The sequence below is a fragment of the Rheinheimera sp. A13L genome (assembly GCF_000217935.1).
GTDB lineage: Bacteria > Pseudomonadota > Gammaproteobacteria > Enterobacterales > Alteromonadaceae > Pararheinheimera.
Genome location: NZ_AFHI01000018.1, coordinates 1 through 57,671, shown reverse-complemented (window position 1 = coordinate 57,671; position 57,671 = coordinate 1). Strand labels below are relative to the sequence as shown.

Here is a 57,671-nt window from a genome sequence, read left to right as displayed (position 1 = left end):
ACCCCAATGATCCGATTGAACCTGGTGTGCGCCGTGGTTTTACTCAGCTTCGCACTGGTAACCCCGAGTTGCAGCCTGAGCGCTCGAAAAACATTAATACTGGCGTGATCTGGTCTTTTACTCAGCAAGGCAGCATTGGTCTGGATTGGTTCCGGATTGAACAGGAACAGATCATAGGGGCAGATAATGCCCAGTTTATTGTCAACAATCCTGCTGTGTATGCTGACCGGATTAAGCGTGATGCACAGGGCCGTTTGCAGATTGTCAGCAATCAATACAACAATCAGGGCAGCAGAACCACCTCTGGTATAGACGTTGATTTTAACTACAGATGGCAGCCAGTTGCAGATCAGTCGCTGGCCTTTAAATCGGTCTGGTCACGCTTAATCAGTTACAAACAAGCTTTAGTGGCAGGCCAGGCTGAAATTAATGGTGCGGGTACTAACCAGTTCGGTGCTTTGCCACAGTGGAAAAATAGCACCAGTCTGAACTGGTCAGTGGCGGATTGGCGCAGCAGTCTGATCAGTAGCTATAGCAGCAGTTACGAGCAAAAAATTGCAACTCAAAGCAGTAACCCTGGTTTGCAAGCCAAAGTTGCCAGTTACACCCAACTGGATGCTCAGGTCAGTTATCTGGGCATAGCCAATACTGAGCTGGCGTTATCTATAGGCAACTTAACAGACAGAGACCCGCCTTTTGATCCTGCTGCTGGTGGCGATTATTTTGATACCAGTTTGTATAACCATAAAGGCCGGACCTGGACGCTCAGCGCCAGTTATCAGTTTTAAATCATTGCGTAAAACTTCAGGGGCTGTATCATGCAGCCCTTTTTCGTTGTATGCACAGGGCATTCAGTTGTGGTTCAACTCTTCAGCTTTATTCTATGTGCTGCGTATTTATCCACTCCATCTTCAACCCACTAATGCATTAAGGGAATTTTATGTTTGACGCCGAATTTAGCAAGTTAGAGCAGTTAATTCAGAAATTAATTTCACAAAACCAACAGCTAACAGCCCAGGTACAACAACTGGATCAACGAGAGCAGCAGTTGCAGCAGGAACTGAAAAAAAACACAGATCAGTTGGAAACCCTGCAGCTACACGCCATGGAATCTGACGATCAGAAACAAAGGACGCAGCAAAAATTGCAGCAACTGACTCAGTTGTTTGAACAACAATTGTCAGCCTGAAGATGTTAAAGCAGCCTTTAGTGGTCGAACAGAAAGTAGTGATAGCTGGTCGTGAGTACTGGCTGCGCTGCCCTATGAAGGAACAAGCCGAACTGCAGGAAGCGGCGCGGCTGCTGAACACTAAAATTGCACAAGTAAGGCAAGGTGCCGGTCATCTGTCGATGGAACAAAGCATAGTACTGGCCGCTTTAAGCCTGGGCCAGCAACTGGTTACTCAGCAAAATCCTGCCGCAGACGAAACAAAACAACGGCTGGCGAAGTTATTAGGTGTTCTTGAGTCTCATACAGCCGGGCATTAGTCTGGCTATACCCCTTCTACTTACCTCTTTTAGCGGCAATTGTTACTAAAGCTTCATTTCGATATTTATTTCTTGCTATATCTTTCAAACAACACAAGTTTTAGTTAGAGTTCATTTAGTTTTATTCAAATGTTTTTATTTGGGTAGGCCATGGCTTAGCTATAACTTCTGCGATTTAATGGATTAAATCTTTCTTTATCCTGCCTTTTGCGTTGTTATCTATCCTTACATATTGAATTCCCTGAACCATTCAGGAATCTATAAAAATTCATGAGGAAATGATGAAAAAACAAGTACTTCCTATCGCGCTGCTTAGTCTGGTTAGTTTAACCGCCTGTACTTCAGCAACACGCGGTACTGTTAATTCTTTGCCTGCCACTGGGCCAACTGTAAGTCCAGTGCTTGCCCAGGCCCCGGAGTTGTCATTAAAACGAGTAGTGGCCATAGCTCGTTTTTCGGATGAAACAAAAAGAGGTAACGCTTTTTTGTTGGATCAGAGTGGCGATCGCTTAGGGAAGCAAGCATCAGATATTCTTGCAACACGCCTGACTGAAACTAATAAATTCATCATGCTTGAACGTGCTGATTTGGACAAAGTGATTAGTGAAAATGCATTTAAAGGTGAACAAATCCAAACCGCCGGTTCAGATTATTTGATTGTTGGTTCTGTGTCTGAATTTGGCCGCTCAACGAATAGTGAAGTGGGAGTGTTTAGCCGTAACAAAATTCAAACGGCTACAGCTACTGTCAATGTTCGTTTAATCAATACAAAAACCGGGCAGATCATGTATTCAGAAGAAGCGACAGGAGAAGCCAGAGTTGAGGCAAACTCAGTCATGGGTGTCGGTGAACGCGCCGCCTATGATACGTCGATCAATGACAAAGCATTGTCTGCCGCTATTTCGAAGCTGGTTAGCAATATTTCTGAGAATCTGCTGGATTCACCTTGGCAAGCCTATTTAGTCAGTAAACAAGGCAGCCAGTTTTTGATGACTGGTGGTTCCGCGCAGGGCATCAAAGTGAACGATACTTTTGACGTCGTGAGCCCAGGTCAGCAAGTTAAAAATCCACAAACAGGTATGCTGATCAGTTTGCCTGGACAGAAAGTTGCCACTTTACGTGTCACTGGTTTTGTTGGACAAGGCAATGATGAATTGTCAGTTTGCGAACTGGTTTCAGGTGCGCTGAGTGAACAGAACATCAGCACAGTAGTTGTGCGTGAAGAAGGGAAGGTGTAGTTAAATGAAATATTTGATTTGTCTGGTTTTTTCTTTGTTGCTTTCGGCTTGTAGCGCGGGGTTTTCAGAAGTAAAACAAGTGGACGATAAAGCCTATTTGCAATTGAGTGGCAATATTCAGGGAACTACATTGGTTTTGAACAATAGCACCACAGTTCAGTTGGATACTGCGGATACCTTTAGTCTGGATGGAGAGACAGTGGCAAAATTTGATCTGAGTGTGGGCAGTCATCAGATTGAAATCAGCAGAGGCCAGCAGGTTTTAGTGAAAAGAAAAATTTATGTCACCAACGGCAATGTATTTGAGGTAAGAGTTCCATGAAAGACTTTCTGCAAAAAGCTTTGATTTTAGTTTGTGTCGTTGGTGTATCGGCATGTGCCAGCACGAACAAATCGATTTATCACTGGGGTGACTATTCCGAAACAGCTTACGACTATAAACATGAACCTTCAGATGAGACTCGTGAGAAGCATAAAAAAGCACTTCTGGCTATTATCGCAAATGCAGCCAAAGCAAATAAGAAAATACCACCGGGCATTTATGCTGAGCTGGCCACACTGGAACTTCAGGTGAACAATCTGAATGAAGCTCAGGCCTATTTATTGCAGGAAAAAGCGTTGTTTCCTGAATCGGCGCATTTAGTCGATACGATGTTAAACAAACTGAACAAGGCGGGCTGATCCGATGATAACTCCATTTAAAACTATGTTGGTATTGGCTGCTTTAGTATTGTCTGGCTGTGCAACGCAAAAAATTGTCAGCAAGCAAGAAGCTTTTCCTAAGATGTATGATGTTGCGCCATTGTCTGTATTGGTTGTACCCGCGATCAATAAATCAACAGCTGCTGATGCCCCCGATCTGTATTCCACAACTATTGCTCAGCCTTTGGCCGAAGCTGGCTATTATGTCATGCCAATTCCGTTGGCTACTCTGATGTTACAACAGGAAGGCATCATAGATGGTGCTCAGTTACGTGATGTAAGCCCGGATAAATTCAAGCAATTGTTTGGTGCTGATGCAGTGCTTTTTGTCACTATTAATCAATGGGATACTAACTACTACGTGACGGGTGGAAATGTCACTGTAGGTGCTGAGTTTGATTTGGTTTCTACAGAGTCTGCTGAGTCTTTGTGGAATTACCGCAATGTCGTGGTAATCAATACCTCAGGTAATAGTGGTAATTTATTAGCAGATATTATCAGCACAGCCATTACTACTGCCACTACAGATTATGTGCCTATTGCCCGCATGGTGAATTCCTCAGTTATCAATACTTTACCTGTAGGTAAATATCATTCCCGCCACAAACAGGATGGTATGGATCAATCTGTGAATACCGCATTGTCGGCAAAAGCCGCACAATAACTCAAAAGCAGTCTTTTAAAATGGCCTCAAATGAGGCCTTTTTTTTTGCGACTTCATGTTGTTATTCTTCGCATCAGGGCATAACAACTATATAGTTTTCTTTTTGTTCTGGTGGTTAAGTTTTGGTTCAGTCGGCTTTGGCAAACTAAATAATAGTATGCATACCAGCTCTTGGTCGGTGGCAACAAAACTTGATTAACTCTAAAGGAACGAAGTTATGATGCAATTTAAAGCTTTGCTGACTGCCGCTGTTGCAGTTGTAGTCTTGGGCGCCTGCAGTTCAACTGCTGACGATCAGCAAAAATATGCGCAGCTTTACAAAGAATCACCGCAAAAAGTGATGATTGTGGTGCATGGTGGTGAGGCTGTGCCTGTTGAGCTGGTTGAGGCTTTTGCTAAAGAAGTGCCGGAAGTCGTGACGGATCATGGGTTTGTGGTGGTTGATGCAACACAGCGGCAACTGACCGAGGTACCAGCATTAACTGATGTGGATGCTGTGCTTTATGTGGATATTCAGCGTTGGAGCAAAGATGCCTCAGCTATTATTGCCGCAGAGTCGGTGCTGGAATTGGAGTTTAAATTAGTTTCGGCCAAGTCCGATCAGAACTTGTGGCGTCATCAGGACACACACACTAAAACCCATTTGTATCTGGGTGGCGACGTTGTGTCGGAATTGATCCATCGTGCATTTTTTGAGGCTTCAACAGCCTATGAAAATCGCGCCAGTGCAGTGACGAAAAAAGCGTTTTCAGATTTCCCGGAAGTGCTGGCTGCGCGTCTTTAGTCTAACAGTAAGGTCAGAGTCCTGGACTCTGCCCCGACTTACTTGCAAGGCTGGCTTTTGCTGTTGATATCACAAATATGGATTTGGTTGGTGTAATCCAGCCATAAATCCCATTCGGTTTGCAAAGGTAAGCTGCGCCATACTTTGTTAAATACATAGAGTGATTCTTTACCCGCTATGGATTTATGCAAAATTTTGGAATAAGCGCCACTTTTGCTTTTACATTCGGACACCCAGACCAAAGCAGGGTAACCATTGACCGGCTCTTCGCTTAAAATCTGACTGTCAAATAACTCGTCGCAATTACGCTGGCCTTGCTGATCATCAATGGTTTTGGTTTTCATCAGGTCGCTGTTGGGCTGTTGTTCAAACACAAAACTTTGCACATAGTTTTCTGAATCAACCGACTGCCAGCGCATCTCTGTGACATTTTCCATCTCTTTTGGATTGCTTTGGCTGACTGTCCATTCGCCTTCAGGCAAAGGCATAGGTTGCTGCAACCGCTCGGTGTAACGCGGTATGGCACAGGCGGTCAATAACATGCTGCTGATCAAAACAAAGCTGAAGTTGGTTTTCATAGGGCTCAAATTATTTATCATCAATGGGAGCAGAACTGTTATCTGCTCCCTGTTGTTTCGAATGCTACAGGTATTTTTGTAAAAAGGCTAAATAAGCCTCTTGCGCCTTAATACGGTTTTCTTTTTTCATAAAACCATGGCCTTCATCCGGAAATAATACATAGTCGACCGGCACATTCTGAGCGCGAATAGCGGCGACCATTTCATCACTTTCTACCTGCAGTACTCGCGGATCATTGGCCCCTTGCACCACCAATACTGGCTTTTTCACTTTGTCGCCATGGAATACAGGGGAGATACGGCGTAAACGTTCGCCATCGACAGCCGGGTCGCCCAGCTCTGCATACAATGACTCACGGAAAGACTCCCACCATGGTGGAATACTTTCTAAAGTGCGCACCCAGTTGGTTACACCAAAGATATTAATGCCGACTTTAAACTCATCGGTAAAAGCCATAGCAGCCATTGTCAGATAACCACCGTAGCTGCCACCCATAACACCAATACGGTCTGCTGCCACCCAGTCCAGCGATTGCAGGTATTTTTTACCGTACACTATGTCCTGCAAATCATCTTCGCCGTGTTTTAAATCATCCAGATGGAAAAAGGTTTTGCCATAACCGCTGGAACCTCTGTTATTGACCGATAACACGGCATAACCCTGATTAACCAGATGCTGAATGACGGGGCTGTAGCCTGTGCGCGACTGACCACCAGGACCACCATGGATCCAAATCAGGGCAGGAACTTTAGTACTGTTGCTGGCTTGTTTAGGTTTATACAGCAAGGCAGGTATAGCCAGGTCGTCAAAGCTTGGGTAACGCACCACTTCACTTTTCACCAGTACGCTTTCATCTATGGCTTTATCCAATGCCTGAGTTAAACGTTCTGCTTTGGGTTCTGACAGTTTCCAGACAAATAAATTAGAAGGGCTGTTGTCGGCGTTGACGTAAAAACTCAGGTACTGGCTGTCATCCGAAAAGGTGACGCCCCGTAAATCACCTGCAGGTAATTCAGGCAGTTGCAGGGCTTTGCCTGTGCTTTGGTCTGTGATGCTGATTTTGGTCGAAGAGTCGGCGTTGACCGCTTCTACTTTGTATTTATTATCTTTGCTAAAACCAATGTACATAATGTCCCAGTCGGCTTTGCTGTAAGGCTGCACTGCTTTTTCAGCAATGTTGTAGGCGAAAGCTTCACTGAATTCTGATGTTTCGTTGGAGCTGAAAATCAGCTGGTTATTGTCACGGCTAAAGCCATAAACACCATGAGATACATTGCCCTGATGTGGTGTGATATGCACAGGTGTTTTGTCGGCGCTTTGCAAATCAACTAAATACAGGTTGTTGTCGGCATTGGTGCGCTCTTTCGATAAGGCGATATAGCGGCCGTTATCACTTAAAGCACCAATGTCATAACCTTCGTTATTCTGATACACCAAAGTGCGCTGATAGTCTGAGCTGTTGTAACTGTAAAGGTCAAAAAACTTCGGATCCCGTTCGTTACTCATCACCCAGAATTGGTTGTCCTCTGTCCAGCCAATAAACTCGGCTTTATGTTTATCACCCGGGGTTAAATCTTTGACTGTGCCATCCAGTTCACGCACGTATAAATGGTGCAGCTCGTTGCCACCCTGATCGGCGCGATAGAGGACGCGGTCATCCTGCGGAAACCAGCCCACAGGTAAAATAGATTCAGTAGTTGAAGTGGTCAGTGGCGTCCAGGTTTTACCGTCCAGACTGACTTTGTACAGGTTAAATACACCAGTCTCATCAGATGCCACTAACAGCGCATCGGCTTTGTGGTTAATGTCATTACCCATATAAGACTTGGTGGCATAAAACTGAGTTGGGCTATAACCAGGAATGGCTTTGGCCTCAACCTCAGTTTCTGCCACAGCTGTGTCGGTTTTCGGTGTTTTATCGCAGGCACTGAGCAGTAAAACACTGACTAATGCCGCCAGATAAAGTGGGGTATGCTTCATACAAAATCCTTGTTTTAAGTTATGTTTCAGCGGTTTTCCTAACACTACTTAAAGTCAGGATTGGAGGAAAAGGAGCCTGCGTTTCGTGATAACGCAGGCTACCTCTGCTTTTTCACTGCATTAAAGATTGACATCAGCTCCAATTGAAAGTGATGAATAATCGGACCAGTCTCCGCCAAATACTTCGTCATCCGCGGCTCTGCTTCTTTTTATCAGATTTCTCAGAGCACTCTGGTAATTCGTTTCGCTGGCATATTTTGATAAAGACAGTTGAATATACAGATCTGAAACCATCTCTAATTTTTCTTCCATGTTGTAGTCTGCCGGCAAAATGTTTTCCGGGTATTTGCCTTGCATTGGCCCGTAAAAAGCCTCGCTGTATTCAGAACCATCCATCAAACTCACTTCAGCATAGATTGAAAACATTGCATACTGATTTGCATTAGGAATTGAATAGTTGTTTGAATCGGACGTGATAAAGTTATTCAAAGCCAAAGCCAAACCTTCAAGCGGAGTGACATCTGGCAGATTAATGGACGTGGTATTGTTGTTTGCCGCATTTATTGCTTTTCTGCGACTGGCAAAGACGTTTATCGCCTGTCCATCCTCAATGACCTGCTGAAAACTGGTGCCGCTCAGGTGAGCCCGTGTCAGATTATCCAGCTCTGCAATCACTGGTATTTCAGTACTGCCCTGGCTGATGGGAGTGCTGAGCATATCGCCATCGATTTCGTGTATCACCCTGACATTGTTAAAATTTACGTCCACATTAGCCGGATAAAGTGTAGCGAATTGGTCAAGCTGGATTTCCAGGTCTGCATTGATGTCGTAATTACTCAGAGTACCAGCGACGATCTCAGTGCTCACAGAGTTTAAAACAGTCAAAGCAGGCCAGGCTCCACCAGTGGTCCGGCAAATTTGAGCATTCCTAAAAACACCGCTATACGATGAAAATCGTTGAAATGCGACCGGGCTGGTAGCTCCAGTCAACGTCATACGATCAACACTAAACCCCTGCGCTGAGCTCACCTGAACATCCTTGGTTTGACATTCACAGCCTTGGGTTGAGGAGCCTAAAGCAGTAAATTTCCCGAGGTCACCCACAGGGTGCTGAGCTCTGGATTCTGCATAAATCTGTGTTCCGGAAGCTGTTTCTGTTTTGGTTATAAATGCTATATTGACTGACTGAGTGGCAGGAATAGCCGTTGTTATTTTACCTTGGGTATTCGGAGTATGGCGGCTTTGTATCGCCCAATTCGCGTCGTAGACAACAAGTTCAGCATTGGTGGCGGGAATTTCTGTCTGACAAAGGCTTTGCTGTACTATGTCAGCAGTCAGGTTTACGCTGCTGTTGCCTCCACCTGAGCCACCACCTGAGCCTCCTCCACTTCCATCATCCCCGCCGCCGCCACCGCAGGCGGTGAACAGTATAGTGCTGCTGAGTAATGTGATTAACTTTAGTGGGTTCATTCTGAGTCCTTTCTTTTGTTATACGATGGCAATTTCCGGAGATAGCCTGGTTAAGATACTAATGAATAAAAGCTTTGTATTATTCAGCCCAACGTTGTCTGATTTCAAGGATTTGTTGCAGATTTTCATCTAATAAATCAACCAGTTTGGGTTCAAAGTGCCGGCCTTTTTGTTGGCGTATATGTTGCAGTGTATCTTCAATGCTCCAGGCTTGTTTGTAAGGTCGGGCGCTGGTTAAAGCATCAAATACATCGGACAAGGCGACAATGCGGGCTTCAACCGGTATTTGCTCACCAGTCAGGCCAAAAGGGTAACCAGTGCCGTCCCATTTTTCGTGGTGATACAAAGCCACGGCTTTGGCCATTTTTAATAAATCAGATTCACAATCGCCAATAATTTCTGCACCTATCAGCGGATGTTTTTGCATCTCGGTGTATTCGTCAGTTGTCAGTTTGCCGGGTTTAAGTAAGATGCTGTCGGCAATGCCAATTTTACCTATGTCGTGCATAGGGGCTGCATGCAGCAAGTCTTCGGCTTTTTGTTCGCTAAAGCCATAAGCTAAAGCCAGCACCTGAGAGTAATGGCTCATACGCATTACATGTAAGCCGGTTTCATTGTCTTTGTATTCAGCAGCCCGGCCTAAACGTTGGATCACTTGCAGTCGGGTTTGTTTCAGCTCTTGCGCCTGGACTAAAGACAAATGGGTTTTCACTCTGGCCCGCACTACGGCAGGACTTATAGGTTTGGTGATGTAATCTACAGCTCCTACTTCAAAACCTTTGGTTTCATCCATTTCATCTTTTAAGGCAGTGACAAAAATCACCGGGATGGCGCTGGTTGCCGGGTTAGCTTTTAAACGGGCGCAGACATCAAAGCCGGTTAAACCTGGCATCATCACATCCAGCAGTATTAAGTCGGGTTGCTCTTTTTGCACCAGATGTAAGGCTTCTTCACCACTTTTGGCAAAAAACAGACGGTACTGTTCCTGCAATACTGTGCGCAATACTCTTAAGTTGGTGGGTTCATCATCTACCAGTAACAGGCTTTGTTTGTCTGTCATCAGAGCTCTCCTTCCGCCAGCTTCTGCTTTAGCTGTTCCAGCAGTTGCAGCGCCAGGTTAAAGTCAAAATCGTTGACGGCATCCAGCAACATCAATAATACAGGCTGATGTTCGCCACTGTACTGAGACAATTGTTCTATGCCTTGGTCGTCCAGTTCATGCCGTAATAACGACTGTTTTAAACTGTCGAGCATGGCATTAAGTTGCTGATTATCCAGCTGTGTTGACTGCGCCTTCTGTGCCAAAGGCTGCTCTGCCAGCAGTTTTTGATATTCAGCTTCAAATTTAGGCCAGCAGAGCAGAATTTTCTGCACTAATTCCATGGCTCTTTGTTGTTGCTGCTGCCGGCTTGCCTGTTCCAGCTCGGCGCAGGCTTTGCTCAAAGGGTCCAGGCCAAGATTGGCGCTAACACCTTTAATGGCATGCGCCTGTTGCTGCACCAACTGATAATTTTCGGCTTGTAATTCTGCGCTGGCGCGCTGTAACTGCGGCAGTTGTTGCTGTAAAAATTGCTGCAATTGCGGCAGGTAAGTGGGCAGATTACCCCAGAGTTGCAGTGCTTTTGGCAGATTCAGTAACTGATCTGAGGCAGGAGTTTGTGCCTGCCGGGATAAAGGCTCCCGCACTTCAATCTGCAATACCTGAGCTATTTCAAAACATAAAGCGGCAAAATCTATAGGTTTGCTGGCAAAACCCTGCATGCCAGCTTCTTTGGCTGCGGTTTTATCTTCGTCCAGCACACTGGCGGTTAACGCGATGATGGGCAGGGTGGTTTTGTGCTGGTCCTGCTCCCATACGCGGATTTGCTGGCAGGCTTTCAGGCCATCCAGATTTGGCATCTGAATATCCATCAGCACCAAATCAAAGGGCTGTTGCTGCACTGCTTTTACTGCTTCTAATCCATCTGTTACTGACGTTACCTGATGTCCGGCACGTTGCAGTAAGAGTTTCAGCAGTTCAAGATTTTGTGGGATATCGTCTGCTATCAGTACTTTTAAAGCGGGCAGTGCAGGCACATAACCTTGCTGAGCCGCAACAATGGCTTTACCTGCCTGGAGTGGCAAGCTGAATTCAAAACAACTGCCTACACCTTCAGTACTTTGGACGTCGATTTCGCCGCCCATCAATTCGACTAACTGTTTGCTGATGGTGGTGCCAAGACCAGTGCCACCAAAACGGCGGCTCATTGAGGCGTCTGCCTGAGTAAAAGCATCAAAAATTAAGGCTAAGCGGTCGCTTGCTATACCAATACCGGTATCCTTGATGCGAAACTTCAGTTGTTGGTCTGCTGTTGGCATCACCTGAACCAGCACAGAACCCTTGTCAGTAAATTTAATCGCATTGCCGATCAGGTTGGTCAGTACCTGACGTAATCTGTCCGGCGCGCCGTAATAAAACTCGCCGAGCTGTGGATCCAGTTCCAGTTTCAGTTCCAGTTGTTTTTTACGCGCCTGGATCCATAAAGTAGACACCACCGCATCCAGTACAGCAGGTAAAGAAAAGTCACTGCACTCCAGTTCCAGTTTGCCTTTTTCCAGCTTGGCGCTATCGAGAATATCGTTCAGTAAATGCAATAACGAATGAGCCGAACCATGAATAGTCGCCAGATGTTTTTTCTGCTCTGCTGATAAGTCAGAACTTAACAGTAAATCGCTGAAGCCGATAATGGCATTCATTGGCGTGCGGATTTCATGACTCATATTGGCAAGGAAAGCGCTGCGGCTTTCGGCGGCCTGCTCAGCTTTGTTTTTGGCTTCCAGCAGGTCGACTTCCATCTGTTTACGCTGACTGATATCCATCAGAAATCCATCCAGCCAGGCTATCTCGCCCTGTGCCGATTTCACGGCTTCGCCATATTCCAGCATCCAGCGTACAGAGCCATCTTTATGATGGATGCGGTATTCAATACTGAAGTTACCCTGATACAAATCCAACTGGCTGGTGGTGCTTTTATCATCCGGATGCACTAAATCAGACCAGCTTCGTTTGGGTGATGGCAGCATAAAATCACTGGCAGGATAACCGGACAGGTTTTCAATGGCGTCACTGATAAACACCATATCCCAGTTTTCATTGTACAAACAGCGATACGCCGCCCCCGGGATATTGCCAATTAAAGAGCGAAACTTTTCTTCGTTTTCTTTCAGCGCTTGCTCCATCTGCAGGCGCTGGCTGATGTCCGTGATAAAAGCGACAAAAATATCTTCGTCCGGCAATTTGGCATGGCCTATAGCTAGTCGCACCGGTATTGGGTGGCCATCTTTATGCACAGCTTCAACATCACGGCCTATACCAATAATTTTTGCTGTGCCAGTTGTCAGGTAGTTAGTCAGATAAGAATCATGTTCAGGGCGAATAGCGGCTGGGGTGAGGATACTGACGTTTTTATGCAGTAATTCGGCTTGAGTCCAGCCAAAAATTTGCTCTGCGGCTTTATTCATGCCCTGAATGAGGCCTTTAGCATTAATAGTCACTATGCCATCTACCGCTGTGTCCATCATCGCCAGTAAACGGCTTTCACTGGTTTTGGCGACAGCACTGACTTCGCGATATTTCAGCAGCAAGTTGATAGCCACAACAAAACTGCTGATCACTAAGGTGGTAAAAGTAATACCCATAGCGAGTACCAGCGGCATTTCGCCAGCCTGATCATCAGGTATAAAACCGGGCGGAGGCACAAAACGAGCTGCCGCCATACCTGTGTAATGCATACCACTGATAGCTGCGCCCATCACCAGACTGCTGAATAGTGTTAACCATTGCGGCGCCAGATTAAAACGTTTTAAGCCAAAACGGATCCAGAGTGCCACTATGGCAAGCACCACAGCGACCAGAATAGAGAGTAAAAACATCGGCAAGTCGTAACGCAACGCGACCGACATTTGCATAGCGGCCATGCCACTGTAGTGCATGGTACCAATACCAGCACCCATCAATACTCCACCTAACAACAGCTGGGGCAGGCTGATGCGCTTTTTACTGATCAGATCCAAAGCAACCCAGGACGCAGCTACGCTGGGCAGCATAGATAAGAGGGTTAAGCCAGAGTGGTAACTAACCTCTGTGCATAAAGTGAAGGCCAGCATGCCGATAAAATGCATAGACCAGACGCCACCGCCGAGCGCCACACTGCCGCTGCCGAGCATCAACAAACGTAAGGAGTTTTTTCTGACACTAATAGCCTGAGCCGTGATTTGCATCGCCATGGCAGATGCAAATACGGCTATTAAAAACGACAACACCACTAAACTGAGATCGTAACTGCCGGATAGCAGCAATGGATCGGCTGGATGTTCAAACAACTGACGTAACCGATCCATTGCTTTTACCTCTTACTGCCTGCTGTTAGTGTTTAGCTGCATAGTCCTCTACTGCACGCCAAACCCGCAAAGTGTTACCGGATAAGATTTTCTCAATCTCTTGTTCAGTGTAGCCACGTTCTAATAAACCGCGGATCAGATTCGGATAGGTCGACACATCTTTCAGTTGTTCCGGCAGAGAATCGCCTACGCCATCATAGTCAGAGCCTATGCCTACGTAGTCTATACCCACCAGTTTTTTCACATAGTCGATATGATCCAGCACCTTTTCTAAAGAGGCAAATGGATAAGGGTTGGTTTTACGATAGTTTTGGCTGAATGCGTCTTTGTCGGTCTGACCTGAAGCTTTAAAAGCTGCGTCGCGTTGCAGGCCCCACTGATTGGCGGCATTAACGATAAACGCAGAACCAAAGTTGATCTGCAGCACACCGCCATTTTTGGCCAGCGCTTTGAGCATCTTATCGTCCATATTGCGTTCAAAACCCGGCACCAGGGCGCGTAACGAGGAGTGGGAAGCAATGACAGGAACTTTGCTGATCTCAACTGCCTGATAAAAGGCATCATCTGACACATGAGACACATCCACCATCACACCTGTTTCGTTCATGGCCTTGATCAGCTCTTTACCAAAAGGGCTTAAACCTTTCCACTGCCGGCGTAAGTCGTAGCTGGAGTCTGCTATGTGGTTACTTTCGGAGTGAGCCAAGGTGATGTAACGAATACCACGGTTATAAAAGTGTTGCAGGTTTTCCAGTTTGCCTTCGATAGGAGTGCCGTTCTCCATACCCAAGGCCAGAGAAATTTTGCCTTCTTTAAAGTGTTTGGCTAAATCGGCGCTGTTGTAAGCCATGGCAAATTTATCCGGCGCACGGCCCACTAAAGCTTCCATATTGTCAATGAGCTGGTTCGCCAGTAAATAACCGCCGCCTTTTTTCTCGTAGGAGGATGGAATATAAATCGACATAAAAGGCGCATTTAAACCACCGGCTTTGGCGCGGGGGTAGTCAAATTCGCCTCTTTTGGTGGCTTTAGTCACATCTTCCCAGTCGTCATGCAAACGGTATGGTACGTCGATATGAGTGTCGATAATAAGCGTACTTTGGGCGATTTTGTTGGCTTGTTGGCTGAAGTCTGCGGCCTGAACCTGCAAACCTAAGGCGGCGATCAAACTGACAGATAATAAAGTAAAGCGCATAGATCCCTCGATAGTAATAACTGCTATGCAGTCGTCTTTTTCCTTAATCTATCGCGCTTTGTAGTTTGGGGATAGTGTTTCTGGTCGCAGTTTTTGCCCTTATGGCAGCAACCAGCCGGATAACCACAAACTGTATAAAGCAGAAGTGTGCAGAAGTACCGTCAACCAAAACAATAACTGAAAGCTGACTTTTCGGTTTTTATGCCGAAACCAATGTTGAGCGACAAAAGCCGCAGGCCAGCCACCCACCAGCCCCAATAGCAACAGGGTGCTTTCCTGAGTACGCCATGCCTGTTGCTCTGCGGCCTTTTTATCGCGCCAATAGCCAAACAAAGTCACAGCGTTAATCAGCACAAAAACATACTTCAGCCAGCCAGGCACTAAAAGCTGCCAGTCCAGATACAACAACCATAAAGTCAGCAGCACAAAAAGGCCGATACTGAACTTTAAACTGAAGCGAAAAGTAGATTGGGCTGGCAACATTGGATCTGTCCTTGTTTTTGAACATAAAAATGTAACTGCAGTATAAAAAGATTCTGCATACATTGGTAATGGTAGTACCGTCAGTTTTTTTGATAGATCAAAACATAACGGGAGGTAAAGTGAAACTTATGCCTTACACCAGGTGAACCTTGAATGAATAATAAATATGCTACATTTTTTTTGCGCAATGCTTCCATAATTATCATATTGTGTCTATGAAATGAAAAAAAGCGCAGGCGAAACTTGCTGCTTTTTATCTGGAACTCCATAATCTTTGCTGAATTAATATAAGCGAGATTCTGTTATGCGTTTGCTTCCCTCCTTAGCCGCTTCGTTGTTAGCCCTAACCCTTACAGGCTGTTTAAACGACGATGGCACTCCAACTTATACAGTGAGTACCAATGTAGGGCAGGGGGGCACGCTTTCCTCAGCCACCACAATGGCCAAAGCGGGAGAGGTCATCGAGTTCGATATCCTGCCTGAAGACAACCACCGCTTAAGTACTATAGAGGGATGTGGTGGTACACTCGATGGCTCAGTTTTTACCACAGCTCCGTTAAGCCAGAACTGCACCGTCAGCGTGAGTTTTATTGCATTGACAGTCGAGTTGCCAGACAGTGAGCAGAACCCGGAAGTGGATGCATCCATAGCAGTAGACCCTGATGCCAATTATGGCTTTGTGCCGGGCTCAGTGCGTTTTACGCCCACTACAGGGCCTGAAGCTAATTTACCAGCGCCTTTGCCAGAGGGCGTGACCCCCAGCTCGTCATTGCTTGAATTTCAGGTGCAACTGCAAAACCCAGGTGATACTGCCACCATTACCATTACTTATGATGAGCCGATTGGGCTTGGGCATCGCCCTATGAAATACGGGCCTGCCACACCGGGGGCAGAACCAAGCTGGTATGAATTGCCTGCAGAGATGTTTGAGTACGTTGCTGATGGCAAGAGCATTTTGGTAACTATTACCGACGGCGAGCTGGGCGATAGTGATGGGGAGCGGAATGGGGTGATTAACGACCCGGTCATACTTACTAAGAGCGGCGCCCAAATTAATGTTGTTTATACTGGTGAGTATGGTGATCAGCTTTATGGGCTTGTGTCTAACTTCAACTCACCCTTGACTGGGGCGCCGGCGGGGGCTAAGGGGCTATTTTTTGCTTATGGTGAGTCGGTTGAAGAGGGAAGTTTTTGGTCTAAAGCCAAGCTTCCAAAAGTTAGTATCTCAAATCCTGAATCCACTTTTATTGGGATAGGCTGTGAATTGAAGGTTGGTCAACTCGTTTCAATTCCTCTGATCTCTGGTGGTGCTGTAAACCTTGTGAACGTAGAAATTCTTTCAATCAGTAATAATCAATCCTGCACTATCATTGCTAATGATTTCAGAACGCATCAGGTTACGACCTCTGCAAAAAATGGCGTAACCTTTACTCCTGAAGCCAGAACTATTCACAGAGATCTGTTTGCTGATTTCACAATCAGCAATACAGGGCCTTTTACCCTAAGTGGAATAAGTGGTTGTGAAGGGGCTGTGTTAAACCCGGAAAAAACATTTGTTCGCATCAATAATGTAAAACAGGATTGCACCTTAACCCCTGTGTTCCAAAAAATCAGGGTAACGGCTACAACCGGTGCTGGTGGCACTATCACTCCTGCAACGCAGGATGTAGAGTCTTTAAGCACTACGACATTCACTGTTCAACCAAACGCTGGTTTTCAAATCGCGTCAGTGCAAGGCTGTAGTGGCACACTTTCCGGCTCTACTTACACAACAGGCTCAATAACAGAAGCTTGTGCCGTCACGGCATCATTTGAACCTATTACTTACACCCTAACAGCCGCAGCCACGACTAATGGCAGTATTGCATTGCCATCACCTGCCGTTGTAGGGCAGGGCGGCGCTCTGAACTTTACGGTTACACCCAATACGGGTTATGAAATTAGCTCCGTCACTGGTAGCGGCTGCTCTCCGGTATTTGTTGCCGCCTCTGGTACTGGCGCAACTTATTCAACAGGCGTGGTGACACAAAACTGTCAGGTGTCAGCCAGTTTTAGCGGAGTTCAGATCCCTGTATCGGTTTCTGCTGCAGCAGGCGGTACTATCCAGCTAAGTCCGAATAACGCAACCAGCGTACCTTATGGTAGCTCTGCTTATGTGATTGTAAATGCAAACATCGGCAATGAAATAGCCAGTGTGTTGGGCTGCGGCATTGATTTTAAACGCACTGCAGATGAGAAGGTTAGCGCAAGAGTGTTTAATAGCCCATCAATCACCAGCGCATGTAGTATTGCAGCGACCTTTTCCGGCATTGTGTTTGATATGAAAGCTACGCAATCCGAGGGGGGGACTGTGGTGGTCGAGACACCCACAGTGCCCTATAACCAACAGGCACGTTTTAGCATTACCCCTAATGATGGTTACAGTGTAAGTCGGGACAGTATCTCAGGTTGTGCAGGCACCTTAGAGGGAAACATCTTTACCACTGAGCCTTTAACCAGCGCCTGTTCACTTTATGTCGAGTTTAAAGTCAACAGCTATGAAGTGACTGTCTCACAACAAGGTGAGGGTACTGCAACTCTACTTGGAAATCCGGCGAAGCACGGACAGCCTGTGGTTCTTACTGTTGTGCCAGCAACAGGCTATCGTTTTGCAAGCGCGTCGGGTTGTGGCGGTTTTACTAAGTTCGATCTTGGCGACAATTCTTATATTTCTGCACCTATAACGTCAGCCTGTGCGGTGGAAGTGGTATTTGAGCGTATTCAACACATAGTGTTAGCTCTATTTGATTCGAGAAAGGGGAACGTAACCCCATTACTGCAAACCGTAAATTACGGGGATACCGCCTCTTTTACTATCAACCCGAATCCGGGCTTCACATTTAGTGCTGAACAAATAGCTGGATGTGAAGGTGCTGGTGGCACATTAGATGGCAACGTATTTACCACCAGCCCTATTATTGGGCCGAGATGTGAGGTGTTTATCGACTTTGAGTTGGAGCAATACGCGCTTACAGCGACAGCAGAAAACGGTACTGTGGTGTCAGGCACGCCTGCAGAGGTGACGTACGGCGGTAGTCATACCTTTGAGTTGGCAGCAAACGAAGGCTACAGCTTTGACCGGGTGGAATACAGTCCGAATGTAGCTGCCTGTGCAGGTACGCTGTCGGGCACCAGCTACACCGTGGATCCGGTGGCGCAAAGCTGTAGTTACGCTTTTTACTTCTCGCAGAACACATACACCATCAGCACCGCTGCTGACCAGGGCGGTTCGTGGAGCCCTGCATCCTTTGAGTTTACACATGGACAAGAGGCTAAGGAGTTCACGCTCACAGTGCCTGACGGCTATGAAGTGAATTCGGTGACAGGCTGCGCTCATACTGAGGTGAGTGAAACTGTCTATAGTGTTGCTGGTATTACGGCAGACTGTACCTTGTCGGCGACCCTGCAGTTACAAGTGGAAGCGCCAAGTATCAACACGGTGCAAGCGGGCAATGCGATGGTGACTTTATCTTGGAGCAGCGTGACCAACGCAGACTCTTACAAAGTGTATTACGCCAAAGAAAGTATTGAGACTGTCGCGAACTATGCCAGCCTGGATGGCGGTAATGTCGCATCATTTGATGCGACTGTGGGCTCTGTGATGGAGCTTACCAATGGCACTGAATACTTCTTCCGTGTCACCACAGTGCAGGGTGGTTTTGAGAGTGAAGGCAGTAGCGAGGTCAGTGCCACACCAGTGGGTGTAGCTACTGCCGCGGACGGTATGAACGATACCGGGGTAACACAGTGTGCCAGCACGGTCAGCGCTAGTGCAGCCTGCCCTAATACAGGTGCTCCGCGCCAGGATGCGGAGTTTGGCCGTGATGCAGATTTGGCTGGCAATATCCTGACTAAACAAGGCGGCGGTGTCGGCAGTTTAGACCTGACCAAGCTGGGTGCGAATGGTGTTGCACTGGCGATACAGAGCCAGGCTTGGGACCTGGCCGGCAATGAAGTTGCGGGCACGCAATGGAGTTGTGTTAAGGATAATGTGACGGGTTTGGTCTGGGACAGCAAGGTAGACGATGTCAGCAACTATCGTCATGGCGGCAATATCTACGTTTGGTACAACAGTACAGCTACGGAAAACGGCGGTAATTCCGGTCTGGAGTGTAGTGAGTCATGTGATACCCAAAGTTATGTTGCTGCACTCAATACCAATGCCCATTGTGGTTTTACTAACTGGCGCTTGCCGACTATGCAAGAGATGTATGATTTGTTTGGCAGCGAGCATCAGCAAGATACGCACTACTTCCCGCATCTGCTGCCGCTTGCTCCGTATTGGACGTCAAACACCGTCAGCTCACTGACCACGGACGTATTTTGTGTTATTCCGGGAGCTGTGCCTGGTGTGAGCCAATGTGCGAAGTTGGATGTAGGTTTTGTGATGCCAGTACGTTCAGCGCAATAAGGAGAGTGACATGAAGCATTTACGAAAAACAGTGGCCGCTCTTTTTTGCCTTGGTGTGATGGCTGGCGCAAATGGGCAACAAAACTGCAATGCAAATCTTGTGGCCACAGCACCTGATAGCAACTTTGAAATGCAGGACGATGGCACAGTGATACATACAGCGTCAGGCTTAATGTGGACTGTGTGTCTGGCAGGGCAAAACTATAATGTTGCCGGGGGAACGTGCGATGGAGCCCCATTAGAGCAAAGCTGGGAGCAAGCGCATCTGCTTGCCTCCACTGAATCTGTTGGCGGCCATACGGATTGGCGGTTGCCGAACGTGAACGAATTGGTCAGTATTTTAGAGCTGAAATGCGATAGCCCGGCAATGAATACGAGCATTTTTAAGGGGTTAGCTGATGTGAACACCTTGTGGACAAGCACACCGACCACCACAGATGGCCAGGGTAACGTGGTGATGATCAGCTCCGGGCTTCCCGGACCAAACCCAATGACGGCAACCTACCCATTTTTGTTGGTCAGGAAAAACTAACTGCAGTCTATGCCACAAAGCCGTCGGCACTCGCTGGCGGCCTTTTTATCACGCCAGTAGCCAAACAAAGTTAGCAGCACAAAAACATACTTCAGCCAGCCCGGTACTAAAAGCTGAAAGGGTGGGCTGCATTTGGAAAAATCCTCTGAAGTAAATAAGTGATAAATTATTTCAAAAAGTACGCATTAGTAAAAATCAATAAGAACTTTGTAGTGATTTCCCGCCTGAGTTCGGCGGTAGCCAGCTCTAAGTCTATCTAATTTAAAGAATACTAGCTGAAGAGCCCCTGAACTGACGTGGTTATTTTCAGTAACAGTATTTAACTTAAGACTCTGGCCTGACAGAAGTTGCTTGCCGCCACAAAGATTCGCTCAGTACAATCATAGGTGCCAGATCTGCAACTGGCTCTGTGCATAGGGTACAGCCACTTTAGTTGGAAGTGATCCATGCCATCACTGAAATTGAGCGGGTTGTATGGCTTTAATTTGACTGGAAATGGATCCATGGAACAGGTTTTACATTCGCCCTGGCGACCTCATCGTGGTTTGACGGTTCTTTTTGGCATTGCTACTGCACCTTTTGTGTTTTTGTATGTGAACCGGCCTGGTTACTTTTGGTTGTATCTGCTGCTGGGTTGTGGCTGGTCAGTTGTCTATTTATTGTTTCCGCAGTGGGCAGAGTTTTTCTTCGCTGGTGAGCTAAAAGAACTTTTTTTGCTGCCGTACGTGCTGGCGTGCTTAACACATGGCTTATTGATCGCATGGTTTGGCGACCACACAAGGCCCAGAGGCTGGTATGCACGCTGGTGGCTGGTGCTGCTACTAAGTTTTCTGCCTTATATAGTGCTGAAGCTGGTTCAGACCTATGGTTTTGGGCTCTATCAAATCCCGGCAAGCTCTATGAGTCCGACCCTAAAGCCCGGTATGCTGGTGCTGGTGAAAAAATATCATTTCACCTCTGAGTCAGATCCATTGCAGCATGGGGACCTGGTGCTTTTTCAGAAAAACAGTCAGATGTTACCTGGTGCCGGGCAGCAGGAATTTGTGAAACGAGTGATTGGACTGCCAGGCGATCGGGTTGTCTATCAGAAAAAACAGGTGCAGGTGAGTACAAATTGCCAGCCTCAGACCGACATCTGCACAATGCCGCTAAACGTCAGCAGAAGCCCTGTCGACCCGAGTCAGAGCAAAGACTTCATCACCTTTGAAGAGCAATTGGGCTATGCCCGCTATCTGATACAGCACAAGTCTGACTCTAGTGAACAGACACGCCATTATTTCCGTCAGCCGCAGCAAGCGGCAGGGCATTGGCGTGTGCCGGACCACCATTATTTTGTGCTTGGAGATAACCGCGACAACAGTTTCGACAGCCGCTTCTGGGGGTTCTTGCCCGAAAGCCTGCTGACTGGAAAAGTAGTGTTTATCTTTGGTAGCTCGGTTCCGGGTTTTGTATCCTGGCCCGTAAAAAAATAACAATGCTTTCCCCAGCATATTTTTGTGATCTGCCACTGTCCAGCTAGACTTCATTCTTTCTGTTATGGAGTGGAATGAACCATGAAAAAAATCATCAGTTTTAACTGCGCTTTGTTTTTGCTGATCAGTCCCGCTTTATCCGCTATCGAAACAAATGCAGCTGTAAAGGTAACGCCTGTATTGAAAACCAGCCAAAGCTGGGATGGCGCATTATTGCAGTACCCTCCAGGTCAGGCCGAAATTACCGGTGTCAGAATTGAAATAGCGCCAGGCGGGGAAACCGGCTGGCATTTACATGCTGTGCCTTCTTTTGGGGTTGTGCTGCAAGGTCAGTTGGAAATTAAGTTAAAAAATGGTAAAAAGAATGTGGTTAAAGCGGGTGATGCTTTAGCGGAAGTAGTCAACACTGCGCACAGCGGCAAAAATATCGGCACTGAACCTGTGCTGTTACTGATTTTTTATGCCGGAGCTGTAGGGCAACCGAATTCAACCCCATTCACCGAAGGATTATAAATGCGGGTACCTATCAAAACATTGAGCCTTTTGACACTGCTGGCTGTTCTAACTGGCTGCGGCACCATGCAAACGCTGGAACCGGAAAAAGGCAAAGTGGCGATCAGTTTCAACAATAAAAAAAGTTACTGTCAGTCTATTCCACGTATTTACAGTGGGACTGCCCATAACTTTTGCCAGCTTTACGGCGAACCAAACAAGAATGGCTATAGTACACCGATGTATTTTTCATTTTGGGCTGCTGACACTGTGCTTTGTGCTGTCACTGATACCCTGGCTTTACCTTACACTGTCACACGCCAGATCCAGGAGGGCTCGCTGAAGGTGGTGCACTAAGGCGTTGTTTGTATTGCTGCAAATAAAGCAGCGGCCCAAGCACAACAATCAGCAGCAGGGCGTACAACATATGTTCTGCTATAGCCACAGCCAGAATCAGGCACAAAGCTAAACTCACCAGACACAAGCCTTTATAGCGGCCGGGCAGCAGTTTATAAGCTGCTGCCATGCTGAGCAGATAAATCACTACAAAAACGCCGTTGACCCAACTGATTAAATCTTCCAGTTGTTGGCCGCTGATCCAGGTTAATACCAGAACTCCGGCCATGGCAGCGATAACGGCAGTTAAAGCACGTTGCGGCATCTGGTAAGCGTTTTTCTGCTGAAAAAAAGCGGGAGTAATGCCTTGTTCGCTAAAACTTGCCAAAGAACGCGCCACACTGGCGGTATAAACATTCACTGTGGCTATGCCGCTGCAAAAACCTAAGACGCCAAGCACCAGTTCGCCATAGCCTCCGAGCAACTGATTAAAAACGCCAATCATAGCCAGCGGATGGCCAGAACCCATTACCAACACCAGGTAGCTGCAGGCCAGATAAATAGCACCAACCACCAGACAACCACGGATCAGCGCAGCTAGTAAATCTTTGCTGGCGTCTCTGAAATCATGGGCCAGATGCGTCATGGCTTCTATGCCTAAAAAACTCCAGAAGGCGATAGCACAGGCCGCAGCTAATGCACTGCCATTAAAGTCAGGCAAAGAAGGTTGTTGCAGGTTTTGCGGTTGCAGCAGGCCAAAAGCCAGTAATAACAGCAACACAACCGCAATAATCAACAGAGTTAACCCAAACTGCAATCGGGCTGAAAGCTGTAACCCCCGGTAGTTCAGCAACCACAATAACCCAAGCAAACCCAGTTCAACAGGCAAGCGCCATTGCTGGGCCTGAGGTAACAAAGGCGCAATAAATTCAAAAGTAATCATTAATGCAGCTGAGGCGCCAAGTGGCACCACCAGCAAAAACATCAGGCCAAGAATACGGCCTGTCAGTTCACCAAAAGCTAAAGCGGCAAAATGCGCAGGCCCTGTGGCATGAGGAAAACGGCTGGCCAGCAAACCAAAAGTAAAAGCCAGAGGCAATACGGCGACAGTAAGTATCAGCCAGGCCAGAAGCGCCCATGGGCCTGCCACTGCGACTGTCATTTGCGGCAGAATAAATACTCCGGTACCCAATAAGGTGGTGGCCATTAATGCCGCGCCTTGCCAGCGTCCAATTCCTTTGTGTGACATAGTTTTTCTCTTCGGTTAGGGCTGGTGATATTCTAATAAAAGCCCAGGCTGCAAACTGTGGTTTTCTGCCGTGAAAATGCAGCTGTATTGATAACAAAAGCGGCAAAATGCCGGAGCGCGAGATGCGAGACAAGGTGGATAAATTTGATCAACATATTCTGGCTGAACTGAAAAAAGATGCGCGGCAAAGTGTGTCTACTCTGGCGGAGAAAGTCAGTTTGTCACGCACTGCTGTGTCCGACCGTATTAAACGGCTGGAGCAGAGCGGGGTGATCCGCGGTTATCAGGTGCTGTTGTCTGAATCACAAAAAAGTGCAGTGTCGGCTTATTTTGAAATTCAGCATCGTTGTGGTCGTTGTGCTGATGTTATGCATGTGTTTCGGGCTATTCCGGAAGTGATCACTTGTCATGGCATCAGCGGTGAAATGGATTTACTGGTCTATGTAAAAACAGAGTCTATGCAGCGCCTGCATGAAATTCGAGAGTTACTGGATGCCGAACTGGATGTGATTAAAATTCGTACTCATGTGGTGATGAGTGAGTGGATTAATAATCTGGGCTAGAAGAAGCCACAGCTTTGGATCGAACCAGGCAGTTACGCCCTGCATCTTTAGCAAGATACAAGGCCTGATCCGCCAATTCGACCAGAGCTTCGCTATCCATGTCAGAGGGCGGAATATCACAGTACCAGCCGATACTGACAGTGCAGTGGCCTTGTTGCTTATTCAACTGCACCTGATGGGCTTCCAGACGCTGTAAAAAATCCTGCAATAACTCCTGCATAGTCTCTGCGTCACAGCCTACGCTGACCAGAATAAATTCTTCGCCGCCATAACGCACCAGTAAGTCGTCTTTACGCTGAAATTGGCTTTGGCATAAAGTGGCAAAGTCTTTTAAGCACTGATCACCAAAGTTGTGACCAAGGTTGTCGTTAATCTGTTTAAAGTGGTCCAAATCCATCATGGCTAAGGTGAGTGGCAACTGTTGTCGCTGACACAAAGCCAGCGCCTGTTGTACCCGGGGTTCAAAATATTGCCTGTTGTACAAGCCGGTTAAAGGGTCATGCTGACTTAACTGTTCCAGCCGGATATTGGCTTCGATCAGTGCCTGATTCAGTTTTTTTAGTTTCAGGTAACTGATGCTGACGATTGAAATCAGCAATACAAAAGCCAGCAGCATTTGCCAGAATAATTCGTAGTCAAACCCCTGGTCGTAGCGAATGGCCAGCCAGTGATTATTGATCTGTTGTTTTTGTTCCGGACTGATCTGTGCCAGTAAGGTATCAAAAATTTCCAGCAGTACAGGGTCATCATTGCGGCACGCCAGACTCAGCAGCGTATCTTCAGCTAATCGGCCTGCTATTTTCAGGTTGGTGATGGCGTTTTGTTGCAGGCTAAAGCTGATACTGCCCATATTGCCAAGCATGCCGTACAGATTGCCGGCCTGAACCTGCAATAGCCCTTGTTCATAGCTATGAAAAGGCACCAGCTGTAATTGTGGGTAACGTTGCTGATAAAGCTCAAGCGTGCCAAAACCGGCTCTGATCCCTATCGGAGCTGAGTCTGGAATATCAGCCACAGCACGGATAAAGGCTTTGTCTTTGGTTGTAACCACTACATTAGGAACGTCCAGATACGCTTTGCTGAAGTTTAAGTACTCAAGACGGGATGGAGTGGGCATAGCCAGAGTGAGTAGATCACAGTGTCTGTCTTTGGCTGCTTGCAAGGAAGCAGGCCAGTTTGGTGTTGGATGCAGCTCCAGTGGTACAGGCAGCATTTGTTGTAACAGGCGAATATATTCGGCCGACATACCTGTATGTTTGCCTTGCGCCGACAGTGCTTCAAAAGGCAGCCAGTCCGGGTCTATACAATAAGTGATTTTACCTTTTTGTTTCAGGTGCTGTGTTTGAGCATCAGACAACAGAGGCTTTGCCCATGCAGCTGCGTTTACCAGCCAAAGGCAAAGCAAAAGAATAGCGCCTGCACCCTTAAAGCCCAATGCTGACATGAGATGAACAGCCCTGTGTTATCGCATATGCTCCTTTAGCACCATAGGTCTGCTTTAGGTAAGCCGCAAGGAAAACTTCAAAATATAACAAGGGGTCTTGAAATGCTGAGCTGCAGAAACAAAAATGCCCCAAAACGGGGCATTTTCTTAGTTGGCGCTTGCTGTCAGCAACTTGCCATCTTTCACCGGCAGTCGTTCTGCTGGTTCTTCATTTAAACGCGTTTTGTGGACTTTACCGTCCAACAAATAGGTTACGTCGTAACCAACAACTCGTTGCTCTTTCTTCTGTACAGTTTTACAAACCCGGCGGGTTGTGCTTTCCACATCCTTGTTCTGCATGTCGTTTTGCACTTGTTTACCGGCATAACCACCAGCTGCAGCACCTGCAACAGTTGCAATCTTCTTACCTGAACCACCGCCAACCTGATTACCCAGTACACCACCTACCACAGCACCTAACACTGTACCTGCGATTTGATGTTGATCCTGTACAGCTGCTTTTTGCTGCACAATTTGATCGGTACATTGTTCAACCGGCACGTTGTAACTTTCATACACAGCTTTGCTGGCAACTACTTCGGCGTATTCCGGTGCTTTATCTAAATAGCTGTAGCCTGCCATAGAGCCTAAAGCAGTAACGGCGATACCACCTACTACTAAACCTGCAATAAGAGACTTGTTCATCATACACCCCAATTCTTTGTTATAAAGTTCGATTGCCTGCGGCAATGAAGTTGAAAAGAGTGTAGGCCTGTCAAGCTGTACTCAAACTGAACCGTTATTTCAAGCCGCAACCTGATTGTCTGTGCGCTGTCGCCCTAAACATTTTTGGTTCATGTGTTAATTCTTTAAAAAGGGCAACACATAAGAGCAACTGGCTTCTATCTGATAGCCCTGTTTTTTGGCCCAGCTCAGGCCTGTTTCCACCAATTTTTTAGCCAAACCTTGTCCTCTGGCATTTTCTGGAACATAAGTGCGGTAAAAGTTGATTTTCCCGCTGTTTGGGTCAAGGCTATATAGAAGCTCTGCCTGTTCTTTTGCCCACTGAATAACAAAGCGATGCTCTTGAGGATGGTGTTGGATCTCAACTGATGCTGACATACAGAATGGCCTTTGCAGATTAAGGATAATCTGATCCAGACTAAACTTATTCTAACGGCTGGTATAGAGGTAAACGCATGAGATGGTTGTTGTTTTTATGTATCGTCTTTAGTTTAACGGCTCAAGCTAAAACAGAGCTGACCATTCTGGTTGGCCTGGATAAACCCCCCTATATCGACTTAAACGACAGTTCAGGTTATGAGCTGGATTTATTACGTTTGTTAAGCAAAAAAATGGGCTACGACGCCGTTTTTTTGCATGTGCCCAATGCCAGGATTAAAGATTTAATGCTGGCAGGAAGGGGGGATATAGCAACTCTGCAAAGGCCTGATCCTGAGCAGAAACAGCTATTTTATTCACAACCTTATATCCGTTATCAGAATGTCGCCGCCAGTCTGTCGTCCAAAAGTTTGCAGTTGCGTAGCTTAGAGCAACTACAACCCTATTCTGTGGTGGCTTTTCATAATGCCCGCATTTTGTTAGGCCCTGAATATCAGCAACTGGTGCCTCTGGTGCTGAATTATCAGGAAGTGGCAAATCAGAGTCAGCAACTACAGATGTTATTACTGGAGCGTTGTGACGTAGTGGTGATGGACCGAAATATCTTTTATTACTATGCCAAACTGGCAGGCCACAGTATGCAGCCTTTTGATCTAGCACCAGTGTTTCAGCCCAGTTTATACAGAGCGGCTTTTAAAAACGCGCAATTAAGGAAAAAATTTGATAAGGCTCTGGCTGAGGTGCAGCAAGAACCTATTTTTACTCAGTTGCAGCTGAAGTATTTTTCAGAGGTGAATCAGGAGCTTGAGTTGCCTCAACCTGAGTAACATCGGTCTCAGTGTTTTCAGTCTGAGCTTCTTCCGCTTTTTGTTTTAACCGGATAGAGTTCTTCACCAGAATGTTTTTCTTTTGTTTGGCTCTTTTACTGATTTTCTTTTTTAACGCTTTGCTTGAACTCATGATGTTTTTTCTCACTCCAGATATGGCCGCCAGTTTACCTGACTCTGTTTATATACCCAAGAAATTGCTGCAGCTTCGGTAGGGGCAGGGTTTATCCCCGCCCGTCTCGCGTCCAATTCGATCTGTACTTTCGATCTGTACTAAGAGGATTAGAACCAGCGGTCTTTGACCATACCATAATGAAAATAGCCCCACTGGCCCAAACGTCGCAACGCTGGCAAAGGAAACTGCGGCAAAGCTTTCTGATAGATTGGAATGGCGGGTAAAGGCACTCCCATTAAACGTTCTGCCAGTCGTTTGCCTGCCTGAACTGAGAATGTCAGACCGCTGCCGCAATAGCCCATGCTGTACAGCACATTGCCTTTGTCATCGGCCTGAGCCAGATGTGGAATATCATCCAGTGTCATACAAATCCAGCCTGACCAGCTGTAGTCGTATTTGAGTGACTGTAAAGCCGGGAAACTGAGTTTTAAAACCTCAAGCAAGCGGTGAGCAAAATAAGGATCCTCTGCGCCCTGACCTGTTATAGCGCCGCGGCCACCAAACAAAATGCGGTTATCCGGTAATTTACGGTAGTAATACTTCAGCGCTCTGGTATCCATAATGACTTGCGAGGTTAAAAAGTTGCAGGCGGCCAGTTGGGCTTCAGACAAAGGTTCTGTCACAATAATTTGCGACAACACAGGTAAGGTACGGGACTGCACAGCGCTGTGCAGCAGCTTTGGCGTGTAGCCGTTGCTGGCAATCACCACTTTTTTTGCCCGCACTGTGCCTTGCGGAGTAATAAGCAACTGCTGTTCACCGTCCTGTTGCCACTGAGTGACAGGGCTTGAGCTATAAATTTTAGCTCCGGCTTTTTGCGCCAGTTGCTGATAACCCCATGCCAGTTTTAACGGGTTAACGCCAAAACCATCATAAAAACGCAAGGCCGCATAGGCATGCTGATCGGCGACAAAATGCTGATGCAGCTCGTCACGGCTGAATAACTCAACCTGATAACCAAATTCTTTTTGTAGTAACTGGGCTTGTTGCTGCAGGCTTTTGATCATTGATGGCTTATGGGCCATACGCAAATAACCCGCTTCCTGTTGATCGCACTCTATGCCTGTGGCAATCAACGATTTGACGGTTTCAAGACCAGCACAAAATTCATGGTAAATACCACGCATCACCTCTTCGCCATACTGGCTTCGCATCACCGAATAAGGCTTACGGCCAGAAGACTTCAGCACAAAACCGGCATTACGGCCGCTGCAACCCCAGGCGGTTTTGTTGGCCTCCAGCACCACAGCTTTTACGCCATGTTCAGTCGCCAGATGATAAGCACAGGATAAACCTGTGTAACCAGCACCAATAATAGCGACATCCACTGATAAATCCTGTTGCAACTGACCATCATCTGCTGGTGCTATGCCTGAATGATCGGCCCAATAGCTGTGTGGGTAAGCCTGGCCCTGGCCGGGATGAGGGTCGATAAGCGGGTCGTACATCCGTTGTTCCTCTTGTGATGCGGGTCTATTGTATTGGATGAAACTTTTGGCGATCATGGCAAGAACCACAGGAAAAACCAAGAGCCATTTATGCATTCCATAGCTATTCAATACCGCCAGCTTCAGTTGCAGGATTATGCTGCTTTGCTGCAATTAGCCAATCAGGTGCATGGTGATGGTTATCTGGATCAGCAGTCTCTGGCGTATTACCACCAGTTAAGTATTAAACAGAGCATAGATGCCAGCTTTGTGGCTTATGCGGATCAGCAACTGGTAGGGTTCAGATTATGCTGGGCGGCCGGGCAGTGGCAACCTGATCAGTGGTGTAGCACTGAGTTATGGCACACAGCTGTAGTCGACACCTGTTATTTTAAATGCAACACCATAGCCCCGGATTGGCAAGGCCATGGCATAGGGGGAGAGCTGATGAACCGCTCCATAGCTGCATTAAAACAACAAGGCGCAAAAGCAGGGGTAGCGCATTTATGGCGGCAAAGCCCGGGCAATGCAGCAGTGAAGTACTTCACAAAACAAGGTGGGCAACTGGTAAAAATTCATCCGGATAAATGGCGGCAAGACAGCCATAACGGTTATGAATGTGTGCGTTGTGGTTTTGATTGTCGCTGTGAAGCAGCCGAGATGATCATCTATTTCTGAAAATCCTGCGTCCTTGGCGCCGCAGCGGCGTTGACTGCGCTCTTCGCCCCAGTCACATAGGACAACTATGCTCCTGGGGTCTCAATCACTTGTCGCCTTGCTGCAACACCAATGCCTTTGGATTTTATCCTGCGCGCTTGATGCCGCAGCGGCGTTACAGACGGGCGACCATAAAGGTCACCCCTACGGATTTATTTTGCAAATTGCGTTGTAGGGGCGCGGGTTTATCCCCGCCCGACTTGTGTCCAGTCCGCTTATTCAGTTACCCAAGGCATTTCCGGTAACAAGGCCAGATGTTCGATATAGCGCTGCAGATTAAAAGCTTCCTGTCGTTCAATCACGGCTTCCATTTCAGGAGCCAATGCACAAGCCATCAGCTCCAGTGCATCTTCTCTGCTGTGGCCTGTCATGCATAAACGCATCAAGGTTTCTTTCACTTGTTTTGGATCATTATCGGCCAGCTGGTTTTCCAGCACTTCAAAAATTATTTCCTGATCGACTAAGGGTTCCTGACTCATACAAATGTCTTTCCGGTTGGCTTATCTATAGGATCAGCATGCCAGAGCAGGGGCAAAGCGGCAAGCCGAAGGACCGACCTCTGAAGTTTTTCCATTTGTCTGATGGTGTTCAGCTTAGGCTTTGGCTAAGCTGGGCCACGGCTTTTTAAACATAAAAACAAAAACTTATGCAACAGGGATATTCATCAAACTGGCACAGCAGGCTAAAAGCTTTAGGGCCTGGTGTTTTATTGGCAACAGCCGCTATTGGAGGCTCACATATAGTGGCTTCCACTCAGGCTGGTGCTTTATTTGGCTGGCAACTGGCGGTACTGATTTTGCTGGTGAATGTATTGAAGTACCCCTTTTTCCGCTTTGGTGTCGAGTACAGCCTGCAAAGTGGCGAAACTTTACTGGAAGGCTATAAAAAGCAAGGCCGGGGTTATTTATTAAGTTTTGTCTGGCTGAATTTAATAGCAGCAGTGGTCAATACCGCAGGGGTATTGCTACTAACCGCCAGTTTACTGCAGTTTTTTGTACCAGCAGAAGTGTCGCTGACTCTGCTGTGCCTGATCTTGCTGGCGGTTTGTTTACTGATTTTATTGGCAGGCCGATACAAGTTGCTCGACACTGTATCCAAATGGGTGATGGTGTTGTTGACTGTCACCACAGTAGCTGCCGCTATTATTGCCTTTAACAAAGGCCCAACTGCAGCGGTTGATTTTGTCGGGCCTTCGCCATGGCAACTAATGTATTTAGGTTTTTTAGTGGCCTTGATGGGCTGGATGCCAGCTCCTATTGAAATCTCGGCTATTAATTCTTTGTGGCTTAAAGCCAAACAGCAGCATACGCCTGTCAGTAAAAAGGATGGTTTGTTTGACTTTAACTTGGGTTACTGGAGTACCACTGCATTGGCTCTGGTATTTTTGTCACTGGGCGCTTTGGTGCAATATGGCTCGGATCAGAAGGTAGAATTGGCTGGTGCTGCTTATGCCAGCCAGTTTGTTGCTATGTATGCCAGTACTATAGGAGACTGGTCGAGGTTATTGGTGGCTTTTGTGGCTTTCCTTTGTATGTTTGGCACTACGCTGACCGTGCTGGATGGCTATGCCCGAACTATTAATGAATCCTTCCAGCTGTTGGGTTGGCAAAACTCTGAACGCAAAAACAGCTACAACTACTGGCTGCTGGCACAGGCTACTTCAGGTCTGGCGGTGATCTTGTTTTTTAAATCTGCGCTTGGACCTATGCTGACTTTTGCGATGAGTCTGGCTTTTGTCACCACTCCTGTTTTTGCCTGGCTGAATTACCGTCTGATGCGGGGTCAGCAAAAACACCTGATGCAGCCCTGGATCCGCTTGTTATCCTGGCTGGGGTTGACCTACTTATTTGGCTTTTCGCTGCTGTTTATCTGGTGGTATTTGAGTAAATAAATTCCCGTCTAATCACTCGTTTAGCGGGCGAGGGTATAAATTCGCTTGCGCTGGTTTAAACCGCTCTGTAGTCTCGATTTCAGAGATCGGTTTAAACCGGCATGAAAGCAACAAAACACAACCTTTCCCACTACACGCATTCTTAAATCAACAGCAATAACAGAAGTGTAAATGATGAGTTCTTTAGAGTTTGTGGTCGCCTTTTTGCTGCAACTGGCGGTGATTCTTGTCGCAGCGCAAATCTTTGGCTATCTGGCACGTTTTATTGGTCAACCTAAAGTGGTTGGTGAAATGATTGCCGGCGTTGTGTTAGGCCCTTCGTTATTCGGCTTGTTTTGGCCAGAATGGCAACAACAAATCTTCCCTGCTGACACTATGCCTGTGCTGTATTTTGGCGCTCAGTTAGGTGTTGGTTTATATATGTTTTTAGTCGGACTGGAATTTAACACCAGTTTGTTTAAACAACAGGCGCGTAGTGCTATTGCTGTCTCTTTGGCTGGTATGTTGGTGCCTTTTACCGTCGCTGCTTTATTGTGTGTATGGCTGATGGATATACCGGGTTTATTTGCTGCTGATATTTCCTATGGCAATGCTGCGTTGTTTTTAGGGGCTGCTATAGCTATTACTGCTTTCCCTATGCTGGCCCGTATTATTTATGAACGGGGTTTATCCGGTACTTCTTTAGGTGCTTTGGCTTTAGCGGCTGGTGCTATAGACGATGCTGCGGCTTGGACTGTGATGGCAGTGGTGTTAGGCAGTTTTGGTGGCGGCACTTTGTTGGCTGTGAAGGCTATAGTGGGCGGCGCTTTATACGCCAGCCTGATGTTTACTAAAGTTACTGGCTGGCTGCAGCCTCTGGCCGATCGTATTGAAGTGAAAGGTGAAATGAGCTGGGGCCAGTTTGCTTTCCTGCTGGTGCTCTTTGCTATCTCTGCTTATTCGATGGAATGGGTTGGGTTACATGCTGTGTTCGGCGGCTTTATTTTAGGTATTGCCATGCCACGTGGTGCCATAGTGGAGCACTTACGTAAACGCCTGGAAAAAATCACTATCTTTGTATTATTGCCGATGTTTTTTACCTACTCAGGGTTAAAAACTCAGCTGACTATACTGGCCGATTGGGAAGTGATGTCTGTGGCTTTGGTGATACTGGCCGCTTCGGTCTTTGCCAAAGGCATTGCGTGCTGGGCTGCTGCACGCCTCACTGGTAGTGATAACAGAACTGCTATGGCTGTCGGCGCTTTAATGAACGCCCGTGGCCTGATGGAGCTGATTATTATCAATATAGCGCTGAAGTTTGGTGTAATCGAACCTGCGTTATTTTCCATTATGGTGCTGATGGCTATAGTTACTACGCTCATGGCTACACCATTGTTTGAGCTGGTGTATGGGCGGCATATGAAAAAGAAAGTCGTAGCGAAAAGTGCTGTATCAGCACAGGTTGTAAGTGAGAGCTAATGTTATAAAAATAAAAAAGCGGACCAGAGTCCGCTTTATTAAATCAAATAAAATCAGTTTGTTACAAGCTTAAAGTCCGTTCACCACGTGAAATGCCAGACACACCACTGCGTACTGTTTCCAGTATTTGGGTGCCGTTTAACGCCTGAATAAAAGCTTCCAGTTTGTCCGAAGTGCCAACCACCTGAATGGTGTAAGTGCTGGCTGTGATATCAATAATCTGACCACGGAAGATATCAGCGCAGCGTTTTACTTCTTCGCGTTGCTCTGCCGTGGTTTTGACTTTAACCATCATCAGTTCACGTTCAATATGAGCCGATTCACTTAAATCAGCCAATTTGACCACTTCAATCAGCTTATGCAGCTGCTTGGTGATTTGTTCTATCACCTGATCATCGCCACGGGTCACCAGGGTCAAACGCGAAATAGTCGGGTCTTCTGTGGCCGCTACCGTTAAGGAGTCAATGTTATAGCCCCGCTGGGCAAATAAACCCACTACGCGGGCTAAAGCGCCGGACTCGTTTTCCAGCAATACAGATAAAATATGCCGCATCTTAAGTCCGCTCCGTTTTGCTTAAAAACATTTCATTCATAGCGCCACCTGGTATTTGCATTGGATACACATGCTCTGTTGGATCGACATGAATATCTAAAAACACCAGTTTGTCTTTGAGGGCAAAAGCACGCTCTAACGCAGGCTCTAACTCTTCGGCTTTGGTAACCCGAATACCGACATGGCCATAAGCTTCGGCGAGTTGGACGAAGTCGGGCAGGGAATCCATATAGGAGCTGGAGTAGCGGCTGTCGTAGTTCATATCCTGCCACTGTTTCACCATGCCTAAATAACCGTTATTCAGGTTGATGATTTTGACGCCAAGGCCATATTGTTTACAGGTGGACAGCTCCTGAATATTCATCTGAATAGAGCCTTCGCCTGTGACACAGACCACTTCAGCCTCAGGGTAATGTAGCTTCACACCCATAGCAGCTGGCAAACCAAAGCCCATGGTGCCGAGGCCACCCGAGTTGATCCAGCGATTCGGTTTATCAAACTTATAATACTGAGCCGCAAACATCTGGTGCTGGCCTACGTCGGACGTGACATAAGCATCACCTTTGGTATGACGATGCACGGCCTCAATGACAGCCTGAGGTTTTAAATGGGACGGGCTTGTGTCATAACGGCCGCCATGCACTTCACGCCATTGCTGTATTTGATGCCACCAATTACCTAAAGCGTCCTGATCCAGTTCGCCTTTGTTTTTCTCCAGTTGATGCAGCATTTCCTGCAATACAGGTTTCACCAGGCCCACAATAGGAATATGGGCATTAATGGTTTTGGAGATACTGGCCGGGTCAATATCGATATGAATAATGGTCGCATCAGGGCAGAATTTTTTGGTGGCGTTGGTCACGCGATCATCAAAACGCGCGCCTACGGCAAAAATCACATCGGCGTTATGCATCACCTGATTGGCTTCATAAGTACCATGCATACCCAACATGCCAATAAATTGTGGATCAGAAGCCGGATAAGCACCTAAGCCCATTAAGGTGTTGGTGACAGGTAAATTCAGCTTGCGCGCGAGCACAGTCAGCTCGTCTGAAGCCCGGCCCAAAATAACGCCACCGCCTGCATACAACACAGGGCGTTTAGCGGCCAGCAAAGTGGCCAAAGCTTTTTTAATCTGTCCCGGGTGGCCTTTCGCATTGGGGTTATAAGAGCGCAGCTTGATGTCTTTTGGATAGTCGTAAGGGAACTTCTGACTTGGGATCGTCATATCCTTTGGAATATCCAGCACCACAGGACCAGGCCGGCCACTTTGCGCTATATAAAAGGCTTTTTTGACTAAATACGGAATATCTTCAGGGCGGCGCACCGACATATTATGTTTGACGATAGGGCGGGAAATACCCAGCATATCGGTTTCCTGAAAGGCATCGTCGCCAATCAGATGGCTCATCACCTGGCCACAGATCACCACCATAGGGATTGAATCCATATAAGCAGTGGCTATGCCGGTTACAGCGTTAGTAGCACCAGGGCCAGAGGTGACGAGCACTACACCAGCTTTGCCGCTTGCTCTTGCGTAGGCGTCCGCCATATGGGTCGCGGCTTGCTCATGGCGGACCAGGACGTGTTTCACCTGATGCTGTTGAAACATGGCATCGTAAATGTGTAACACGGCACCGCCGGGGTAACCATAAACATACTCTACGCCTTCGTCAGCTAAGGCGCGGATCAGCATGGCTCCACCAGACAGCAGTTCTGGTTGGGTGTTTTGGCTTGTCATGGGTTTGGTCTCATAGTTTGCACGTGCGAACTTTAAGCCCCATTGCAGCTGCAATTGGGCTCAAAGCAAAAACTACCGCTCTGCCAAAGCAGAACAGCACTAATTTTTCTTTTACGTGGACGGACAGAGTAAGGGGTCTGTCAAACAAACTATGCCTGATTAGAAGTGACTCGTTGGTCGTTTTTTTGTTTAGCAGGCTTGATGGCTAATTTAAGGGAATAATCGGCGAAAGTCGACAAAAACATCAGGAATGTTTTTGAACATTGGAGCGTAGCGACGATGGCCCGGAGGGTGAGCGCCAGGGATTGCGGCGAATACCGCTTTTTCTGGTCTGACCAAAAAAAGTCTCGCTGTAGCAGCGATGCGACACATTGGCCGGATAGCATCATGGATGGCGGTGAATACTAAATCTTCGGGAAAGGTTTTCACTCACATTCTGATAGTCGCCTGATAGCGAATTGCATCAACGACATTCAAAGCGGTTTCGCCGTTGGCGAGATACTTTCTTTTGCTTCGCCAAAAGACAAGTATCCAAAGCAAGAAAGTGCAGGAAGCACTTTCTAACAGCCGAAGGCTGGCCCGTAGGGTGAATTGCATGGATGCAATTCATAAAAGGCGACCCCAGGTCGCAGCGAGTGGCCCCAGTGGGGATTTGGTGCCAGTAGTTGAAATTGTTTTTGGTTATTGGCTGCAAAGAGTTCGTTATCTGTAGATATCGCAAGCTTTGGCGCCACAAGTTTGCACATCTTGTTGCCACTAGTTTTAGTTGTTTAGGAAAACATGTTGAAATACAGTATGTCGGCGCTAGTTTGATATGAGTAAAAATCATAAAATAAGGCAGAAAAATATCCGACTTGCGGGCGGACTACCTTTGAAAAGCGTTGTTATAAGAGCAAGAGGTTTCAGTGAAAATTATAAAATACTTAGGTTTTGGTCTGTTAAGCGTTTTTATTTTCTTTATTGGTATGGCTGTAATTACAACTATCAACAAAGCGGATCCGGCTGAAACTTTTATTCCTTTTATCAAAGAAAATATGCCTGAAGTAGCTAAATGGGACTTTGCTGTTTTCAAAAAGTTAATGACGGAAGAAGCACTTGGTACAGCAACACCTGAACAATGGCAGATGTACATCAAAAAAGTTTCAACACTTGGAAAGCTAGAAAGTATTGGACCATTCACGTTAGAAAATTCATATTCTACAACGTCTATTTCAGGGAACACTAAGTCAACTATTGTTTACTTGGTGCCATTGAACTTTGACACTGGCTTGGCCCATGCAAGGATAATTCTTGTTCATACCGAAGAGTCAGGTGTAAAAATACAACACATTAAGTTTTTGGCTGACAGACTAATGCAATAGCGCGGATAAAAAGTTGCCTAATTTCGTTCCGGCGACAAAAAAAGCCTCCACTGGACTGCCCCCGCTGCGCTGCGGCAGCTCATTAGCAAAGGGTTATGGTTAGAGGAGAGATTGCTTGTACCGTTTTTTATTTCTGATTGGTTTAGCTTTAGCTTCACTGGACGTATTCGCATGTAGCTGCATAGAACGCTCTGCTGAAGAGTACTTTAAAGATGCTCACAAAGTACTCCACGGAAAAATAATGAAGCTAGAAATTGTATTCGATGATAAAAAACGTTCATATCAAAAAGTGACTTTTGATAATAATTCTATGCTTAAGGGAAGTTTCTCTAAAACTATTTATTCCGCCTTAGATGGTGATGCTTGCCATGGTATGTCATTTCTGCTGGGTAAAGAGTATGTGGCTTTCACTGATGAATCTAATTGGATTACAGGCTTTTGTGGTGGCACTCAGGTAATTTGGCCTAATATGGAATTTAGTCAAGATTTTCTAAACACCATAAAAAAGCAAAGTCCGAACAAGTGATATCAAAAATGGACGCCTCAGGGCGCCGCAGTTTTAAACGTTAACAATATCTCAGGTGTTAGGTGTAAAAATGAAAAATGGAATTGTGTTAGGGTTGCTGGGATTATCTCTATTTTTAACTGGTTGCGCTGCAACAACTTATGAGCCAAAAGGTTTAACTCCAGAAAATTCAGCCTATTTAAAAGCTGATTCTGAGCATGCTCATGGCATTTTTATTGCGTTAGATGAACGGCTTTATATTAATTCAATCAATGGAATTGCCGCAGGGGATTTCATAAAAGGCTACCCTGAAGACGCCCGTATTTTTGAAGGGGTCAACGAAGTGAAAGTGGATTATCAAAATGGTCAAATCACCTCTGAAGGTTGCGTTAAGTTTTTAGCCAAAGCTGGACAAACATACATAATTCGTAAAAAACGTGACGGTATGCGAGTTTACTATTGGGTAGAACTTGAGGGGGACCCAACCAAAATAAGCCAAGGTTGCAGTGTTTAAAATGTTGCTAACAAACCAAGTCAGCGATGGGCTTTACGCGCTGGCTTTTGGCCAAAACACTTATAATGCCCGCATGAGTTAATTACAGGCACACTGTAGGGCACCTTTTGCCCTGTGTGTCTGATTTTGATCGGTTCACGTTAAGCGTTCAGAAGTAGCTCACCTACATTTCGTTTGGCGTCATTAGGTGTTAACGTCGGCATAAATATACTCCAGCTTTGGAAATGCAATAGCAGCATAGTCTGGTGAGTGAAATGGTTGAAGTGATTAAATCCTGTGATTTGTGTGAAGGGTAAAATTAAGCAATTTCAACGATTGCAGGGGCGAGTTTCACCAAAAGCCAATGCACGAACTTATTTAGCCTCCATACCCACAACCCCCGACTTGCAAATCTAAGGTCCCGGCCACATAGTGGTGCAAAGCATTCCATAAAACCGGAGCTGTCCGGTTTGTATAAATAAAGGTGAGTTGTGTCAGCCAATATCAAGCCCGTTACTATAGAAAATGTCCGTGAACTGCTAGAGCTGTCTTTTACCCAGCCTGTACTGTTTTATTTTTATTCAGAGCGCAGCCCGGCTTGCTTAAATTTAGGCCCTGTATTGCAGCGTATTGCCCAGACTTATCCGGATGCCCTGACGCTGGCCGTGGTGGATTGTGATCAGGAACAACAATTAGCGGCACATTTTGGGGTGCGTTCATTACCTACAGTGCTCTTTATTAAAGAAGGTCAGCCGGTGGATGGTTTTGCTGGTGAAGAACCAGAGCAGGCTATTTTACAGCGCCTGAGTGCTTTTTTGCCGAAGCCTGAAGATCAATTATTACAGCAGGCCTTGCCTTTGCTGGAACAACAAAACTGGACTGAAGCTTATCCTTTATTAAAAGAGGCGAATGAGCTTGCGCTTGAACGGGTGGATATCCGTTTACAGCTTGCTTTGGTACAGGTTGAACTGGGTCAGTTGGATGCCGCTGAAAAAGCCCTGGCTACTGTATTAATGGCCGATCAGGATGCGGTGTATCAGAGTGTGAAAGCGCGTCTGGAATTAGCGCAACAGGCTGCAGATAGTCCTGAAGTCAAAGCGCTGGAACAGGCTTTAGCTACAGATCCTGACAATAAAGAGCTGCAACAACAACTTGCCGTGCAGTACCATCAGGTGCAACGTTCGGCTGAAGCTTTGGCCTTGCTCTATGAAATACTGAAGCAGGATCTGAACTTTGGTGAGGCGAAAAAGCTCTATCTGGATATTCTGGCTACTTTACCTAAAGGTGAGCCTTTAGCCTCGAGCTACAGACGTAAACTCTATAGCCTTTTGTATTAATTCATTTTTTGAAAGGACTCCCTATGCTGAAAAAAACATGGACCAGCCTGGTGTGGCTGGTTCTGTGCTGTTGGTCAGCGCAAAGCTACAGTGCTGCTGTGGCCGAAAAAGTATTTGCCGATTATGCTGATGCCTTGTTGCAAATTAAAGTGCTGGAACATGCCTCAGGCGCTAAGTCAGCGATAGGCAGTGGTTTTTTATTGCACGATTCAGATTTGGTGGTCACCAACTACCATGTGGTGTCCGAAGCTGTATTGTTTCCGCAAAAGTATCAGCTGGAGTTTCTGGCACAAAACCAGCAAAAAGGCGTACTTGAAATAGTAGCAGTAGATGTGATCAATGATTTGGCTTTACTAAAAACTGACTACAAAGCGGCCAAAAGTTTCCAGTTACAACAGCAAACTCCAGTGCAGGGCGCGACAGTTTATTCACTGGGCAACCCGCATGATTTAGGCTTAATAGTGGTGCCTGGAACTTACAACGGTCTGCAAAAACACAGCTTTTACCCTCGTATTCATTTTACCGGCGCTATTAACAGCGGTATGAGTGGTGGCCCGGCGGTGAATGAGACTGGTGAAGTTATTGGAGTAAACGTAGCTTCAGCCGGCAACGATTTAGGTTTTTTAGTACCAGCGGCTGCTTTAAAAGCGCTGCTGGAAAAAGCTGTAGTGGCTGATTTAAAACAGGATATTCAGCAGCAACTGATCGGCAACCAGCAACGCATGTTTCAGCAAATTCTGCAGGCCGACTGGCAACTGAAAAACTTTGGTCCTGCCACAGTGCCGGACGAAATCGTGCCTTTTATCCGCTGCTGGGGTATGTCCAATGTAGAAAAAGACAAAGACGATATCAAAAGGGTGAATGCCTTCTGTAATCAACCGGAAGAAATCTTTTTATCGTCAGAATTCAGTACAGGCCGCATTGAAATGCAGTTTGAATGGATCCAGGCTAAAGACCTACATCCACTACAATTTTTCCGCCGTTATCAGTTCAGCATCAGCCAGATGAATGCTGATAACAGAGCAGCTCAGGATGATGTGACCGCCTTTTCCTGTCAGAACCAGCTGTTAAGCCCGCTGGAAGGGCAACATGCTAAAGCCATATTTTGTATCAGGGCTTATCGTAACTATCCGCAATTATTTGATGTAGCTTATATTTCAGCCTCGATGGACCACCAGCAACAAGGCGTGATCAGCCACTTCACTTTGTCAGGCGTGGATCAGCAAATCGCTTTAGAGTTCAGCCGTAAGTTTATTGGAGCTGTGGTATGGCAGTAATAGTGGAAGTACTGAATAAGCAGCAAAAAGTCATTGAGCGGCACAAATTTTTGCAACATCAGGTGCGTCTTGGCCGGGCTTTTGATAATGACGTGATTTTATTTAATAAACACGTTTGCCCTTATCATGCAACGCTGCAGCAGGATGAAGAGGGTTACTGGTGGCTAGAAGATTTAAGTTCAGTCAATGGCAGTTTTGTGTCCGGACGCAAAGTTGTAGTGGCTAAAGAGCCGTTACGTTCAGGTGAAATCTGTTGGCTGGGGGAACAGGCATTACGTTTGTATGATGATGCTCACCCTGTGGCCGATACGTTGCCATTCAGCGTGATGGGGCAGAAATTACAGGCTATGGGGCACTGGGCTTTTATCCTGTTGTTTGCCTTGATACTTGCTGCTGATCAGGTGGTGGAAATCTGGCTGACATTGCCAAAACAACTGGAACAGATGTGGCCAGCGCGTTTGTTGGAAATCCCAAGGAATCTGCTGTTGTTTTGTATCTGGCCTGCCATTCTGGCGTTGTGGAGCCGGTTTAACCAGCAGGAAAGTCATTTTTTACCTCAGTTAAGCCTGACCTATGCGGCCGTCGCTTGCAGTACTTTGTGGGGAGCCTTCTGTTATTGGCTGGGCTTTAATCTGGATGGTTCCGGTGTGGCTCAGGTGGTTGAGGTTATTGGATACACTTTGATCTTAGTGGCTTTGTTTAGTGGTAATTTTTGGCTGGCAACTCACTGGTCTTTGCGTGCTCAGACAGCTGTAGCTTTGGCTGTGGCTTTATTAGCCACCTCAGGTCAATGGGCCAGCTTGCTGACACCACCATCGCCTTTTGAGCGCAGCTTGCGTTACGATCCTCGTATCTTGCCTTTACCTTTTTATCTGGGCCAGGGCAAAACTATGCAGCAGTATGAGCAGGATTTGCAGCAGTTATTTGAGCAAGTAGAGCAACAGCGGCAGGATAAAGAGTAAAAAAAGGTCAGAGCTTAGGCTATGACCCTCCTGTCGAATTCAGCTCTGGGGTCAGAGTCAAGACTTTGACCCCTGAAGCTTCTGCCAGATCTCGCGTATTTGATCAGACAAAGTCATAGGGTCAAAAGGTTTGACTACCACATCAGCGGCGCCTAAATCTTTGTAAGATTCAATTTCATTGGCCTGTACTTTGGCTGTCATAAAAACTACAGGAATTTGGCTTAAATCAAAATCAGCCTGCATCTTCTTTAACGTGCTGGGACCATCCATACCAGGCATCATCACATCCAGCAAAATCAGCTGAGGCTGGAAAGCGTGAAAAGTATTTAAAGCCTCTTCACCACCACTGCAGGTTTCAACGGTGAAACCACCTACCACTTCCAGTGCTACTTTGGCCACAGCCTGAATAGAAGGATCGTCTTCTACATGCATAATACGTTTGAGTTCTGTCACCTGAATATCTCTTTATCGGGTCATACTTATAGATCTGAGTGTGCATGATTTTTAGCGCTGATGCCAGTTCAAGTCGGACTCTGTTTCAGAAAAACTGCAGAAAATGGCAGCACAGCTTTTTGACTGTGCAGTGGTATAGTGTCGGCATTCGATAGCGCCACAGATAGTTTATTCGCTTATGCCTCAGCTTTTGTCTGAACAGTTTTTGCAGTTGGATTTGTTATTAAGTCAGTATCAGCAGTTCTGGCGTTTTAGCCCTTTTCATTTAACCAGTTTGCCATGGGCTGATACAAAGTTAGGTCAGCATTTACAGCAGATTGAACCTGTAGAAATAGATCGTCTGGATCAGGATGAAGTGTATCGCCGTAGCTATTTCTCTGAGTTTTTCCCCGAGTTAAATCAGTTCAGCCCTTTTGAGTTAACACAGGAAAAAGTGACAGATCAGACTGCAGTGCCTTTTTGGTTCAGTCGTGATATTAAAGGGCGAAAACTGGAACAAATTCAAACCTTTGCTTTGCAGATGCAACAAAGTGATTTGCCTGTGCTGGAATGGTGTGCTGGCAAAGGCCATTTAGGGCGCTGGCTTTCTTTTCGTATGCAGCGAAAAGTAACAAGTCTGGAATGGCAACCCCAGCTTTGTAGTGAAGGTCAGCAGCAGGCCAAAAAGCTAAAGCTGCCACAGGGTTTTATTCAGGCTGATGTGTTGTCGGAAGAAGCGTCTAAACACCTCAACACAGAGCAGCAGATAGTGGCTTTGCATGCCTGTGGCGACTTGCATATTCGCTTGCTGCAACTGGCAAGCCAGGCAGGGACAGAGCAACTGGATATAGTGCCTTGTTGTTATCATTTAATTGCTTCAGAGCAGTATCAGGCTTTATCCACTTTGGCACAGCACAGCAGATTAGGTCAGTTAAACCGGGATGAACTAAAACTGGCGGTGCAGGCTCAGGTAACAGCAGGTGAGCGGGTGACACGTTTGCGCCAGACTGAAGTGCTGTGGCGTCTGGCTTATCAGGAGTTGTATCAGGCTTTGCAAAAAGTCACCGACTACCGGCCTTTATCTTCAGTGCCTAAACATTGGTTTAGTGGTGAATTCAGTGCCTTTGCCCACTGGGCGGCCGGACAACATCAATGGCAGATCCCAGCGGACACCCGCTGGGATTATTATCTGCAACTTGGGCAACAACGGCATCTGTTAGTGCAAAAAATGCAACTGGTACGCTCCTTGTTCCGGCCTTTGCTGGAGCAATGGCTGGTGCTGGACAGAGCCTTGTTTTTGCAACAACAAGGTTATCAGGTACAGGTGAAACAATTCTGCGATTACCAACTTACTCCCCGCAATTTACTGATTAGCGCCTGCAAACTCCGCCAGATGTACTAGGCTGTTACAAAGCGTTACATTGGGCTTGTTGTATTGTTTGTTTTTATCATTTTTATCAAACACAATCTGGTAACTCTATGTTTTACCCGTCTTTGTTTTTCTGAAGTTTATCGGCTGATTAAAGATCTGCTGACTTTATGGCGCTGCAGTGAATGCTCCGGAAGGTTAAGGTTCATCTAATCTTCAACTCTGGGTCCGGCAATTATTGTTGGTGCATTGTGCTGGTGCGAAAGCATACAAAGAGGTTTTGGAGCAGTATCTGAATAGGTTTCCTTTTGGACTGGCAAGAAACAAGCGGTTGATTATAGTTAGTTTGCAGTGTGGGGCATCAATTGATGTAGATCGTAAGAATTATGATAGCCATAAGGTTATTGGGAGGCGTGGATGAATTGGTTGCAGAAGTTTTTTAAGGTTTTAGCTTTAGGGACGTTGCTGAATTTGGTTGTGGGGGTTGCTCCATCCTTTGCTAATGCCGTGACTTATCTGGAGTCTTACACCAATAATGTCAATGGTGTGGCTGGGCTGAGCGGCATCAGTGATGTAGCTGTCAGCCCCGACGGTAAGTTTGTTTACACTGCATCCTATCAGGCTTCTGCAGTCAGTGTGTTTGAGCGAAACCCGGACACAGGCCAGTTAACCTATCGAAGTACAAAAACAGGACTTTCTGCTGCATTTAGTGTGGATGTAAGCGCCGACAATAAAAGTGTGTATGTGGCTTCGCCTACCGGAAGTGTTGTTATCGCTTTTTCCAGAGACTTGACGACAGGTGAATTAACAGAAACTAACAGATTAGGTGGTAGCCCAACCGGAGGTTTTGTCTCAGTCAGCACAAGTCCTGATGCTAAAACTGTGTATGGTATTGGTGGTTCACCCAGTGGTCTTGTGGTGTTTAGTCGTGACGCTAGCACGGGCGCTATTACCCGGCTGGCTGATTACGCTGATAACGTCAATGGCAATGCTTTAGGTCAGGTATTCAGCCCAACAGGCAGTCCTATTAAAAATATCGCTTCGAGCGCTGATGGCAAATTTGTTTATGTCACTTCAACAACAGATAACGCTGTGTCTTTGTTTAGCCGGAATACCACTACTGGTGCTCTGACTCTGGTTTCCGTTTACACAGATAATGTTGCTTCTGTAGATGGTCTGCAGGCTGCCTCTTCAGCAAAACTTTCTCCTGATGGTAAGCATCTTTATGTCACCGGGCAGGGGGAGTCTTCAGTTGCCATTTTTAGTGTTAACAGCACCTCAGGTGAATTAACTTACCTTGCCAAAGTAACTCATGGTGTTGATGGTGTGACCAATATGCAAGGAGCCCGTAGCCTGACCATTAGCCCAGATGGTAAATATGTACTGGTCAGTGCAATCAATTCCAGCTCTGTAACAGCGTTTTTACGCGACTCAACCACAGGGTTATTGAGTTTCAACAGTCAAGTGGTGAACTCTGTCAACGGCGTCACTAATTTTAGCGCGCCCTCCGGTATGTCGACAGACCCTTTAAACCGCCATTTATATGTAGCTGCACAAAACAGTGCCAGTCTGGTTGTTTTTTCGCTACCAACACCAGCGGTCAGGTTATCTGTCACCAGTCAGTCTGCTGCGGTTTCCGGGTCCGCTGTTGTTTTGGATAGCCAGCTTGCTGTTCTGGATTCTGACAGTCCGAACCTTGTCTCAGCTCAGGTTTCTATTTCTTCTGGTTTTATTACTACTGATACTCTTGCAGTGCAAACAGTAGCGGGCATTGCTGCTTCATATGATTCTGCAACCGGTGTTTTGTCTCTTAGTGGTGTTGCTTCCCTTGCGGATTATCAATCGGTGCTCAGAAGCCTGACCTATCAGGCTGGAGCCGATCCTACGTTAAACACTGGTGATACATCTAAGCGCACCATTAGTTTTATGGTTTCTGATGGCGACAATACCAGCGCGGTTTCTTCTATTGTGGTCACTGTCGTAAAAGCCGATCTTTTTACCGTGAATTTTGTTGACTGGGATAATACAGTGCTGAGTACCCAACAGGTGGCCTCAGGAGCTGCCGCAGTAGCTCCAACCTCTCCTGTCCGAACAGGCTACTCCTTTACAGGATGGAGTGTTCCATTTAACAACATTAGCTCTGTCTTGACAGTCCAGGCTCAATATAGCATTAACAGTTACACATTGACCTTTGATAGCGCAGGTGGTTCTGCAGTAGCTCCTATCAGTGCCAACTTTGGCGCAGCGGTAACGGCCCCAGCTAACCCGACTCGAGACGGTTATAGCTTTGCGGGATGGACACCGTCAGTGCCAACCACTATGCCTGCAGCCAATACCACTTTTACCGCTCAGTGGACTGTTATTAGTAGCTTCACCATTACTTTTGACAGTGCTGGTGGTTCAGCTGTGGCGCCTGTTACTGCCAACTTTGGTGCAGCGGTAACAGCTCCGGCAGCTCCGACACGTGAAGGTTATAGTTTTGCAGGTTGGAGTCCGGCACTACCGGCCACTATGCCTGCAGCTAATATCACCTTAACAGCTCAGTGGACTGCAAACACCTATACCATCACTTTTGATAGCGCAGGTGGTTCAGCTGTTGCGCCTATCAGTGCTCACTTTGGTGCAGCGGTAACAGCTCCGGCAGCCCCGACACGCGAAGGTTATACCTTTACAGGCTGGTCACCCTCAGTACCGGCTACCATGCCAGCTGGGAATAAAACTGTGAAAGCACAGTGGACTGTGAACAGTTACACCATCACTTTTGATAGCGCAGGTGGTTCAGCGGTAGCGTCTATCAGTGCTAACTTTGGTACAGACATAAAAGCTCCGGCAGCTCCGACACGCGAAGGTTATACCTTTACAGGCTGGTCACCCTCAGTGCCAACCACTATGCCTGCGGCCAATACCACTGTGAAAGCACAGTGGACTGCAAACACCTATACCATCACTTTTGATAGTGCAGGTGGTTCTGCCATAGCGCCAATCAGTGCCAACTTTGGTGCAGCAGTAAAAGCTCCGGCTGATCCAATACGTGAAGGTTATACCTTTGCAGGCTGGACACCCTCAGTGCCAACCACTATGCCGGCGGTTAATACCACTGTGAAAGCACAGTGGACTGTCAATAGTTACACCATCACCTTTGATAGCGCAGGAGGTTCAGCGGTTGCGCCAATCAGTGCCAACTTTGGTGCGGCAATAACAGCACCGGCTAACCCGACTCGGGAAGGCTATACCTTTACCCGCTGGGAGCCGGCGGTTCCTGCCACTATGCCAGCGCAGAACCTGAAGCTGACTGCGTTGTACGAGCAAATTCAGCTGACGGTAACGGCCACTGTGACGGGAGAAGCCAGTATCAGCCCTGCAACTCAGTTGGTGAATTATGGCAGTACTGCAACAGTTAAGCTCAGTCTGACCAATGCCGACGATATAGTGGTATTAGCTGGCTCTTGCCAGGCGGCGGTCTCAGGTGATCAGATTGTCACCTCGGCTATTACCGAAGCCTGTGCTATAGCTGTCACTGTGTATCCATTTACTCAGGTAGAAAAAGATACCGATGTGGCCTTAGCCAGTAATGGTACCAGCCGTTTTAGTTTCATCAGTGGTGCAGGTACAAAAACGCTGCTAGGCGCAACAGTGGTGCGCTCTGGTGTGGAGTCTGAACTTGAGCTGGCAGATGCCGAAGAACTACTGACAATGCAGGATGATGGCAGTTATATATTTAGTGCGCAGCGTACCGGCCGTTATACGCTGGAATTTGTTGATGCTGTCTCAGGCGAACTGGTGCAGGTGGTGTATAACGTCTTCCCATACCTTGCCTTTACGTCAAGCCAGCAGCCTGTGCAGCGAGATGTAGCCACAACAGTTCGGGTTTGGTTGAGTGATGAACCTGTTGACTATCCGGTGAACGCAGCAGTACTTAAAGATGGCGTGACTTCAGAGCTGCAACAGGTCCAGTTTACGGCTGAACATAAGTTACTACGCACTTATACTGTCACTGCAACGGCAAATGTAGCCCGCTTGATAGTGCAGGAAGCCGGTATGAGTAATGCCTTGTTGGGTACTCCTGCGGTGCATAATTTGGCGCTGCAGCAAGAAGTTCCTGCCTTAGCCTTGACAGTGAAAGCCACTCAAGACAATGCTGAAACTTATGTGGTTACTCAAACGTCCGGACTGGTCAATCTGTCTGTAAGTGAACTGAACGCCACAGAAGCAAATTACAGCTGGAGTGCTTCAGGTCTGACCTTGCAGGTTTCTGGTGCAACGGCCAGTTTTGACCCTGCAAGTCTGGCGGAAGGCCGTTATACCATCACTGTCGAAGGTCAGTCAGCGAATGGCCGCACGGGCCAATATGATTTGGCCTTGCGTGTGATTGCAGGCTGTCCGGTGGAAAGTTGTGCAGGGGCTGGCACTTCAGGTATTCCTGCAGCGCAAAATAGCTTTGCCGATACGCCAAACCGTTTACCACTTTGCCCTAATGTGACGGAAGAAAACCGGGTTGGCTCTTGTCAGGCTGATGGTGCACAGGCTTTGTATGCTGAAGTGCCAAATCAGTATCAACTGACTTTGGGGGCTTTAACGGAAGAGCAATCCTGGAGCACAGGCCAGTTTGGTATGGCCTTGAGTGATGAGTCGTTAAATGATTCAGGCTTTGTGCAGCAAGGTCTGGTGATTAACTTTGATGTGCTGGGTTTAGAAAATCCGGGTGAAGTTGTGCCTGTAGCTATTCCGCTACCAGCAGGCACCAGTATTCCAGCGAATGCAATCTGGCGTAAATTTATCAATGGCCAGTGGCAGAACTTTGAGGTTAATACGGCAAACCGCATTGATAGCGCTGCCCGCGATATATTGGGCCAATGCCCTGGCGTATCGTCCGACAACTGGACCAGTGGTTTAACGGCAGGCCATGGCTGTGTGCGTTTAACCATTCAGGACGGTGGTCCGAATGATGATGATGGTGTGGCCAACAGTGTGATCCGTGACCCTGGTGTACTTGCCGTGGCTGAAGTGGTGGTTCTGCCTCCACCGCCGCCAGTACCACCAAAAGATGTCACTGCTAAATCCGGAGGTAGTATGGGTGGAATGTTGAGTCTGCTGTTCGCTGGTATTGCAGCCTTCAGAATACGCAAAAGTCTGGTGGCTGTAGCGGCTGTACTGCCGCTGAGCTTGTCTGCTCAGCCACTGTATTTGGGGGTGGATCTGATGTCGGTCAATAGTGACGCCGATTCAGCAGAGATCACCCAGGCAATGAATGGTGCAGGTATAGCAGGGACTGCTGTTGTGGATAACAAAAGCAGAGCAGGATACCGTTTTTATAGTGGGTACCAATTTGCAGAAACTCTTTCCATTGAATTGGGTTGGCTGGATGCTGGTGAGATCACCACGCTGTTTTCAGACGTAGCACCGGGCACAGAAGCCAGCGATCTGGAAGCTGTGTGGCCCATTTCGGGCAATGGAATTGAGTTGAGTCTGTTGTGGCAGCCAGTGACCACTGCGGAATGGTTTAAGCCTGGGGTCAGGCTGGGTGTATGGCAAATGGAAATACAGGACAAATTTGTTGATTCTGCGCTGCTATCCAGACAGGACCAAAATGAAACTGTAGCTTTTGTTGAAGTACAAGGGCAAATAAAGCTGACAGAGCACTGGTCACTGAAGTTAGGGGCCAGTTATTACGATGTTGGAAATGCAGATATGCGTACTGCGCAGTTAGGCTTGATCCGTCGTTTCTGACAAGATCCTTAATAAACAAAAAACCGCTTCGGCGGTTTTTTGCGTTGCATACATACATACATAAATTAGTTTTGTTGCAGCAACATATAGCCTTTACCACGGTAAGTGATGATGGGATCGACCTGATTCACCGCGCCAAGCATTTTACGCCTGAGTCTGGAGACCAGAATATCCAAAGCTCTGCCTTGCTGATAAATCTGAGTATTTTCCAGGCCTGAAAACAGCATTTCTCTGGATACAATTTTACCTTGGCGGGCCAACAGCTGGAGTAGCAACTGATGTTCAGCACCGCTTAATTGCATCTGCGTATTTTCGTAACTCAGGATCCGACTTTCAGGATTCAGCTGATAGTGCAGGAAATTAATTTCAGTGGTTTCATCACAATCCAGATGCAAACGGCGTAATACTGCTTTGATACGCAATACTAACTCTTCAGGCGATATAGGTTTGCAAAGGTAATCATCGGCTCCGGTTTGTAAGCCCTGAATACGCTCTTGTTCTGAGGTATGAGCTGAGATGAAAATTTTACCTATAGCTGTCTCTGCATAAAGCTCGTCAAATAAGCTCAGAGCAGAACCGTCTGGTAATGAGATGTCTGAGACGATCAAACGTACCGGATACGGCTCAGTAGCCTGGCTAAGCACAGCTCTTGCTCCAGCCAAAGTATCAACTGCAGTCACTTTAAAGTGCTTTGATACTAAAAATAGTTTTAACCCTTCCCTGAGCCACTGGTCATCCTCAATCAATAAGATGTGGCAATGTTCAGTCATGCGTTAGTTTTACCTTTTCCTTCAGTTGATTGACGGCATCTTCTGCCATGATGGACAACCACCTGAGTTGTGATCCCAACTGCTGTAAATGCGGTTCCAGGGCAGCAGACTGAGTTTATTGTGAACTGCAGGTTCAGGCAAATGTTTTACGATGAGCATGCAGCTGACAAGCTGTGCTGTAAGGCGCTGATATAGAAAGGGTTGTAGCCCAACATAAAGTAGCAGCCATACTTTATGCCGGGCACAGCACAGAAAACGGCAGCCACTAAAGGTTCTGATATTTTCTCTGTTCGCTGCCAAGGCGCTGGAAAGCGCTTAGGGTAAAGAGTGGCAAAGTAGCCAGCAGGTTTTCAAAAATCTCAGCCTGAATCTGTTCATAATTGGCCCAGATTTTATCTGAACTAAAGCAATAAATTTCCAGCGGTAAACCTACTTCGTTGGGTTCCAGCTGGCGCACCATCAAGGTCATGTTCTGATTGATATCCGGGTTTTGTTCCAGCAACCATTGGGTGTAGTGACGAAACAGCTTCAGATTAGTCAGATGAGACTGCTGCATCAATTCTTTGGCTTGCTCCGTGGCGAAAAATGGCTGCACTATCGGATCGTCCAACAGCTGCTGTTTTTCCTGCTCGTCCAGAAAACCTATGCTGTGAATATCAATTTTGATGGCTCTTTTAATACGGCGGCCACCGGATTGTTGCATACCCCGCCAGTTTTTAAAGGAGTCAGAAATCAGCGCGTAGGTAGGGATAGTGGTAATAGTATTGTCCCAGTTTTGTATTTTTACCGTGGTGAGTGCCACTTCAATAACAGAGCCATCTGCACCGTATTTTGGCATTTCAATCCAGTCACCTGTCGTCACCATATTATTGGTGGCTAACTGAATACTGGCGACTAAACCTAAAATAGTGTCTTTAAATACCAGCAACAAAACTGCAGTTAAAGCACCTAAACCGCTGAGCAAATACACCGGAGATTTATCCAGCAGGGTGCTCAGGATCAAAATGCTGACGACAATAAAATCGAGCAGCTTTAGCACCTGAGCCAGGCCCAGGTAAGGCACGCTGCTCTGGCGGCCTACAGCTGTATAAATGGTGGTGGCAAAATTGATCAGGGCAGCAAAGGCTAAACCGGCAAAACAATAGAGATAAATCCAAAGACCCAAATGCACAATAGACATAAACTCAGGCCAATGCTGGAAAAACTTCTCCGCTGAGCTAATCAGCACTACTGCAGGCATTAAATGCGCGACATGAGTGGCCAGTTGCAGTCGTTGTGGTTGGGTTTGTTGTTGCAGTTCGCTATCCACTTTATCCAGCAGATGAGCTATCGCAGGTAACAGATAACGTCTGGTTAACGTAAAAAGCAGGCCTAATAAGCACAAAGCCAACAAGAGCCGGATAGAGAGCATTACCAAATGCTCCGGAGGCATAGTCAGGCCAAAGTAGCTGACACACTTTTGTAAATACAGGTCTAACACAAGGCGTTTTCCGAAGCTGAAGTTTCTGGTTGTTGATAAGCCGCTATTGCCTGATCTTTTTTCAGCCAACGTTGATTCAGCCAATTTTGAAAGGCGACTCTGAAGGATTCGTCGTTAAAATAATCGCCAATGATTTCATGATCAACAGGCAGAACTTCAACCAGCACAACCACCCGTTTTAAACGGCCACACAGCATATCTATGGCCACATGGCCCGGGTTGTCAGGATACATAATGGTGACATCCAAAACAGAATGAAACTGTTGCCCCATGCTGGCGAGAGTAAAAGCAATACCACCGGCTTTGGGCGGTAACAAATGCCGGAATGGGCTACGTTTTTGCTTATGTTTTTCTGGGGTGAAACGTGAGCCTTCAACAAAGTTAATAATAGTGGTTGGGGTGTTTCTAAATTTTTCGCAAGACTTACGTGTTGTTTCTATGTCTTTGCCTTTCAGCTCTGGTTTTTTGGCAACCTGAGCCTGGCTGTAACGCTTCATAAAAGGCATATCCAAAGCCCAGGAGCCTGAACCAATAAAAGGCACCCATTTTAATTCTTCTTTTAAAAAGAACTTAGGCTCAGGAATACGGTTTAACGCAAACTGGCTGAGTACCGGAATATCCAGCCAGCTTTTATGGTTAGAGATCAGCAAATACCAGCTGTCTTTTTTCAGTTCAGCTACACCACTGACTTGCCATTCCACTTTATTAAACAGCTCCATCAGCAGTTTGTTGTATTTTGACCAACCGCGATAACACCAATGTGCAGGTTTAGACCAGAAAGCTCTGGCTGCTGTACTTGGCGATACCAGTTTAGCTATGCCTACGAGTGTAACAAGAGTACCCCACAAGGCCAGATTAAGGCTAAACAGCAAAAATGCCAAAGGGGCTTTGAATACCACGGGTAACCAGTGCAACATCAGCTTTGCTCTCCTTGCTTCAGCTCTGTTAATAACAGATCTTTGTCTAACCAGAGTTGATTCACCCAGCTCTGAAATTTTTGCTTAAATACCGGATCCTCATAATCACCAATCAGGTTTGGATCTATAGGCAATACTCTGACCCGTACTTTAATGTCGTGCACTTTACCTGAGATATAATCCCAGAAGGTGGGAATGCCTTTGGGGTAACAAATGGTCACGTCCAGCAGCTTATGCAAATGTTCACCCATAGCGTTGAGTACAAAAGAAATACCACCGGCTTTAGGTTTAAGCAAATGAGTGAAAGGCGATTGTTGTTTGTCATGTTTAAGTTGAGTAAAACGGGTGCCTTCAAGGAAATTCATCACAGACACTGGCTTGTAACGGAATTTTTCGCACGCTTTGCGGGTCGTCGCAATATCAGTGCCTTTGAGTTCAGGTTTTTCTGCCAGCTGTTTGGCGGTTAAACGCTGCATAAAAGGAAAATCCAGCGCCCACCAGCATAAGCCAATCACAGGCACATAAATCAGTTCTTTTTTAAGGAAAAACTTTAAAAAGGGTGCTTTGTGATTAAATACTTTTTGCAGCACCAGAATATCCACCCAGGACTGATGGTTCGCCATCACCAGATACCAGTCTTTGACGCTTAAATTATCTATGCCTTTGATATCCCAACGGATTCGGGTAAAGGTTCTGCTGGTTAAGTTATTTAACGTGATCCAACTGGTGGCACAGAAGTCCAGTAAATAGGTGATCCAGGTTTGCCAGATTTTTACCGGAGGCAACTTCACTATGGCCAGGATCAAAATAGGGGTAGCCCAAAAAATAGTGTTGATAAAGTACAGCAGAAAAGAAAGCGAGCCACGTATTGGGGCTGGTAAAAAGTGCAGCATTCAGTCACCACTCAAATTTACCCTTCTTACTTAAAACTGCAGCTTTGTTGACCGCGCTCTCTCGCCCCAATCACATAGTGGCCTATGCTCATGGGGTTTCGTGGCTTGTCGCCGCGCTGCAGCTTCAATTAATTTGGGTAATGGTTATAAAGGAAAAGCAGGTAAACCTGCTTTTCTCTCATCCGATCAGTGGCAAGTTTACCTTAATCTTCGAAATAGGTGTAACCATAAACCCCGGATTTCAGCTCATCTAAATAAGAGGCCTGCATTTCTGGGGTAAAGTCCATCCGTGCTAATTGCTTCTGATAAGAGGCAAGCAGCTTCTTCGCGTCAAACTGTACATAACGTAAAACGTCAGCCACTGTGTCGCCTTTAATCGCATTGGTCAGGCGGTAACCACCTTCGTCATCCAGTTCAACATGCACTGAGTCGGTGTCACCAAACAGGTTATGCAAGTCGCCCAGAATTTCCTGATAAGCGCCGACCATAAACATACCCAGCAGGAACTGCGAGTCTTCTTTGTACGAAGGCAGTGGCAAGCTGGATTCAATACCGTTACCGTCAGCATAACTTTTCAGTACGCCGTCTGAGTCACAGGTAATGTCCTGAATAATAGCGCGGTGCTCCAGCGACTCATCCATACGTTCCAGTGGCATCACAGGGAATAACTGGTCAATACCCCAGGCATCCGGCATAGACTGGAACAAGGAGAAGTTTACAAACAACTTATCGGCTAACTTTTCGTTCAGTTCATCGTGAATATCACGGTGTGAGCGCGAAGATAAGTCCAGCTTGTTTTTCACTTTATTGATGGTGGCAAAGTAAATCTGTTCCAGCAACGACCAGTCTTTTAACGTCAGCAAACCATGCACATACTGAGCATGCGCATCGGTAAAATAATGCACTGCATCGTGGTAGGCTTCTACCGCTGTACGTGGCGTGACGTTTTTATACGAATCCCATAAAGCCCAGATAACAGCAGGCGAGTCTTCGCTTGGTTCTGGCATGTTCACCAAACCTGGCGCACGTTCAACGTCTATTGCATCGGTAATTAACACAGCGTGGTGTGCTGTCATAGCACGGCCCGACTCAGTGATAATGTTCGGATGCGGCAAGTCGTATTCGTCACAGACTTCTTTTAAGCCATATACCACGTTACGAGCGTATTCCAGCATGGTGTAGTTCATCGAACAGGCTGAACGTGAGTTCGAACCTTCGTAATCCACACCTAAACCACCACCTACGTCAACCGTAGTGATAGGTACACCTAAAGTGCGCAGTTCAGCATAGTGACGGGCACATTCGCGAATCGCGTTGTGAATATCACGGATATTGGCAATTTGTGAGCCTATATGGAAATGCACTAACTGCAACAGATCCAGTTTGCCGGCTTCACGCAAAATGTCGATGGCTTGCAGTACCTGAGTGGCTGTTAAGCCAAACTTGCCTTTTTCACCACCTGTGTTTTGCCACTTGCCTTTACCCACAGAGTTCAGCTTGATACGGATACCAATTAAAGGCGCCTGACCTAAGCTGTCGATTTCACGGATTAAGGTTTTTAATTCAGTGATTTTTTCAACTACTACATACACCTGATGGCCCATCATCTGGCCAATAGTGGCTAAACGCAGGAACTCAGAGTCTTTGTAGCCGTTACAAACAATACGCAAAGGTTTGTCGGTGACACCTAAAATAGCCATCAGCTCAGGTTTGGAACCTGCTTCTAAACCTACTTTGCCGCTGTCATGGCTCACCAGCTTTTTCACTACAGAAAATTGCTGGTTTACTTTGATAGGGTAAACGGCTGTGTATTCGCCTTTGTACTCACGTTCTTTTTTCGCCTGAGCAAAAGAGCTGATTAAGGTGCCAACACGGTGCTGCAGAATATCGGTAAAACGTACCAATACGGGCAGGGTTAAGCCTTCCTCTTTAAAACGGGCAGTCAGTTCCGGGAAATTAATACCGGGTTTTTTATGGTCCTGATCCGGATAGGCCACCAGGTCGCCATTGTTGTTCACATCAAAATAGCCTTCACTCCAGACTGCTACGTTATATATGGATCGTGCTTTTTCGATACCCCAATCTGCCATTGTCGTGCCCTTAAAAAAATGATGCGCCATTTTAAAGCCAATGCAGTGAAAAAAACATGAAAAGTTTGTTTCATCGTGCCCTGACTGGCAAAATACCCCCAAAGTCATTGAAGTTGCAGCACGGCGTAGCCAATGCAGGTGCAGTTTCATACAAGTCTGGGACATCCAGCTTAGTTTATTTTGAGGAGATAAGTATGTCGGGCGACAATAAATGGTTCACCGAAATTTTTGCGGCCAGTGGTAGTGCCTTTGGTTTAGCCATTACAAAAAAGCTGGATGAGGTGCAGTCGCCTTTTCAACATATCGAAATGTTTGAGACCACCCACTTTGGCAATCTGATGGTGATAGACGGCGTTATTATGCTAAGCAGCCGCGACAATTTCCTTTATCACGAAATGTTAAGCCACCCTGTGTTATTTACTCACCCGAATCCAAAACAGGTGGTTATTATTGGTGGCGGCGACTGCGGTACTTTGCGTGAAGTATTAAAACACCCTGATATCGAACAAGTGACGCAAATTGATATCGACGAACAAGTCACCCGCATGGCAGAAAAATACTTCCCAGAGCTCTGTGCATCGAATAACGACCCACGCGCTACGTTGAAATTTGCCGACGGTATTCAGTTTATGCGTGACGCAGAACCAGAATCTTTGGATGTGGTGATTGTCGATTCGACTGACCCTATAGGCCCTGGTGAAGGTTTATTTAACAGAGCTTTCTACGAGAGCTGCTTAAAAGCGCTGCGCCCAGGTGGCATTTTAGTGCAACAAAGCGAATCACCTCTTATTCATATGCCACTTTTAAAAGCTATGCGTGATGCGATGTCAGACGCTGGTTTTGCCGATTTACAGAGTTTGCTGTTCCCGCAAATGGTGTATCCATCCGGCTGGTGGACCTGTACTTTAGCCCGTAAAGAAGCCAAATTCGACGGCTTCCGGGTTGAAGCTGCACAAAATCCTGCTTTTGAAACTCTGTATTACAACGCCGAAGTGCATCAGGCCGCTATGGCTTTGCCTAATTTTGTCAAAAAGGCTTTTGAGCAGAAATAGCCAATTTGTTTAAGCCATGGGAGTAGGTTGTGATGAAATGGATTTTCGCTGCGGTTGCAATCTTGGTGATATGGCTGCTGATAGTGAAGGGCAATTTTTTGCTACCAGCGGCGGAAATCAGAATTGATGATAATGTCAGTGTGATACCAGAGCCTGCGCAACAGAAGGTACCCACTGATGAGATCAAAGCAAGGGTAGAGACTGAGTTCGTCTCGGGATTTATGGCGCAGGAGCCTCAATCTGAAGCTGTTCAGTTGTCTTCATCGCTGTGCCTGGATAGCCGTGGATGTACTCTGGACCTACACGAAAATTGGCATCTGAAACTGCTCAATAACGACGGTGGCTTGCTACATTCTAAACTTGAGGTTGTGTTTAAAAGCCGTAATTTTATTGAAGCAGCAGAGCAGTTGCATTACTCCAGGCAAAAAGCTGCTGACCATGAAACAGAGCTTAAGCTTGAGCAACTGATGTTAGCCGCAGTGCAAAAGTTTCAGGCGGAACCACAAGCCTTTGGCTGCAGAGATAACATCTGTCTGTTGCAAATAATGGTGCCAAGAGAAGTTAAAGTGGATGAAGTGCGGCATTTACTCAATGCACCAGACTTATCCTGGCGCATGCTGTCTATGTCCAAACAAAAAAGTAAGTACAACTGGAGTTTGCGATTTGTAGCCAATGTTGATGACAACGTAGTTTTATCGACACTGAAATAGCAGACTCATGAGCGAAGCTCACCCCCCTACATATTCTTCTGCCGACTTGCCCAAACTAAACTGGCTAAGATCAGAGCCGAACCTGCAGATAAAGTGAACCAATTAACGTTTTGTTGCCAAAACACAAAGTTCACCACTAAGCCTGCCGGGATCAATACGTTATTCATCACCGCCAACTGGTTAGCATTGACCTGGCGTGCTCCTGCATTCCACAGCCAATAACCTAAACCTGAAGCCACCACACCCAGCCAGACTAAAATGCCGTAATCCAGAGTGGTCGTCGGCATTTTGTTCCAGTCGGCAAATAAAGCGGTAGCCAGCAAGCTGGTGATAGTTGCGCCGACAAAAAACCAGCCAAAGTTATAACGTTGTGCGCCTGTGGAGCCTAAGTTCAGTTGACGGTACGCCACCTGACCAAAAGCAAAACATAAGTTGGCGGCCTGTATCAGTAGCAACCCCCACCAAAAATCTGAGCTTAAGTTCTGATACCGAATTACTAAAGCACCTAAAATGGCCAGCAGGGCAGGACCTAACCAACGAAGGTGTAATTTTTTATAACGCCAGAAGTAATCCAGTATCGAGATATACGCGGGGGTCAGAATGGTAAACAGCAGTACTTCGGCCACGCTCAAATACAGGAAACTATGATACAGCAGCAGGTACATCAGCCCCAACTGGATAGCGCCTATGGCAGCAAGAGCCATAGCCTGAGGTTTAGAACTGGTGCTTTTCAGTAACCAGGGCAGGAATAATAACAGAGCCAACAGCATGCGGCTGCTGACAGCCAGATAAGGGTCTACCCGGCCTGCCAGAAATTCGCCAATTAAGGAGAAACTAAAAGCCCAAATTAACGTGACTAACCACAATAAACCCATAAAAAACTCCGGCTTGCTGCTTCTGCAAAA

50 protein-coding genes (1 of these 50 running past the window's edge) are annotated in these 57,671 nt (G+C 46.7%); 28 read left to right on the top strand and 22 right to left on the bottom strand.

The annotated features are described in order from the left end of the window. The 8 genes from RHEIN_RS11250 to RHEIN_RS11215 all read left to right on the top strand — a co-directional run. Positions 1-788 carry the 3' portion of a TonB-dependent receptor plug domain-containing protein gene (locus RHEIN_RS11250; RefSeq protein WP_008899094.1) on the top strand. The gene continues 1,828 nt to the left of window position 1, outside the view, so only the last 788 of its 2,616 coding nucleotides appear in the window; its start codon lies off the left edge, out of view; it ends in the stop codon at positions 786-788. Positions 789-940: 152 nt separating this feature from the next. Continuing rightward, positions 941-1,189, top strand: coding sequence for a hypothetical protein (locus RHEIN_RS11245; protein WP_008899093.1), 249 nt, complete (start codon positions 941-943; stop codon positions 1,187-1,189). 2 nt (positions 1,190-1,191) lie between these two features. Then, positions 1,192-1,488 (top strand): cell division protein ZapA, encoded by a 297-nt coding sequence (locus RHEIN_RS11240; RefSeq protein ID WP_008899092.1) that lies wholly within the window; start codon positions 1,192-1,194, stop codon positions 1,486-1,488. A 281-nt stretch (positions 1,489-1,769) separates the two neighbouring features. Then, positions 1,770-2,726 carry a CsgG/HfaB family protein gene (locus tag RHEIN_RS11235; RefSeq protein WP_008899091.1) on the top strand — a complete coding sequence of 319 codons (957 nt, stop codon included), beginning with the start codon at positions 1,770-1,772 and terminating at the stop codon, positions 2,724-2,726. A gap of 4 nt (positions 2,727-2,730) precedes the next feature. Further along, positions 2,731-3,048 (top strand): hypothetical protein, encoded by a 318-nt coding sequence (locus RHEIN_RS11230; protein WP_008899090.1) that lies wholly within the window; start codon positions 2,731-2,733, stop codon positions 3,046-3,048. Next, the gene (locus tag RHEIN_RS11225; RefSeq protein WP_008899089.1) at positions 3,045-3,407 is read left to right on the top strand and encodes a DUF4810 domain-containing protein; all 363 of its coding nucleotides are present in this window, start codon (positions 3,045-3,047) and stop codon (positions 3,405-3,407) included. The genes RHEIN_RS11230 and RHEIN_RS11225 overlap by 4 nt, the downstream gene beginning before the upstream one ends. A 4-nt stretch (positions 3,408-3,411) precedes the next feature. Further along, positions 3,412-4,092, top strand: coding sequence for a GNA1162 family protein (locus RHEIN_RS11220; protein ID WP_008899088.1), 681 nt, complete (start codon positions 3,412-3,414; stop codon positions 4,090-4,092). Positions 4,093-4,309: 217 nt separating this feature from the next. Beyond that, entirely contained in the window at positions 4,310-4,876 is a 567-nt protein-coding gene (locus RHEIN_RS11215) for a hypothetical protein (RefSeq protein ID WP_008899087.1), read from the top strand. A 38-nt stretch (positions 4,877-4,914) separates the two neighbouring features. On the opposite strand, the gene RHEIN_RS11210 is transcribed toward RHEIN_RS11215, so the two are convergent. From RHEIN_RS11210 to RHEIN_RS11180, 7 genes are all read right to left on the bottom strand, one after another. Next, positions 4,915-5,454 (bottom strand): hypothetical protein, encoded by a 540-nt coding sequence (locus RHEIN_RS11210; RefSeq protein WP_008899086.1) that lies wholly within the window; start codon positions 5,452-5,454, stop codon positions 4,915-4,917. A 64-nt stretch (positions 5,455-5,518) separates the two neighbouring features. Further along, a complete protein-coding gene (locus RHEIN_RS11205; RefSeq protein ID WP_008899085.1) occupies positions 5,519-7,435 on the bottom strand; it encodes a S9 family peptidase in 1,917 nt (638 codons plus the stop codon). A 120-nt stretch (positions 7,436-7,555) separates the two neighbouring features. Continuing rightward, entirely contained in the window at positions 7,556-8,464 is a 909-nt protein-coding gene (locus tag RHEIN_RS11200; RefSeq protein WP_139056450.1) for a hypothetical protein, read from the bottom strand. Positions 8,465-8,984: 520 nt separating this feature from the next. Then, on the bottom strand, positions 8,985-9,965 hold the full coding sequence (locus RHEIN_RS11195; protein WP_008899083.1) for a response regulator: 981 nt from the start codon (positions 9,963-9,965) through the stop codon (positions 8,985-8,987). Further along, entirely contained in the window at positions 9,965-13,285 is a 3,321-nt protein-coding gene (locus RHEIN_RS11190) for an MHYT domain-containing protein (RefSeq protein WP_008899082.1), read from the bottom strand. Before RHEIN_RS11190 ends, RHEIN_RS11195 begins: the two co-directional genes overlap by 1 nt. 25 nt (positions 13,286-13,310) lie before the next feature. Continuing rightward, on the bottom strand, positions 13,311-14,480 hold the full coding sequence (locus RHEIN_RS11185) for a dipeptidase (protein ID WP_008899081.1): 1,170 nt from the start codon (positions 14,478-14,480) through the stop codon (positions 13,311-13,313). A 99-nt stretch (positions 14,481-14,579) separates the two neighbouring features. After that, positions 14,580-14,963, bottom strand: coding sequence for a DUF1294 domain-containing protein (locus RHEIN_RS11180; RefSeq protein WP_008899080.1), 384 nt, complete (start codon positions 14,961-14,963; stop codon positions 14,580-14,582). Between the two features lie 304 nt (positions 14,964-15,267). On the opposite strand from RHEIN_RS11180, the gene RHEIN_RS11170 reads away from it, so the two are divergent. From RHEIN_RS11170 to RHEIN_RS21445, 5 genes are all read left to right on the top strand, one after another. Next, entirely contained in the window at positions 15,268-19,413 is a 4,146-nt protein-coding gene (locus RHEIN_RS11170) for an InlB B-repeat-containing protein (RefSeq protein WP_008899079.1), read from the top strand. Positions 19,414-19,423: 10 nt separating this feature from the next. Beyond that, positions 19,424-19,945: an Lcl C-terminal domain-containing protein gene (locus RHEIN_RS20435; protein WP_008899078.1), complete on the top strand. Its 522-nt coding sequence runs from the start codon at positions 19,424-19,426 to the stop codon at positions 19,943-19,945. A gap of 503 nt (positions 19,946-20,448) precedes the next feature. After that, complete coding sequence (lepB, locus tag RHEIN_RS11160; RefSeq protein WP_008899077.1) at positions 20,449-21,417, top strand: signal peptidase I; 969 nt, start codon at positions 20,449-20,451, stop codon at positions 21,415-21,417. 81 nt (positions 21,418-21,498) lie between these two features. Next, positions 21,499-21,930 carry a cupin domain-containing protein gene (locus RHEIN_RS11155; RefSeq protein WP_008899076.1) on the top strand — a complete coding sequence of 144 codons (432 nt, stop codon included), beginning with the start codon at positions 21,499-21,501 and terminating at the stop codon, positions 21,928-21,930. Further along, a complete protein-coding gene (locus RHEIN_RS21445) occupies positions 21,931-22,266 on the top strand; it encodes a YceK/YidQ family lipoprotein (protein WP_008899075.1) in 336 nt (111 codons plus the stop codon). It abuts the gene before it with no gap. Here the strand turns inward: RHEIN_RS21445 and yjeH are convergent. Continuing rightward, a complete protein-coding gene (gene yjeH / locus RHEIN_RS11145; protein ID WP_008899074.1) occupies positions 22,223-23,494 on the bottom strand; it encodes an L-methionine/branched-chain amino acid transporter in 1,272 nt (423 codons plus the stop codon). The genes RHEIN_RS21445 and yjeH overlap by 44 nt on opposite strands. 122 nt (positions 23,495-23,616) lie before the next feature. Here yjeH and RHEIN_RS11140 point away from each other — a divergent pair, with 122 nt between their 5' ends. Further along, a complete protein-coding gene (locus RHEIN_RS11140) occupies positions 23,617-24,057 on the top strand; it encodes an Lrp/AsnC family transcriptional regulator (RefSeq protein WP_008899073.1) in 441 nt (146 codons plus the stop codon). Here the strand turns inward: RHEIN_RS11140 and RHEIN_RS11135 are convergent. The 3 genes from RHEIN_RS11135 to RHEIN_RS11125 form a co-directional block, all read right to left on the bottom strand. Then, a complete protein-coding gene (locus tag RHEIN_RS11135; RefSeq protein WP_008899072.1) occupies positions 24,041-25,501 on the bottom strand; it encodes a diguanylate cyclase in 1,461 nt (486 codons plus the stop codon). The genes RHEIN_RS11140 and RHEIN_RS11135 overlap by 17 nt on opposite strands. Positions 25,502-25,648: 147 nt before the next feature. Beyond that, positions 25,649-26,188 (bottom strand): glycine zipper 2TM domain-containing protein, encoded by a 540-nt coding sequence (locus tag RHEIN_RS11130; RefSeq protein ID WP_008899071.1) that lies wholly within the window; start codon positions 26,186-26,188, stop codon positions 25,649-25,651. A 153-nt stretch (positions 26,189-26,341) separates the two neighbouring features. Continuing rightward, on the bottom strand, positions 26,342-26,602 hold the full coding sequence (locus tag RHEIN_RS11125) for a GNAT family N-acetyltransferase (protein ID WP_008899070.1): 261 nt from the start codon (positions 26,600-26,602) through the stop codon (positions 26,342-26,344). A 77-nt stretch (positions 26,603-26,679) separates the two neighbouring features. Between RHEIN_RS11125 and RHEIN_RS11120 the strand changes: the two genes are divergently transcribed. Next, positions 26,680-27,429 carry a substrate-binding periplasmic protein gene (locus tag RHEIN_RS11120; RefSeq protein ID WP_008899069.1) on the top strand — a complete coding sequence of 250 codons (750 nt, stop codon included), beginning with the start codon at positions 26,680-26,682 and terminating at the stop codon, positions 27,427-27,429. Positions 27,430-27,711: 282 nt separating this feature from the next. Here the strand turns inward: RHEIN_RS11120 and RHEIN_RS11115 are convergent, their stop codons facing one another. Beyond that, positions 27,712-29,052 (bottom strand): NAD(P)/FAD-dependent oxidoreductase, encoded by a 1,341-nt coding sequence (locus RHEIN_RS11115; protein WP_008899068.1) that lies wholly within the window; start codon positions 29,050-29,052, stop codon positions 27,712-27,714. Between the two features lie 90 nt (positions 29,053-29,142). On the opposite strand from RHEIN_RS11115, the gene RHEIN_RS11110 reads away from it, so the two are divergent. Next, positions 29,143-29,709 carry a GNAT family N-acetyltransferase gene (locus tag RHEIN_RS11110; protein WP_008899067.1) on the top strand — a complete coding sequence of 189 codons (567 nt, stop codon included), beginning with the start codon at positions 29,143-29,145 and terminating at the stop codon, positions 29,707-29,709. A 254-nt stretch (positions 29,710-29,963) separates the two neighbouring features. Here RHEIN_RS11110 and RHEIN_RS11105 read toward each other — a convergent pair whose 3' ends face one another. After that, complete coding sequence (locus tag RHEIN_RS11105; RefSeq protein WP_008899066.1) at positions 29,964-30,227, bottom strand: hypothetical protein; 264 nt, start codon at positions 30,225-30,227, stop codon at positions 29,964-29,966. Positions 30,228-30,394: 167 nt separating this feature from the next. Between RHEIN_RS11105 and RHEIN_RS11100 the strand changes: the two genes are divergently transcribed. Then, on the top strand, positions 30,395-31,639 hold the full coding sequence (locus tag RHEIN_RS11100) for an NRAMP family divalent metal transporter (RefSeq protein WP_040555049.1): 1,245 nt from the start codon (positions 30,395-30,397) through the stop codon (positions 31,637-31,639). A 171-nt stretch (positions 31,640-31,810) separates the two neighbouring features. Then, a complete protein-coding gene (locus RHEIN_RS11095) occupies positions 31,811-33,097 on the top strand; it encodes a cation:proton antiporter (RefSeq protein ID WP_202797816.1) in 1,287 nt (428 codons plus the stop codon). Between the two features lie 61 nt (positions 33,098-33,158). On the opposite strand, the gene ilvN is transcribed toward RHEIN_RS11095, so the two are convergent. Beyond that, the gene (gene ilvN / locus RHEIN_RS11090) at positions 33,159-33,650 is read right to left on the bottom strand and encodes an acetolactate synthase small subunit (protein ID WP_008899063.1); all 492 of its coding nucleotides are present in this window, start codon (positions 33,648-33,650) and stop codon (positions 33,159-33,161) included. Position 33,651: 1 nt separating this feature from the next. Further along, positions 33,652-35,391: an acetolactate synthase 3 large subunit gene (locus RHEIN_RS11085; protein WP_008899062.1), complete on the bottom strand. Its 1,740-nt coding sequence runs from the start codon at positions 35,389-35,391 to the stop codon at positions 33,652-33,654. A 905-nt stretch (positions 35,392-36,296) separates the two neighbouring features. Here RHEIN_RS11085 and RHEIN_RS20430 point away from each other — a divergent pair. From RHEIN_RS20430 to RHEIN_RS11050, 6 genes are all read left to right on the top strand, one after another. Next, positions 36,297-36,752, top strand: a complete 456-nt coding sequence (locus tag RHEIN_RS20430; protein ID WP_008899061.1) for a hypothetical protein — start codon at positions 36,297-36,299, stop codon at positions 36,750-36,752. A 115-nt stretch (positions 36,753-36,867) separates the two neighbouring features. Further along, complete coding sequence (locus RHEIN_RS11070; protein ID WP_008899060.1) at positions 36,868-37,278, top strand: hypothetical protein; 411 nt, start codon at positions 36,868-36,870, stop codon at positions 37,276-37,278. A 70-nt stretch (positions 37,279-37,348) separates the two neighbouring features. Next, positions 37,349-37,771 carry a hypothetical protein gene (locus RHEIN_RS11065; RefSeq protein ID WP_008899059.1) on the top strand — a complete coding sequence of 141 codons (423 nt, stop codon included), beginning with the start codon at positions 37,349-37,351 and terminating at the stop codon, positions 37,769-37,771. A gap of 470 nt (positions 37,772-38,241) precedes the next feature. Then, positions 38,242-39,087 carry a tetratricopeptide repeat protein gene (locus tag RHEIN_RS11060; RefSeq protein WP_008899058.1) on the top strand — a complete coding sequence of 282 codons (846 nt, stop codon included), beginning with the start codon at positions 38,242-38,244 and terminating at the stop codon, positions 39,085-39,087. Positions 39,088-39,110: 23 nt separating this feature from the next. Further along, positions 39,111-40,364, top strand: coding sequence for a S1 family peptidase (locus RHEIN_RS11055; protein WP_008899057.1), 1,254 nt, complete (start codon positions 39,111-39,113; stop codon positions 40,362-40,364). After that, complete coding sequence (locus RHEIN_RS11050; protein WP_008899056.1) at positions 40,355-41,326, top strand: FHA domain-containing protein; 972 nt, start codon at positions 40,355-40,357, stop codon at positions 41,324-41,326. Before RHEIN_RS11055 ends, RHEIN_RS11050 begins: the two co-directional genes overlap by 10 nt. Positions 41,327-41,383: 57 nt before the next feature. Here the strand turns inward: RHEIN_RS11050 and RHEIN_RS11045 are convergent, their stop codons facing one another. Next, positions 41,384-41,779 carry a response regulator gene (locus RHEIN_RS11045; RefSeq protein WP_008899055.1) on the bottom strand — a complete coding sequence of 132 codons (396 nt, stop codon included), beginning with the start codon at positions 41,777-41,779 and terminating at the stop codon, positions 41,384-41,386. 178 nt (positions 41,780-41,957) lie between these two features. Here RHEIN_RS11045 and RHEIN_RS11040 point away from each other — a divergent pair, with 178 nt between their 5' ends. Next, entirely contained in the window at positions 41,958-43,160 is a 1,203-nt protein-coding gene (locus RHEIN_RS11040; protein ID WP_008899054.1) for a methyltransferase, read from the top strand. A 384-nt stretch (positions 43,161-43,544) separates the two neighbouring features. Further along, the gene (locus RHEIN_RS11035) at positions 43,545-48,854 is read left to right on the top strand and encodes an InlB B-repeat-containing protein (RefSeq protein ID WP_008899053.1); all 5,310 of its coding nucleotides are present in this window, start codon (positions 43,545-43,547) and stop codon (positions 48,852-48,854) included. A gap of 65 nt (positions 48,855-48,919) precedes the next feature. Here the strand turns inward: RHEIN_RS11035 and RHEIN_RS11030 are convergent, their stop codons facing one another. The 5 genes from RHEIN_RS11030 to speA form a co-directional block, all read right to left on the bottom strand. Continuing rightward, on the bottom strand, positions 48,920-49,624 hold the full coding sequence (locus RHEIN_RS11030) for a response regulator transcription factor (RefSeq protein ID WP_008899052.1): 705 nt from the start codon (positions 49,622-49,624) through the stop codon (positions 48,920-48,922). A 265-nt stretch (positions 49,625-49,889) separates the two neighbouring features. Beyond that, the gene (locus tag RHEIN_RS11025) at positions 49,890-51,104 is read right to left on the bottom strand and encodes a mechanosensitive ion channel family protein (RefSeq protein ID WP_040555042.1); all 1,215 of its coding nucleotides are present in this window, start codon (positions 51,102-51,104) and stop codon (positions 49,890-49,892) included. Next, positions 51,098-52,021: an acyltransferase gene (locus RHEIN_RS11020; protein WP_008899050.1), complete on the bottom strand. Its 924-nt coding sequence runs from the start codon at positions 52,019-52,021 to the stop codon at positions 51,098-51,100. The genes RHEIN_RS11025 and RHEIN_RS11020 overlap by 7 nt, the downstream gene beginning before the upstream one ends. Then, positions 52,021-52,914, bottom strand: coding sequence for an acyltransferase (locus RHEIN_RS11015; protein WP_008899049.1), 894 nt, complete (start codon positions 52,912-52,914; stop codon positions 52,021-52,023). The genes RHEIN_RS11020 and RHEIN_RS11015 overlap by 1 nt, the downstream gene beginning before the upstream one ends. A 203-nt stretch (positions 52,915-53,117) precedes the next feature. Continuing rightward, positions 53,118-55,004: a biosynthetic arginine decarboxylase gene (gene speA, locus RHEIN_RS11010; RefSeq protein WP_008899048.1), complete on the bottom strand. Its 1,887-nt coding sequence runs from the start codon at positions 55,002-55,004 to the stop codon at positions 53,118-53,120. Positions 55,005-55,198: 194 nt separating this feature from the next. Here speA and speE point away from each other — a divergent pair, with 194 nt between their 5' ends. Both speE and RHEIN_RS11000 read left to right on the top strand, forming a co-directional pair. Further along, positions 55,199-56,056 (top strand): polyamine aminopropyltransferase, encoded by an 858-nt coding sequence (gene speE / locus RHEIN_RS11005; RefSeq protein WP_008899047.1) that lies wholly within the window; start codon positions 55,199-55,201, stop codon positions 56,054-56,056. A gap of 29 nt (positions 56,057-56,085) precedes the next feature. After that, positions 56,086-56,766: a hypothetical protein gene (locus tag RHEIN_RS11000; protein WP_139056449.1), complete on the top strand. Its 681-nt coding sequence runs from the start codon at positions 56,086-56,088 to the stop codon at positions 56,764-56,766. Between the two features lie 26 nt (positions 56,767-56,792). Here the strand turns inward: RHEIN_RS11000 and RHEIN_RS10995 are convergent. Further along, a partial coding sequence (locus RHEIN_RS10995; protein WP_337456971.1) for an EamA family transporter occupies positions 56,793-57,671 on the bottom strand: 879 nt, incomplete at its 5' end.

Coding starts and splice junctions, on each gene's coding strand:
- RHEIN_RS11185 (WP_008899081.1), bottom strand. CDS start 14,480: ATGCGCTTTACTTTATTATCTGTCAGTTTGATCGCCGCCTTAGGTTTG.
- RHEIN_RS11135 (WP_008899072.1), bottom strand. CDS start 25,501: ATGTCAGCATTGGGCTTTAAGGGTGCAGGCGCTATTCTTTTGCTTTGC.
- RHEIN_RS11180 (WP_008899080.1), bottom strand. CDS start 14,963: ATGTTGCCAGCCCAATCTACTTTTCGCTTCAGTTTAAAGTTCAGTATC.
- RHEIN_RS11215 (WP_008899087.1), top strand. CDS start 4,310: ATGATGCAATTTAAAGCTTTGCTGACTGCCGCTGTTGCAGTTGTAGTC.
- lepB (WP_008899077.1), top strand. CDS start 20,449: ATGGAACAGGTTTTACATTCGCCCTGGCGACCTCATCGTGGTTTGACG.
- RHEIN_RS21445 (WP_008899075.1), top strand. CDS start 21,931: ATGCGGGTACCTATCAAAACATTGAGCCTTTTGACACTGCTGGCTGTT.
- RHEIN_RS11110 (WP_008899067.1), top strand. CDS start 29,143: ATGCATTCCATAGCTATTCAATACCGCCAGCTTCAGTTGCAGGATTAT.
- RHEIN_RS11035 (WP_008899053.1), top strand. CDS start 43,545: ATGAATTGGTTGCAGAAGTTTTTTAAGGTTTTAGCTTTAGGGACGTTG.
- RHEIN_RS11095 (WP_202797816.1), top strand. CDS start 31,811: ATGATGAGTTCTTTAGAGTTTGTGGTCGCCTTTTTGCTGCAACTGGCG.
- RHEIN_RS11120 (WP_008899069.1), top strand. CDS start 26,680: ATGAGATGGTTGTTGTTTTTATGTATCGTCTTTAGTTTAACGGCTCAA.
- RHEIN_RS11140 (WP_008899073.1), top strand. CDS start 23,617: ATGCGAGACAAGGTGGATAAATTTGATCAACATATTCTGGCTGAACTG.
- RHEIN_RS11130 (WP_008899071.1), bottom strand. CDS start 26,188: ATGATGAACAAGTCTCTTATTGCAGGTTTAGTAGTAGGTGGTATCGCC.
- RHEIN_RS11105 (WP_008899066.1), bottom strand. CDS start 30,227: ATGAGTCAGGAACCCTTAGTCGATCAGGAAATAATTTTTGAAGTGCTG.
- ilvN (WP_008899063.1), bottom strand. CDS start 33,650: ATGCGGCATATTTTATCTGTATTGCTGGAAAACGAGTCCGGCGCTTTA.
- speA (WP_008899048.1), bottom strand. CDS start 55,004: ATGGCAGATTGGGGTATCGAAAAAGCACGATCCATATATAACGTAGCA.
- RHEIN_RS20435 (WP_008899078.1), top strand. CDS start 19,424: ATGAAGCATTTACGAAAAACAGTGGCCGCTCTTTTTTGCCTTGGTGTG.
- RHEIN_RS11100 (WP_040555049.1), top strand. CDS start 30,395: ATGCAACAGGGATATTCATCAAACTGGCACAGCAGGCTAAAAGCTTTA.
- RHEIN_RS11115 (WP_008899068.1), bottom strand. CDS start 29,052: ATGTACGACCCGCTTATCGACCCTCATCCCGGCCAGGGCCAGGCTTAC.
- RHEIN_RS11235 (WP_008899091.1), top strand. CDS start 1,770: ATGAAAAAACAAGTACTTCCTATCGCGCTGCTTAGTCTGGTTAGTTTA.
- RHEIN_RS11240 (WP_008899092.1), top strand. CDS start 1,192: ATGTTAAAGCAGCCTTTAGTGGTCGAACAGAAAGTAGTGATAGCTGGT.
- RHEIN_RS11085 (WP_008899062.1), bottom strand. CDS start 35,391: ATGACAAGCCAAAACACCCAACCAGAACTGCTGTCTGGTGGAGCCATG.
- RHEIN_RS11225 (WP_008899089.1), top strand. CDS start 3,045: ATGAAAGACTTTCTGCAAAAAGCTTTGATTTTAGTTTGTGTCGTTGGT.
- RHEIN_RS11245 (WP_008899093.1), top strand. CDS start 941: ATGTTTGACGCCGAATTTAGCAAGTTAGAGCAGTTAATTCAGAAATTA.
- RHEIN_RS11230 (WP_008899090.1), top strand. CDS start 2,731: ATGAAATATTTGATTTGTCTGGTTTTTTCTTTGTTGCTTTCGGCTTGT.
- RHEIN_RS11210 (WP_008899086.1), bottom strand. CDS start 5,454: ATGAAAACCAACTTCAGCTTTGTTTTGATCAGCAGCATGTTATTGACC.
- RHEIN_RS11155 (WP_008899076.1), top strand. CDS start 21,499: ATGAAAAAAATCATCAGTTTTAACTGCGCTTTGTTTTTGCTGATCAGT.
- RHEIN_RS11220 (WP_008899088.1), top strand. CDS start 3,412: ATGATAACTCCATTTAAAACTATGTTGGTATTGGCTGCTTTAGTATTG.
- yjeH (WP_008899074.1), bottom strand. CDS start 23,494: ATGTCACACAAAGGAATTGGACGCTGGCAAGGCGCGGCATTAATGGCC.
- RHEIN_RS11030 (WP_008899052.1), bottom strand. CDS start 49,624: ATGACTGAACATTGCCACATCTTATTGATTGAGGATGACCAGTGGCTC.
- RHEIN_RS11055 (WP_008899057.1), top strand. CDS start 39,111: ATGCTGAAAAAAACATGGACCAGCCTGGTGTGGCTGGTTCTGTGCTGT.
- RHEIN_RS11205 (WP_008899085.1), bottom strand. CDS start 7,435: ATGAAGCATACCCCACTTTATCTGGCGGCATTAGTCAGTGTTTTACTG.
- RHEIN_RS11065 (WP_008899059.1), top strand. CDS start 37,349: ATGAAAAATGGAATTGTGTTAGGGTTGCTGGGATTATCTCTATTTTTA.
- RHEIN_RS11125 (WP_008899070.1), bottom strand. CDS start 26,602: ATGTCAGCATCAGTTGAGATCCAACACCATCCTCAAGAGCATCGCTTT.
- RHEIN_RS11020 (WP_008899050.1), bottom strand. CDS start 52,021: ATGTTGCACTGGTTACCCGTGGTATTCAAAGCCCCTTTGGCATTTTTG.
- RHEIN_RS11040 (WP_008899054.1), top strand. CDS start 41,958: ATGCCTCAGCTTTTGTCTGAACAGTTTTTGCAGTTGGATTTGTTATTA.
- RHEIN_RS11015 (WP_008899049.1), bottom strand. CDS start 52,914: ATGCTGCACTTTTTACCAGCCCCAATACGTGGCTCGCTTTCTTTTCTG.
- speE (WP_008899047.1), top strand. CDS start 55,199: ATGTCGGGCGACAATAAATGGTTCACCGAAATTTTTGCGGCCAGTGGT.
- RHEIN_RS11170 (WP_008899079.1), top strand. CDS start 15,268: ATGCGTTTGCTTCCCTCCTTAGCCGCTTCGTTGTTAGCCCTAACCCTT.
- RHEIN_RS11195 (WP_008899083.1), bottom strand. CDS start 9,965: ATGACAGACAAACAAAGCCTGTTACTGGTAGATGATGAACCCACCAAC.
- RHEIN_RS11050 (WP_008899056.1), top strand. CDS start 40,355: ATGGCAGTAATAGTGGAAGTACTGAATAAGCAGCAAAAAGTCATTGAG.
- RHEIN_RS11190 (WP_008899082.1), bottom strand. CDS start 13,285: ATGGATCGGTTACGTCAGTTGTTTGAACATCCAGCCGATCCATTGCTG.